Below are 56,038 nucleotides of genomic sequence, written 5' to 3' on the forward strand. Positions count from 1 at the left end.
ATTGTCCGGTGACCCTTTGCACGAGCCTTTAACGGCCCACCCACCTGCTGCGCTACGCCCCTCGGCTTGCCCGGGGTTGTTGCGTATCGTCGCGGCGTTGGACGGCGGTATCTGCCGCGTGAAGCTGGCCGGCGGGGTGTTACGGGCCGAGCAGGCCGAGGCGGTTGCCGCTGCGGCCGAGCGCTATGCCAGTGGCGTCATCGAGGCGACTAACCGGGCTAACCTGCAGATCCGCGGGGTGGGGCCGGACGCCGAGGCATTGATCGCCGGGCTGTTGGCCGCGGGCCTGGGCCCCCGCAACGCGGGCGCCGACGATGTGCGCAATGTGTTGCTCAGCCCCAGTGCCGGTATCGACCCCCAGCAGTTGTTCGATACTCGCACCCTGGCAGCCGAGGTGTTGGCCAGCCTGGAACAGAACAGCCACTTGCATGGTTTATCGGCTAAATTTGCCCTGCAGTTGGATGGCGGGGAAGGCTTGGCCATGCTCGAACACCACCACGACCTGTGGCTATCCCCGCAGAGGGTCAGTGGCCAGGTGCGTTTGGCCTTTGGCCTGGCGGGCTGCCCGGCGGGCGCCCGAGCGTTGGGCAGTGTGACTTTGGCCCAGGGCCACAACCTGGTGCTGGCGGTGCTTGAGCGGTTTCTCGCTTTGGCTGGCCCGGAAGAAAGCCGCATGCGCCACCTGCTGGCAAGATTACCTGGGGGCGCAGAGGCGTTCGTCGCTGGCTTGGGCCTGCCCATTGAACCCATCGAGCTCCACCGGCAGCCCGCGCTGACACCGGTACTGGGCATTCATAACCAATCGGCGCCAAACCTGACTTTCGTGGCGGCACAGGCGCCGCTGGGGCGGCTGACGCCCGCTATGCTGCGCGGTGTTGCGGCATTGGCCCGCCAGTTTGGCGATAGCACCGTGCGCATGACGCCGTGGCAAGGCGTGTTGCTGGCAAACATCGCCCAGGCGGATGCATTGGCCGTACAGGACGGCCTGCGCGCTTTGGGCTTGCTGGTCTCTACCGATGAGCCGCTGGCCCGGCTGGTGGCCTGTACCGGCGCGGCCGGATGTGCCAAGGGGTTGGCCGACACCAAAGCCGATGCCCAGGCCCTGGCCTTGCTCCTGGGCCCAGGAGCAGTGGCGCAGAGCGTGCACCTGACGGGCTGCAAACGTTCCTGCGCGTGCGCCCACGTAGCCCCGGCCACGTTACTGGCCACCGCCCCGGGCTGCTACGACCTTTATGTTCGCGATCCCGCGCAGCCCGGTTTCGGCCGCTTGTGCGCGCGCTACCTTTCACTGGATGCAGCCGCCGCCTGGCTCGGCGACTGCTCACGGAGCGACACCCATGATTGAGTACATCCGCGATGGTCAGGAGATCTATCGCAATTCCTTCGCCATTATCCGCGCCGAAGCGAACCTGCAAGGCATCCCGGCCGACTTGGAGAAACTCGCGGTGCGGGTGATCCACGCCTGTGGCATGGTCGAGGTGGTCGAAGACTTACGCTTTTCACCCGGCGCCGGCAAGGCCGGGCGCGAGGCCTTGGCCAAAGGCGCGCCGATTCTGTGCGATGCGCGGATGGTCGCCGAGGGCATCACCCGCGCGCGTCTGTTGGGCGACAACCCGGTCATCTGCACCCTGAAAGACGAGCGCGTGCCCGGCCTGGCAAAAGCCTTGGGCAACACCCGTTCGGCGGCTGCGTTGGAGTTGTGGCGGCCGCATCTGGAGGGCTCGGTGGTGGTGATTGGCAACGCGCCAACGGCGTTGTTCTACCTGTTGGAAATGATCGACGCCGGGGCGCCGAAACCGGCGCTGATCCTCGGTTTTCCGGTGGGGTTCGTTGGCGCCGCCGAGTCCAAGGCGATGCTGGCGGCTGACAGCCGTGGTGTGCCCTTTGTCATCGTCCAGGGCCGCCGTGGCGGCAGTGCGATGGCAGCGGCGGCGGTCAATGCCTTGGCCACGGAGGTCGAATGATGCAAGCTCCCGGTCGTTTGCTAGGCCTGGGTGTCGGGCCGGGCGACCCAGAACTGATTACCGTCAAAGCGCTGCGCTTGCTGCGCGAATCGCCGGTGGTGGCGTACTTTGTCGCCAAGGGCAAAAAAGGTAACGCCTTTGGCATCATTGAAGGCCATCTGCAAACTGCGCAGACTCTGCTGCCCCTGGTGTATCCCGTGACCACCGAAGCGCTGCCGGCGCCGTTGTCTTATGAACAGGTCATCAGCGATTTTTACGACGAAGCCAGCGTGCAGGTCAGTGCGCACTTGGACGCTGGGCGCGATGTCGCGGTGATCTGCGAGGGCGACCCGTTCTTTTATGGCTCCTACATGTACCTGCACGACCGCCTGGCCGAGCGCTACAGCGCCGAAGTGATACCCGGGGTGTGCTCGATGCTGGGCGGCGCCTCGGTACTGGGCGTGCCGTTGGTGTATCGCAATCAGAGCCTGTCGGTGCTGTCTGGCGTGCTCTCCAGCGATGACCTGAAACAGCGCCTGGGCGCCGCCGATGCGGCCGTGATTATGAAACTGGGGCGTAATTTCCATAAAGTCCGCGCCGTGCTGGGCGAGTTAGGCTTGGCTGAGCGTGCCCTGTATGTGGAGCGCGCGACCATGACGAACCAGCGTATCGTTGCCCTGGACCAAGTTGACCCGATGTCCTCACCGTATTTTTCTTTGATCATCGTGCCTGGCGAACGGTGGCAAGGATGAGCACGGCAGCGCTGACCGCTATCGTCATTCTGGGAAACGGCAGCTTGAACACCGCCCAGCGTATCCAGGCGATGTACCCCGGAGCAGAGGTGCATGGCCTGGCGGGTCGCGTCACGCAAGCGACGCTGACCTACGTTGATTTCGGCGAGCACCTGCGCGAGCTGTATCGCCAGGGCCGGCCCATCATTGCCTTGTGCGCCGCCGGTATCGTGATTCGCACCTTGGCTTCGGTGTTACTGGAAAAAGGCGCAGAGCCGCCGGTACTGGCCGTGGCTGAAGACGGTAGCGCCGTGGTGCCGTTGCTGGGTGGGCTGGGCGGGGTCAACCGGATCGCCCGCGAGCTGGCCACCGAGTTGCAGGTAACCGCCGCGATCACCACCAGTGGCGAACTGCGCTTCGGCACGTGCCTGCTCGACCCGCCCAGCGGCTATGCGCTGGCAGACCTGGAGCAGGGCAAACGTTTTGTCTCCGACCTGCTGGCGGGCCAGGCCGTGCGTATCGAGGGTCAGGCGCCCTGGTTGGCCAGTGCGAGCCTGCGCGAGGCGGCCGACGCAACCCTGAGCATCCATATCGATCATCGCCGCCGTCCTGCCGCGGCCAGCGAGCTGCTGATCTACCCGCGTAACGTCTTGCTGGCCGTCGAGGCCGGTACCCCAGGGTTGATTGAGCGTGTGCGTGCGGCCTTGCTTGACGCACACGTAGCGGATGCCTCGCTCGCCTGCCTGGTGGCGGCCGAACACGAAATGGCCGCCGCTGACCTGCACCAAGCCGCGCGGGAGCTGAACGTGCCGCTGCGCTTTGTGCCTGCGGCGGCCTCGCCCTCGGCAATGGCGGCGCAAGCCCTGGCACACGCCGTGAGTGTGACTTCGGCGGGGCCGGGCTTGGCCATCGCGGTCGCGGCACAACCCCTGCAACCGGCCGCCATTGGGCGTGCCCGGGGGCGCTTGGCGGTCATCGGGCTGGGGCCGGGCGCGGCAGAACTCATGGTGCCGGCCGTCAAAGCCGAGCTGGCCCGTGCTACTGATGTGCTGGGCTATGAGACCTACGTGCGCATGGCCGGCCCATTCCGCCCCGACCAAACCCTGCACTGCACGGACAATCGCGAAGAAATGCAGCGTGCTCGACACGCCTTCGAGCTGGCCGCCGAAGGTCGTTCGGTGGTGGTGGTGTCCTCCGGCGACCCGGGCGTATTCGCCATGGCGGCGGCGGTGCTGGAAGCTTTGCACGAGTCTGATCAGCGCAGCTGGCAAACCGTCGAGCTGGAGATGCTGCCAGGGGTATCGGCTAGCCTGGCCACGGCTGCTCAGGCAGGCGCGCCGCTGGGGCATGATTTCTGTGTGCTGTCGTTATCCGACAACCTCAAGCCTTGGTCCATTATCGAAAAACGCCTCGACCTGGCGGCTCAAGCCGACCTGGCGCTGGCCTTCTACAACCCGATCTCCAAGGCACGGCCCTGGCAGCTGGGCCGCGCGTTGGAGATCGTCGGCCAGCACCGGTTGCCGCAAACTCCGGTGGTGCTGGGGCGAGACATCGGGCGGCCGGGGCAAACTCTGCGGGTGACCACCCTGGGTGAGCTGACCCCTGATCAGGTGGACATGCGTACCATGGTGCTGGTGGGCTCATCGCTGACCCGCCGTTTTGCCCGGTCTGATGGTGCTGAGTGGGTTTACACCCCGCGCTGGTACGGGGAAAAACCCTAAGCTTGTAGGCCGATACGGCAAGTCCCATCAGGCTTTGCCTCGATAGCGGTGAGGTAAGGCTCGCCGCCGTTTTATGAAGCCGGCTGCGGCCGTGCTATCTCTCCCGCCCATTCGTTAAAACTTCGACGAATCAAAGACTTGCGCCACTCAGTGGATGATCGCCGGGGCAGCAGGGCGGGCTGGGCGGCGCCTACCCGGTGAAGGCCTGCCGGTTGAGTCGCAAGCAGGCACGGCCTAAGGTTCACCCGGCTGGCAACCCGTGCTGGCCTAGAACACCCGGCTGTGGGGCAAGCCTGCAGCTATTTTATTTCTCCAAAAAAGGATTTTTGGCATGCAAGACCTCGCCGAACACGAAATCGATCAGATGCTGGCCTGTATCGACCTTTACGAGTTGCCTGAACCCCATGAGCACGCCTTAGTCGAGCAGGCCCACAGCAGGGTACTCGGCCTCTTCGGTGCAGCACCGCAGGCTGCGGCCATTGACGCAAGCCAGGCCGGCGCAGCGGTGGTCAATAATGTAGTGCTGAGCTTCGTCGCCGGTATGAGCCAACAGGCACGAGAGGACGTCAACGATATTTTTCTGTATGCCTCGTTGGCGGCAACGAAAAAGTTTCCCGACAAAACCCAAGGCGAAGAGTGGTTTCATTTCTTTTTGAAGGTCATGAGAAGTTTTGGTTGGCTGGCCACTGGGACGGCCTACAACCGCTATGAAACCACCGACACCAAGGCGACCATTGCCGATGTGGCCCTCAAGATTCTGGAAACCTCGCTGCTGGCGGCGGCCTTGCCAGCAGCCACCTCGGTAATGATGCTGAGCGTTGCCACCAGCGCCCTGAAAACTCTGCAGTCCAAGGACGGTGCGCCCAAGCGGCTGTTCCAGCGAAGCACCGAGGGCAATGACGCTCACCAGTTTGCGGTGGGCAGTTGCGTTCAGGCAGGGGACTCCAATGTGGCGGTGGTCATCAGCTTTATGGCATTCGAACGCAAGAAGGCGCCGGGGCAAGTGCTGTGCTTCGAATGGGACCTGAGCAGTGTGCAACTGTGCAGTGGCATGGCCAAGATCGAGTTCAGCGCCAGGAACTATGGCAGGGTCCGCGAGCGCATCCAGGAGGCCTTGACCGACCACATGCTGGGGGCCATCGAGCAGTTCCCTATTTGACGATTGCCGTGGGCGGGCGGCGCTGTGCCGAGCCCCCACGATTCAGCGAATAGAGACACCGCCCACGCCAAGGAAGCTAAAAAGATGCCCACGTTCAAATCTGATCTACCTACCCGGCAGGAAGTGCTGGATTACCTCGATTCGGCAGAGCCCCCCCAGGGGCCGGCCCGACTGTTTCACCACTCGTCCGGCGACTTGCAACGTTTGAGCGAGTTTTTACGCAGTAGCCAGGCACAGGCAATTGCCGGCACTGCGCGCAGTAGCGTGATCGCCATAGGCACCGACCTGAGTGAACAAGACCGCGAAGATATCTTTCTTATCTGCCTGCATATCCAGAACAAAGTGTGGAGTGAGTTCGAGAACACTCTCAATCTGGATTGGTATGAAAACTACACGCGGTCGCTGCGATTTTATGGTTTCGCTGCCAATGGCGGGCCCGAGACGGTGGCCCCTGATGCGGCGGTGGACCAGGCCGGCGACGCCGCAGAGCGCGGCATCGAAAAGGCGTTCGGCAAGCAGACCGCCGGCCTGGCCGTCACCGCTTTGCAACGCCTGAAAAGCAATGCCGCAAAGCTGGCGACATTCGAGCGGCAGTGCACCGTGCGTGAGTTCAGCGCCTTTCAGGTCATGCCCTGCCGGTTGATCGGCCCAGGCCAGGTGGACGTGCGAATCTACCACCGGGACTTTATCAGGCGCCCCGGCGCAGCCGATACTTCGTTCTGGCGCCATGGCCTGGATATCGTCCAGTCCCAGGAACGGATGCAGAACATCACCTTTCAGACTCGATTCTTCGATGAGTATCGTGAACGTGTTCGACAGAGCGTTGAGCGGCAAATGCTCAGCAGCCTAGACCTGTTCCCCCTGGACTAACCCAGTGCTTTGGGGCGTTGCGCGGACCAATGTTCGATCAGTTCGCGTAGCTGGGACAACTCCACCGGCTTGGCCATGTGGCCGTCCATACCGGCCTGCCGGGCCCGTTCCTTGTGCTCGCTCATGATGTGCGCCGTCAGCGCCACGACTGGCGTGCGCACGCGTTGGTGGCTGACCTCCCAGGCGCGCAGTTGCTGGGTGGCGGAAAAACCGTCGAGGATCGGCATCTCGCAATCCATCAGCACCAGGTCATAGCGCTGCGCCTTCATCGCTTGCAGCGCTTCTTCGCCGTTGCTGGCAGTGTCTGGTGAGAGGTTGAGCTTGCCGAGCATCCCGCGGATGACTTTGGTCGAGATGGTGTTGTCTTCGGCGACCAATATGCGGAAATTACCTGGTACGTTCTTGGCAGCTTGGGTCGACGGGGGCGGCAGAAACACCTCGCCCTTGGCCCGCTGGGCGAGCTCTTCAGCCAAAGTGGTCTTGAGTGTATAGCCGGCCACCGGTTTGGCCAGGATTCGCTTGATGCCGGCATTGCGCGCGATAATCTTGCTGGGGGCGTTACTGATGCCGGTGAGCATGATCAGTAGAATGTCGTGGTTCAGGCTGGGGTCTTCTTTGATCTTGGCGGCCAGTTGCATACCGGTCATGCCGGGCATGTTTTGATCCAGCAGCACGATATCGAAGTAGTCACGCAGGTGCGCCTTGGTCCGCAGCAAGGCCAGCGCCTCTTTGCCGGAAGGCGCGGCACTGACGGTCAAGCCCCAGGCGCTGCACTGCTGGACCAGTACCTTGCGGCATGTTTCGTTATCGTCGACCACCAAAACGCGCGCGCCCTTGAGCGGCCCATCGAGGTCCGAGACCGTTTGCATCAGGCTTTGCGGCGGTAATGGTAGGGTCAACCAGAGCGTGCTGCCCTGTTCCGGGCCACTCTTGATGCCAAACTCACCGTTCATCAGCATGATCAGTTGCCGGGCAATGACCAGGCCCAAGTGCCCGCCGAGGCGATTGCCCAATGGCAGGTTCTTGCCGTGCAGCTCGGCGTGCAGTAGCGCATCTCGATCCTCCATGGGGATCGGTTCGCCGCTGTCCTGCACGGCAATGCGCAAGCGTTGCTCGCCGTTGCGATTGTCGATGGCCACCGCCAGCAACACCTCGCCCTGGTCGGTTTTCTTCAGGGCATTTTCCAGCAGGCTGAGGATCGCCTGCCGCAGGCGGGTAGGGTCACCGCTGATCACTTGCGGCACCTGAGGCTGGGTGAAGCTGATCAGCTCGACGTTCTTCTGCTCGGCCTTGGCGCGGAAAATGTTCAGGCAGTCTTCGATCAGGGCGTTGAGGTCGAACTGCACGTCATCGAGCTCGATTTGCCCGGATTCTATGCGGGAAATGTCGAGAATTTCGTTGATTAGCCCTAGCAGTTCGTTACCAGCGCTGTGGATGGTCTGCACGTAATCGCGTTGCTTGACTGAAAGCGGGGTGCCGAGCAGCAGCTCGGTCATGCCCAGTACGCCGTTCATGGGGGTGCGGATTTCATGGCTGAGTTTGGCCAGAAACTCCGCTTTGGCGTTGGCTTCAGCGTTATTGGCCGCCTGCTCACGGCTGGCGCTGAAATGCCCCTCGCTGATCAACCGCAGGCGTTCGCTGAGGGCTATGTTGAGTATCAGTGCGGTGACTGCGGCGAAGCCCAGAAGACCGAAGATCAGCCACTGCGATGGCACACGGGTCAGGCCTAGCATGGCGGGCAGAACGATCAGGCAACCAATGTTGCAGATCAATAAAGCTTGGGTGAATAGCCGTGCTGGCGGGTAGCCGCGCTGCCAGTGCCAAGCCGAGATGCTCAGCAGGGTCAGGCCCGCGAGGGCGATCATGCTGTAGGTCAGCAGGTTCAGCGGCATGTCCTGATCGAATACTACGAGCAGGCAGACCACGGCCATTGCCACGATCTCGGCGACCAACAAGCGTTGGGTCGGGGCATGCCGGCGCGGCGCAAAAAACCGCAGGGTGAACATCAGGGAGCAGATGATCGCCAGCAGCAGTACCAGGTAGGCCGCAGGCGTTCGCGCCGACGGCCAGAGACTGACCCAAGGCCCGGTCAGGTTGAGCAGAATCAGCGCTGCGGCGAGGATCAACGCTTGTGAGGCGGCGAGCCATAGGCTGGTGCTGGAGCGGACGCGGGGGTAGCGCGCCAGGTTATGAAAGATGAGCATCACCATGCAGCCGAACAGCAGGCCGAACAACAGCGGCTGACGCTGGTCGGCGGCGGCCTGCGCGGCCGCTTCCATGACGATGCTAGGGCGCATCTGATGTTCGGATATCAGGCGCACATAGACGTCCAGCGGGCGCTGGCTGAACGGTAAGGTGAGTAGTTGATCGCTGCTGGGGTGCGGCAGGTCGTGGGCCAGGGCGCCCTTGCCGCTGCGCAACTGTTTGATCAGCAAGTCGCCGTCGAACACATAGAGGTCGAGCGCTGCCAAGTCTGGAGCGAAGATGCGCAGCAATTGCTCGTGCATCCCCGGGCGTAGATGGTAGTGCAGCCATAAGGCCTGACCCGGCCCGGCGGCGTCGATCTGATCGAGTTGAACCGGGGCGAACTCATTCTGCACGCGTTCGGCACGGACATCGCCCAACTGCAAGCTGGCCCGTTCATCGAGCAGCATTGACCAACCGCTGCCGACGTCAGCCTGCGTGTTCAGCACGCAGAGCAGGGTCAGCAGGCCGACGGTCAATCCAATGGCAGTCCTGAGCCAGCGCAAGGCGAAATCCCTTCATAGGTGAATGCCTGAGTATAACCACGCACGGGCCCGTACGCGTATGGTCAAGGGCTGAACGGCCCTTGACCGGCGACGGAATTACTCGCCGCGTTCCCGAGCGATTGCGCGATAGCCGATATCCGTGCGGTAGAAGCTGGCGTTCCAGCCGACTTGAGCGGCCAGTGCATAGGCGGCCTGTTGCGCTTCGCCCACGGTGTCACCCAATGCCGTGGCGCAAACAACGCGCCCGCCGGACGTGACGATATTACCGTTGTGCAGTGCTGTACCGGCGTGAAACACCTTGCCAGGCAGGGCGGCGGCGCGGTCCAGGCCGCCAATGACATCACCCTTGGCATAGTCGCCCGGGTAGCCACCGGCGGCGATCACTACACCCAGGCTCGGGCGAGGGTCCCATTGGGCTTCGACTTTATCCAAGGCCTCGGCGAACGCGGCCTCAATGAGCAGGATCAGGCTCGATTGCAGGCGCAGCATCACCGGTTGGGTTTCTGGGTCACCAAAGCGGCAGTTGAACTCGATGACTTTCGGGTTACCCGCGCAATCGATCATCAAACCGGCGTAGAGAAATCCGGTGTAAACGTTACCTTCTTCGGCCATGCCCCGGACGGTGGGCCAAATGACTTGGTCCATTACCCGCTGATGCACTTCGGCGGTCACCACCGGTGCGGGGGAGTAAGCGCCCATGCCCCCGGTATTGGGGCCGCTGTCACCGTCGCCGACGCGTTTGTGGTCTTGGCTGGTGGCCATCGGCAGAACGTTTTTGCCGTCTACCATGACGATAAAGCTGGCTTCCTCACCGTCGAGAAACTCTTCGATGACTACCCGTGACCCGGCATCGCCAAAGGCGTTGCCGGCGAGCATGTCGCGTACGGCCGCTTCGGCTTCTTCCAGGGTCATTGCAACGATCACGCCTTTACCGGCGGCCAGGCCGTCGGCCTTGATCACGATCGGTGCGCCTTGCTCACGCAAGTAGGCCAGGGCCGGTTCGATTTCAGTGAAGTTCTGGTAGTTGGCAGTGGGGATCTGGTGCCGAGCCAGGAAGTCCTTGGTAAAGGCTTTCGAGCCTTCCAGTTGTGCAGCGCCTGCCGTGGGGCCGAAGCAGTCCAGGCCGCGGGCACGAAACAGGTCGACGACACCGGCAACCAGCGGCACTTCCGGGCCGACGATGGTCAGCGCGACATTCTGCTCAGCGAAATCGGCCAGGGCATCCAGGGCCAAGACGTCGATATCGACGTTCTCGCACTTGCCTTCGGTGGCGGTGCCGGCATTGCCTGGGGCAACGAAGACTTTCTGCACCCGGGGGTCTTGGGCAACCTTCCAGGCCAGGGCATGTTCGCGCCCGCCACTGCCGATGATCAAAACGTTCATTGAGGTGTCCTTTGCAGCAAAACGATTAATCGGCGAACGCTGCGCTACGCACGGCCAGTGCCGGTTGTTAGCGCGAGGCTCGCCGCCGAATGTCAGTGCCTGAAATGGCGCATGCCGGTGAAGACCATCGCGATGCCCGCTTCATCAGCGGCAGCAATGACTTCGGCATCGCGCATCGACCCGCCGGGTTGGATCACTGCCGTGATACCCACCTTGGCCGCGTTGTCGATGCCGTCGCGGAACGGGAAGAACGCGTCCGACGCCATTACGGCGCCCTGTACGGCCAACCCGGCGTGCTCTGCCTTGATGGCGGCAATGCGTGCGGAGTTGACCCGGCTCATCTGCCCGGCGCCTACGCCGATGGTCTGGCGATTGCGGGCGTAGACGATGGCATTGGATTTGACGAATTTCGCCACTTTCCAGGCGAAAATCAGGTCATGAACCTCTTGTTCGCTCGGAGCCCGCTGGGTGACGATTTTTAGGTCGTCTGAGCTGATCATGCCGATGTCACGGCTTTGTACCAGCAAGCCGCCATTGACACGCTTGTAATCCCAGGCATTGCTGCGCTCGGCTGACCACTGGCCGCAGGTCAGTAGGCGCACGTTGGCCTTGGCGGCGATGACCGCCTGGGCTTCGGCGCTGACGCTTGGCGCGATGATCACTTCAACGAATTGGCGCTCGACGATAGCCTTGGCCGTTGCGGCGTCCAGTTCGCGGTTGAAGGCGATGATGCCGCCGAAGGCCGACTCGCTGTCAGTGGCATAGGCCAGTTCGTAGGCCTGCCGAATACCGCCTTCGTCATCCGGGCAGACGGCTACCCCGCAAGGGTTGGCATGTTTGACGATCACACAGGCCGGCTTGACGAAGCTCTTGACGCATTCCAGGGCGGCGTCGGTGTCGGCCACATTGTTGTAGGACAGCTCTTTACCCTGCAACTGCTTGGCGGTGGCAATCCCCACCTCGGCCGGGTTCGCTTCTACGTAAAAAGCCGCTTTCTGGTGAGGGTTCTCGCCGTAACGCATTTCTTGAGCCTTGATGAACTGGCTATTGAAAGTGCGCGGGAACTCGCCGCGGGCCTCAGTGCTCAAGGTCTCGCTGGCTTGGTTCACGGTGCCGAAGTAGTTGGCGATCATGCCGTCGTAGGCGCTGGTGTGCTCGAAGGCCTTGAGCATCAGGTCAAAGCGCTCAGCGTAGGTCAGGCCGCCAGCCTTGAGGCTGGCCAGTACTTGGCTGTAGTCGCTGGCGTTCACCACAATGGCGACGTCTTTATGGTTTTTTGCCGCCGAGCGCACCATGGTCGGGCCGCCGATGTCGATGTTCTCGATGGCTGTCGGCAGGTCGCAGCCAGGCTTGGCCACGGTGGCTTGGAAGGGGTAGAGGTTGACCGCGACCAGGTCGATCGGCTGGATACCGTGCTCTTGCATGATGGCGTCGTCAACGCCGCGACGGCCGAGGATGCCGCCGTGGATTTTCGGGTGCAGGGTTTTCACCCGGCCATCCATCATTTCGGCGAAGCCGGTGTAATCGGCGACTTCGACGGCAGCGACGCCGTTGTCCGAGAGCAGTTTGAAGGTGCCACCGGTTGAGAGGATCTCGACGCCGAGGTGCTCCAGCTCACGGGCAAATTCAAGGATCCCGGTTTTATCGGAAACGCTGATCAAGGCGCGGCGGATCGGCAGGCGAGTAGTCTGGTCGGTCATCTCGATTTCCATCTGACAGCAGAGTAGTCAACAAAAAAGGCGAACCGTGCGAGGCCGCCTTTTTGCTTTGAATGCTGGGTTACAGCAGGTCGTATTGCTTGAGTTTCTTGCGCAGGGTTCCGCGATTCAGGCCGAGCATTTCACTGGCCTTGGTCTGGTTGCCCTTGACGTAGTTCATCACGCTTTCGAGCAGTGGCGCCTCCACTTCGGACAGCACCAGGTTGTACACGTCGGTGACGGACGCACCTTCGAGGTGAGCGAAATAGTTGTGCAACGCCTTCTCGACACTGCCACGAAGGGTCTGACCTTCTTCGCTGGGCGTGTTCAGGTGTTGTTTCAAATTGACGTTGTCGCTCACAGGCGTTGTTCCACTCACTAAAGTCTCGGTCATCATCGTCATGCGGCCACCCATTCTCCGTCCCTTGTCAGGCTCTTGTTTCGCTCGCTGAAAAACTCGCGAACGCTGGCGCATTGTGTCTGGGTGTCGTCCAGACGATTGAACTGGGAGCGAAATTCCCTGGCGCCCGGCAGGGTGGCTAAGTACCAGCCAACGTGCTTACGGGCGATTCTCACGCCCATGACCTCACCATAAAAAACATGTAGAGCGGCAAGGTGCTCCAGCAACAAACTTTCTACTTCGTGCAGCGTTGGCGCCGGCATCAGCTCTCCGGTGCGCAGGTAATGCTCGACCTCGCGAAAGATCCAAGGCCGCCCTTGAGCGGCCCGACCGATCAGAAGGCCGTCGGCACCGGTAGCCTGTAGCACGTACCGGGCCTTTTCTGGCGAATCGATGTCGCCGTTGGCGAAAACGGGTATCGACACGGCCTGCTTGATGGCAGCGATGGTGTCGTACTCGGCTTCGCCGGTGTACAGGTCGGCGCGTGTGCGCCCATGCACCGCCAGGGCGGCTATACCGGCTTGCTCGGCGATGCGTGCAACGCTGATGCCATTCTTGTTGGAACGGTCCCAGCCGGTACGAATCTTCAGGGTGACCGGTACGTCCACCGCCGCCACCACTGCATCGAGTATTTCGCTGACCAGTGCCTCATCTTTGAGCAGCGCAGACCCAGCCGCTTTGTTACATACCTTTTTGGCTGGGCAGCCCATGTTGATGTCGATGATCTGCGCCCCCAGCTCGACATTGGCCCGGGCTGCGGCCGCCAGCATCTGCGCGTCGCCGCCGGCGATCTGCACCGAGCGTGGCTCGGGATCGCCTGCATGCAACATGCGCAAACGTGACTTGCGGCTGTTCCACAAACTCATGTCGCTCGTGACCATTTCCGACACGACGAGGCCCGCGCCCATTCGTCGGCATAGTTGTCGAAACGGCTGGTCGGTGACCCCGGCCATGGGGGCCAGGATCAAGCCATTGTTCAATGTATACGGGCCGATGCGTACCGCCGACATAGGTGTTCCCTGTTGTGGGGCCGGATCATGAGAGTTCGAAAAAGGGTTGGCATAATACCCGCTCTCGATGACTGGATAAAGATAGATTTGGATAAAATCTGAACAGTTATCGGCAGTCGGCTCGAGCGGGCAGTAGTACCTGGCTATTCCGGGGAGCGGAAGCTCAGGCTGTAGTTGACCGCCTTGGGCCCTGGGTCAAGGATGTCCAGGGCAATGTGAATAGGGGTCTGCGGTGGCATTTCGGCTTGGCCCGCCAGGTCGCCGGCCAGGTACTCACTGGGTTTGAAGCGCCGGCTGGCGATCAGCCCACCATTGAGGTCGGCGAAGCGCAGTTCCAGCAACGGAAACGGCTGCGAAAACGTCGCCCGGTTGTAAATGATCGCGTCTACCACCAAGGCTCCAGCGAACTCGGGGTGGCTGCGCACCACCAGGTTGCTGCTCTTGATCAGTGCGATATCGACCTTCGATGGCACCGTGCAGCCTATTTGCGGGCATAACTGTTGAAGCCACGGACGATAGGCATCCTGGCGGGCCAGCTCGGCAAAATTGTAGGCCACATACTGGCCTGCCAAGGCGATGGCGGCGACGACGGCCAGCAAAGACCAGAGCAAGCGCTTACCCCAGGGGGTGTGGTTCTTTTCCCAAGCCAGTTGCAGGGGATCGTCGGCCAGATCGTGTAGCGAGTCGTCGTGCTGCAGGGACGGTTCGCTGCGTTCGCCGTTGCGCCCCCGGTTGTCGCGGGGGGCAACAGGCTCGTCATCATGTTCGATCAGCAGGCTGTCGTGGCCCTTGTCGTGAACGCCAACGGTGCTTAATTTCAGTGAGGGCTCTGTACGGTCGCCTGCCGCGTCAGGGTCGGCCAGGGGCGGCTCGCGCTCGAGTAGGGCAGGTATGGGCTCGCTGCGCTCATCATCGCCGGCCGGTTCGTCGGCCGTGCGGCTGGACAGGCTATCGGTGAAGGTCAGGGTGTCGGAGGGTTCTTCCTCACGGCTGGCGCTCAGGGTGTCGGCCCGCGGCGGGCGCTGTAGGTCATCGAGGTCGAGTTCAGTGGCCGCCCATTCACGTTGGCTGACGGCCACCGGGCGGGTTTCCACTGGCGCTATGGCCTTGGCAGGCCGCGCAGGTTGATCAGCCGTGCGGCTCTGTTCGAGCAACTGTTGGGCGGCATTGAACACCTGTAGACAGGCGCCACAGCGCACCACTCCACGTGCCACGCTGAGCTGGTTGTAGCTGACGCGGAAACTGGTCTGGCAGTGGGGGCATTGGGTGACGAAACTGTCGGTCATGCGCGCATCCGAATTATGCAGGCGGCTATTCTAGGCGCTCTCAGCGGCGCCGACCACTGATGCGTACCCAACCGTCGCGATTAGCGATGGGGTCCAATTCGAAGTCTTTGGCATAGGCGGCGGCGACCTCTTCGCCCTGTTCGGCGAGGATACCGGACAACGCCAGGCGACCCCCGCTTTTCACCAGGCCCGAGAGCTGCGGCGCCAAGCTAACCAGTGGGCCGGCGAGGATATTAGCCACCAATACGTCAGCTTGCAGCGGTGGCAGGCTTTCAGGCAGGTACAAAGGAAACCGTTCGTCAGCGATGCCGTTGCGCCCGGCATTGTCGCGGGAAGCTTCCAGCGCCTGCACGTCGATGTCGGTGCCCACCGCGAGCTGTGCGCCCAGCAGCAGGGCGGCAATGGCCAGAATGCCCGAGCCGCAGCCGAAATCCAGCACCTGGCAGCCGGCCAAGGGTTGGCTGTCGAGCCATTCCAAGCAGAGGGCGGTGGTGGGGTGGGTGCCCGTGCCGAAAGCCAGGCCCGGGTCTAGCAGCAAGTTCACTGCATTGGGCTCGGGCGCGGCGTGCCAGCTGGGGACGATCCACAGGCGTTCACCGAAGCGCATAGGGTGGAAGTTGTCCATCCAGCTGCGCTCCCAGTCTTGGTCGGCAATCACTTCGGCGTGGTGCTCGGGCAACGGGGCGCCTGTCAGCAGTTGCAGGTGGGCAAACACCGGCTCGGCTTGGGTGTCGGCTTCGAACAAAGCCAGCAGGTGAGTATGCGACCACAGCGGGGTGGTGTTCAGGTCTGGCTCGAAGATAGGTTGGTCTTCGGCGTCCATGAATGTGACCGACACAGCGCCGATTTCCAGCAGTGCATCTTCATAAGTTTCGGCTTGTTCTGGGCTGATCGCCAGACGGACTTGCAGCCAGGGCATGGCGGACACCTTCAAAAATCTGGGGCGCAGCGTAGGGCTGCGAAAGCGCGCCAGTTTACGCGAGGTAGGCGCGAATGTCAGGCGCGCCGCCACGGGGCCTAGACGCAAAGACCCCGGCTTTGGGCCGGGGTCTGGGTGGTGCGCTCACGTTACCTGGGGGTAACTTACTCGTTGGCGAGTTTGTGTTCCAGGTAATGAATGTTAACCCCACCTTCGCAGAAACCAGCGTCGCGCACCAAGTCGCGGTGCAACGGGATGTTGGTTTTGATGCCGTCGACGACGATTTCATCCAGCGCATTGCGCATGCGCGCCAGCGCTTCGTCGCGGTCCTTGCCGTAGGTAATCAGCTTGCCGATCAACGAATCGTAGTTCGGCGGCACGGTGTAGCCGCTGTACAGGTGCGAATCGACGCGAACGCCGTTGCCGCCTGGGGCGTGGAAGTGCTTGACGGTACCAGGGCTGGGGATGAATTTCTTCGGGTCCTCGGCGTTGATCCGGCACTCCAGAGCATGGCCACGAATGACGACGTCGTCCTGGGTGATCGACAGCTTGTTGCCGGCGGCAATGCTGAGCATTTCTTTGACGATGTCGATGCCGGTGACCATCTCCGACACTGGGTGCTCAACCTGTACCCGGGTGTTCATCTCGATGAAGTAGAAACTGCCATTCTCGTAGAGGAACTCAAACGTACCGGCGCCGCGGTAACCAATCTCGATGCACGCTTTAACGCAGCGAGCGAAGACTTCCTGGCGGGCGGTTTCGTCGATGCCCGGTGCCGGCGCTTCTTCCAGCACCTTTTGGTGACGACGCTGCAGCGAGCAGTCACGGTCGCCCAGGTGGATGGCTTGGCCCTGGCCGTCGGAAAGTACCTGAACTTCCACGTGGCGTGGGTTGGTCAGGAATTTTTCGAGGTAGACCATGGGGTTGCCAAACGCAGTACCGGCTTCGGTACGGGTCAGTTTGGCCGAGGCGATCAGGTCCTCTTCCTTGTGCACTACGCGCATGCCGCGACCACCACCGCCACCGGCGGCCTTGATGATCACCGGGTAGCCGACTTCACGGCCAATGCGCAGGGCTTCGGCTTCGTCTTCAGGCAACGGGCCGTCGGAGCCCGGCACGGTCGGTACGCCGGCTTTCTTCATGGCGTCCTTGGCTGAAACCTTGTCGCCCATCAGGCGGATGGTGTCAGCTTTAGGGCCGATAAAGGCGAAACCGGACTTTTCGACCTGTTCAGCGAAGTCGGCATTTTCCGCGAGAAAACCATAGCCTGGGTGAATGGCGGTAGCGCCTGTCACTTCGGCGGCGGCAATGATCGCAGGAATATGCAGATAGGACAGGTTGGCCGGGGCCGGGCCGATGCACACGGACTCGTCCGCCAGGCCCAGGTGCATGAGTTCTTTGTCGGCCTTGGAGTAGACGGCAACCGTCTTGATCCCCATTTCTTTACAGGCGCGCAAGATCCGCAGGGCAATTTCGCCGCGGTTGGCGATCAGGACTTTTTCCAACATCGCAGGCTCTCCCTTGGTCAAACGATGGTGAACAGCGGCTGGTCGTACTCAACCGGCTGACCGTCTTCTACCAGGATCGATTCAACCACGCCGCTTGTTTCAGCTTCGATGTGGTTCATCATTTTCATCGCTTCGACGATGCACAGGGTGTCGCCTTTCTTCACGGTCTGGCCGACTTCGACGAACGCCGGAGCGGCGGGCGACGACTTGCGGTAGAACGTACCGACCATGGGCGAACGGGCAACGGTGCCGTTCAGCTTGGGGGCGGCGGCGGGTGCTTCGGCAGCAGGGGCGGCGGCGGCCGCAGCGGCAGGGGCGGCCATGGGTGCAGGCGCATAGTACTGCTGGGCCGGGGTCTTGCTGTGGCGGCTGATCCGTACGGATTCTTCGCCTTCACGAATTTCCAGCTCGTCGATGCCAGACTCTTCCAGCAATTCGATCAACTTCTTAACTTTACGAATATCCATGAATCATCAACTCCCAAGGGTCGGTCAGGGGCGTTCAGCTTGTTGTCCAAGCGCTTCCAGGACGGCCTTCTAGCCCAGCCGATGGACGCTGGCGCCGAGGCCGCGGATCACTTTGGTACGCCTTTCGGTGCAGCCCAAGCAATGGCGGAAATGTTCGCGATCGTGCCGGTCATAAAACCGCACATCGAACAGTGGGATGCTCACCGGAGCTCTCGCGTCACGCGCCAGGTGGTGAGTAACCGCAAAAATAGCCGATTAGTCGGCATTTTTCGCTTCTGTTCGAGCCTATATTCGCTTATAGCGGGGCGACTATGCCGGAAACCGGGAGTGACTGTCCAGTTCAAGGGCAAAGACCGCACGATGCCCGATGTTCGTGAGAAGTTTTCATCGGGCATCGATGGTTGGCCCTATGGGCCGGCATAACCGGCTCATAGGTAGGTGACGGGGTCAGCGGGAAATAGCGGGAACCTTGGCGGCGAAGTCAGCCGCGTTTATTTCGCCAATCACGCGCGCCTGGGTGACTTCGTTGCCATCCGCGTCAAAAAATAGCAGCGCCGGTGGGCCGAATAGCTTGTAGCGGTCAAGTAGGGCGCGTTGCTCTGGATTGCTGGCCGTAACGTCAAAGCGGACCAGGTTGTAGCCTTTGAGCTTTTCTATGACTGTCGGCGCAGAGAGCACCTCACGCTCTATAACCTTACAACTAATACACCAGTCGGCATACCAAACCAGCAGTACCGGTTGGCTAGAGCTGCGTGCCTGGGCAAGCTGGCGGTCTAGTTCGGCGGTGGTACTGATAGTCTGCCAAGCTTCATCGTGGCTCTGCACACTAACAGTGGCAGACGCGCTATGGCCTAAGGGTTGCAGTGGGTCGTCGTTGCCTTTGAGGGCGCCATACCAGTTGGAGCCTGCATAGAATAGCAAGAACAAACCCAGCAATTGGCCAAGACGCTGGATGGTGGTTTTCTCCCCGAGCTGCAAGGTGCCGATGAACAGCGCGACACCCGCAGCAAGCAGCCCGATCAGGAGTAAAGTCAGCGGGCCTGGCAGCACTCGGCTGAGCAAGCCAATGGCCAGGCCGAGCAGTAATACGCCAATGGCATTCTTGACCGTGACCAGCCATGGGCCACTTTTGGGCAGCCAGGCGGCGCCGCCGGTGGCCACCAACAGCAGCGGTGCGCCCATGCCCAAACCGAGCATGAAGAGTTTGAGGCCGCCGCCCACGGCGTCACCGCTGGCGCTGATGTACAGCAGCGCGCCTGCTAATGGCGCGGACACGCAGGGCGAAACCAACAGGCTGGAGACCACCCCCAGCACCGCTGCGCCCCACAGTGAACCGCCTTTGGCGTTGCCGGCGAGCTTGTCGAGGCGAGCGCTGAGAGCTTGAGGGAGTTTCAGTTCGAACAGACCGAACATGGCCAGGGCGAACACCACGAAGAACAACGAGAACGGCACCAGTACCCAAGCCGATTGCAGGCGCGCCTGCAAGTTGAGTTCGGCGCCGAACAGGCCCATCAGCGCACCCAATAGAGCAAAGCACGCCGCCATGGGGAGCACGTAGGCCAGGGACAGACTGAAGCCGCGCAGCCCACCGACCTGGCCGCGCAGCACGACCCCGGACAAAATAGGCAGCATTGGCAGCACGCAGGGGGTAAAGGTCAAGCCAACGCCTGCGAGGAAAAACAGCAGAAGCTCGTGCCAGTTCCAGCCACCCGTGGTGTCCGGGCTGGCGGCCATGGCGGCGGCATCTGCCGCTGGTGCGCCGCTGCCGTCGATGGCCAGGCGCTGGGTTTCCGGCGGGTAGCACAGGCCTTTGTCGGCGCAGCCCTGGTAAGTCACGACCAGGGTGAATGCCCGCGTGTCACCCGCTGTGCGCGGGATTTCGACGTCGAGTATGTTGTGATAGACCTCAACATCGCCGAAGAACTCATCGTGCTTTTTTTCGCCCTCTGGCAAGCGTGCCTGGCCCAGGCCTATATCGGCAGGCTCGGTGTGGAACTGCAGGCGGTGACGATAAAGGTAATAGCCGTCTGCGGCGACGAAACGCAAGGTGAGGTTTTGCTCGTTGGCTTGCACCAGGCTGAGCTGGAACGCCTCACGCACTGGAAGAAAATCGTTACTATTATTGAGCGCCGACGCCCCCAGGGTTGAGCTGGGTCGACTGTCCAGCAGGCCGGAGCTGAAGGCCGGCAAGGCGAACGCTAATAAGAGGAGGAAAAGTAGGCGGCGCATTGAAGTCTCGAGACATTTAATAGGAAGGCAGAATCTTAGCCCAGCCTATCCTATCGCTGCTGGCGAGGACTGTTACCTTAGGTGAACCGGCCCGTCAGGCACACGCGCTGGCTCACGGGGCAAGTACTACTCGCCGCTCAACACCTGGTTGCGCCCAGCGCGTTTGGCTCGGTAAAGCGCTTCATCGGCGTAGGTGGCCATGCTCAGACCATCATTGCCTTCATGCAGTTGCACCACGCCGGCGCTGAACGTGCAAAACAGGTCGTGAGGTTGCGCCGGGTAGTGGATTTCAGCGAACCGCTGGCGTATCTCATCAAGTACAGCCACAGCCGCGTTGAGGTGGGTATCGGGCATTACAATGGCAAATTCTTCACCGCCGTAGCGCCCGATAAAGTCGGTTTTGCGCAGCCGCTGCTTGAGAAACAGGGCCAGGCTTTTGATGACCCGATCACCCATTGGGTGGCCATGGGTATCATTGACTCGCTTGAAATGGTCGATGTCGAGCATGGCAAAGCACAACGGCTTGCTCTCGCGGCGGGCGCGAAAGCTGCAGTCTTCCAGTAGCTGCAAGATGTGGGTGTGGTTGTAGAGCCCGGTCAGGCTGTCGCGCACCATGCGTGATTTGAGGTGGCGTGCGCGGGCTGCACGGTTGCGCACAGTGGTGATCAGGTGACGGGAGCGGATCGGTTTGGTTAGAAAGTCGTCGCCACCTTCGCTCATGGCATCCAGTTGCTTGTCCAGGTCGCCTTCGGCCGATAGGTAGATGATGGGTACGCTGACGTAGCGGTCGTTATGGCGAATGACCTTGGCCAGTTCCGGGCCGGTGCAGCCAGGCATGTACATATCGAGGACGATTAGGTCTGGCTGGAAGTCAGCCAGTTCACCCATGGCCTGGATCGGATCGGTGAGCGTGCGGGTCACTATCCCAGCGCTGTTGAGCAGGCGCTCGGTGAACATGGCCTGGGCGCGTGAGTCATCGATGACCAGCACTTTGTAGGGTTCGTATTGGGCGGCGCTGGTCAGCACCTCGATCTTTTCCAGCAGGCTGGAAGCTTCCAGGGTGCCGGTGAGAAATTCCCTGCCGCCCGCGCGCACGGCAGCCAGGCGTGTGGGGGTATCGCTCTCGAGCAAACTGAAGAACAGCAGTGGTAGTTTCTGCTCCAGGCCTTCTTGTGCCTGGGCCGCCAAGACCAATCCAGCCCCGGGCGCGCTGAAGTCGACATCGATCACGATCGCCGCCGGGTGGCGCTCGGCCATGGCCTGGTTAAACGCCCTGGCCGAGCGCAAGGGTAGCGCGCAGAGGCCGAAAAACTCCAACTGCCGGGCCAACCGATCGGCGCGCTCGAAATCTTGCAACATGATGTAAACCGGCTTGCGCAGTGTCGACAGCGAGGTGGGGCTCAGAGGTTCACCCTGGCGCAGGCCAGTGCGTGACAGGCGGTGCATCAAGCGGTTGAGTTCGTTGATCGAGTGGCTATTGAGCCGCCCGCTGTTGATTTCAATGGTGAGCAAGGCTTCAGCAATGCTGCGCGATAACCCCACATGCTCCACTTGCTCGAAGCGCTCGGCGAACCGCTGCAGGCGCACATTGGCATCGTTGAGCTCAGCCAGGTCTTGGGCTGCCCATTCGCGGTGCTGTAAGCGCTGCCAGATCTCCAGAATATGATGGGCCTGGTGAATAACGCGCTGGGCGAAATGCTGCTTGAGCTGTTCGCGGCTGGAGTCGTGTGGCTCGGGCATGTCCGAAGAATCTGCAATGAGTGAAGTGGTGGTGAATGATGGCCGCATGATATCACTGTTTCCTAAGGAAGCCTGCCCCGATGGTTAAATATTGTTCAAGTGGCGCGGCTTAGGTGAAAACCCGACCTTCCTTTATAGTGCAATCAGCGACCTCGGCCTGGCGGCGCGGCGATGATTGCTCAGATCGTCGGCACGATGCCTTGGCATTGCGGTCTGAACCCTTGAACTCAGTGATCGAAAGGACTTAGCCATGCTTGACTGGAAGAACCGCGCGGGTAAAGGCGACGCAGGTGAGCGCGCCGCGCCCAAGGGCACGGCGACTCGTGGTTACTTGGGCGGTTTGCTGTTCAGCAAGGCGCTGATCACCCTGGTGGTGGTCTATCTGCTGGTCACTGTTGCCTTGGGCTGGTATTGGAGTGAAGAGCCGGACCTGTTTCCCGTTCAGCAGAACGCCCAGGCGGCGGCTGAAAAGGAAGGCCGCAAGATGGTCATAGGCTACACCACTGTAGAAACCCTCAAGACCGTTGCCAGTACCATGCTCAACAAGCCAGGTGGGTATATTTCCAACGACCGTTTTCCGCCGGGCCTGTGGATGGACAATATGCCGAGCTGGGAATACGGCGTGTTGGTGCAAGTGCGCGACATGAGCCGTGCCCTACGTAAAGATTTTGCCCGTTCGCAGTCACAGTCCACCGAAGATGGCGACTTGGCCAAGGCTGAACCTCGCTTTAACTTTGATAACCGTAGCTGGGTGTTACCGTCCAGCGAATCGGAATTTCAGGAAGCCATCAATTCCCTGAGCCGCTACCAGACCCGTTTGTCTGACCCTAATCAGACGGGCGCCCTGTTTTACACCCGTGCCGATAACCTGAATAACTGGCTCGGGGACGTGGGTACGCGCCTTGGTTCGTTGTCTCAGCGGCTGTCGGCTAGTGTTGGCCGGGTAAAGCTCAATAGCACATTGAAGACCGAGACCGTGGTCGCCGGTCAGGCTCCGCAGGTGGACGAAGAAATCGTCGAAACCCCATGGATGCAGATCGATAACGTTTTTTACGAAGCGCGCGGCCAAGCATGGGCGTTGTCGCATCTGTTGCGTGCCATCGAGGTGGACTTCGCGGACGTACTGGCGAAGAAAAACGCGACCGTGAGCGTGCGGCAGATCATCCGTGAGCTAGAGGCCTCGCAGGAGCCGCTGTGGAGCCCGATGGTGCTCAACGGCAGCGGTTTTGGCGTGTGGGCTAACCACTCGCTGGTCATGGCCAACTATATTTCACGGGCCAACGCCGCAGTGATCGACCTGCGTCAATTGCTCTCGCAAGGCTAAGGGTGGCTATTTCCCTCAACGAAGCCGCGCACCGCGCGGCCTCGGATGCCGAGCTGATCGCCTGGGTCGATGAGCGCGACCGGCTCTTGGGCAGCCTGCCGCGAGCGCAATTGCGCGAGGCAGGCCTGATAGGTCGCGGCACCTACATTTTATTGTTCAACAGCGCTGGCGAACTCTGTGTGCACCAGCGCACCCAGAGCAAAGCGATCTACCCAGGCTATTGGGACGTTGCCGCGGGCGGTATGGTCCAGGCCGAAGAAGGCTACGCCGAGTCGGCTGCGCGGGAGTTGGCCGAAGAGCTGGGGGTGGTCGACGTGGTGCTTACCGCCCACGAGCGCTTCCTGTTTGACCAGCCCGGCAATCGCATTTGGTGCGCGGTGTTTTCTGCGATTTGGGACGGCCCGTTGAACGTGCAACCTGAGGAAGTCCAGCAGGCCCGGTTTATCTCACTCGATCAGGCCTTGGCTGAGAGTCAAAACCTGCCCTATTGCCCTGACTCACTGGCGGCACTCAAGCGCTATTTGGCCCAAGAGCCGCTTAACCCATGAAAATGCGCTGCAAAGGCCTTAGCATGCCAACGCTTTGCCGTTAAACTGCGCGGCCTATTCATCCTCTGGAGAGGGTCGCCGGTGGCCAAAAAAGCCGCATCCTTCGCCGCCTTGGGCGGTTTGGTGTTTTCCACTGACGCTGGGCGTCATTGCCCTGAATGCCGTCAGCCGGTAGACGCTTGCGTCTGCAAACAAAGCGCGATCCCCGAGGGCGATGGTATCGCCCGGGTACGGCGGGAGAGCAAAGGCCGGGGCGGCAAGACCGTGACCACCATCAGTGGCATAGCGCTGCCCGGTGATGCACTTAAAGAGCTGGCTACCACCCTCAAGCGCCGTTGCGGCACGGGCGGCGCGCTGAAAGACGGCGTCATTGAGATCCAGGGCGACCACGTCGAGCTACTGCTCGCCGAATTGATCAAGCAGGGCTTCAAGGCGAAAAAGTCCGGCGGCTAAACTTGCCACCCCGCGCACGGTCTAGGTTGCAGGGGTGCAAATCGTCATCTTCACTTCTTACACTGCCCCCAGCCTATGGTGGGCCGTGACACTCGACTATTTTTACAGGGGACCCTGATGTCCGTACGACGCACACGCAAAGACGATGGCAGCCAATGGACCGTGGCCGACAGCCGCAGTGTTTATGGAATACGCCATTGGGGCGCCGGTTACTTCGCGATCAACGAAGCCGGGCGTGTCGAAGTACGCCCCAACGGGCCGGACAGTTCGCCCATCGATCTCTACGAACAGGTAGACGAGCTGCGTAAAAGTGGCTTGTCGTTGCCGCTGTTGGTGCGCTTCCCTGACATTCTGCAAGACCGCGTCCGGCAGTTGACCGGCGCGTTCGACGCCAACATCGCCCGCCTGGACTACCAGAACCAGTACACCGCGCTGTACCCGATCAAGGTCAACCAGCAAGAAGCCGTGGTGGAAAACATCATTGCTACCCAGGACGTCTCCATCGGCCTGGAAGCGGGCTCCAAGCCTGAGCTGCTGGCTGTCCTGGCCCTGGCGCCGAAGGGCGGGACCATTGTCTGCAATGGTTATAAGGACCGTGAGTTCATTCGCCTGGCGCTGATTGGCCAGAAACTGGGGCACAACGTCTTTATCGTTATCGAAAAAGAGTCGGAAGTGGCGCTGGTGATCGAAGAAGCCGCCGAACTCAAAGTCAAGCCGCAAATCGGGCTGCGTGTGCGCTTGTCTTCGCTGGCCTCCAGCAAGTGGGCCGACACCGGTGGCGAGAAGTCCAAGTTCGGATTGTCGGCGGCGCAGTTGATTTCCGTGGTCGAGCGCTTCCGCCAGGCTGAGTTGGACCAGGGCATTCGCCTGCTGCACTTTCACATGGGCTCGCAGATCGCCAATTTGGCCGACTACCAGCATGGCTTCAAGGAAGCGATCCGTTACTACGGCGAGCTGCGCGCGCTTGGCCTGCCGGTCGACCATATCGACGTCGGCGGCGGCCTGGGTGTCGATTACGACGGCACCCATTCGCGCAACGCCAGCTCGATCAACTACGACATGGACGACTACGCAGGTGTTGTCGTCGGGATGCTCAAAGAGTTCTGCGATGCTCAGGGCATGCCCCATCCGCATATTTTCTCCGAGAGCGGCCGCTCCTTGACGGCGCACCACGCGATGCTGGTCGTGCAAGTGACGGATGTCGAGCGGCACAACGACGAAGTGCCCGAAATCACTGACAAGGCCAGCCTGCCCGAAACCTTGCAATGGCTGGTCGACCTGCTGGGCCCGACCGACATTGAGATGGTCACCGAAAACTATTGGCGCGCGACCCATTACATCAGTGACATCGCCGCCCAGTACGCCGACGGTAAAGTGACCCTGGCGCAGAAAGCCTTGGCCGAACAGTGCTACTTCGCTGTGTGCCGGCGCCTGCATAACTCGCTCAAGGCGCGCCAGCGTTCGCATCGCCAGGTGCTCGACGAGCTCAACGACAAGCTGGCCGACAAATATATCTGCAACTTCTCGGTGTTCCAGAGCCTGCCTGACACCTGGGCCATCGGCCAGGTCCTGCCGATCCTGCCGCTGCACCGCCTCGACGAAGAGCCTTTGCGCCGCGCCGTGCTGCAAGACCTGACCTGCGACTCAGACGGCAAGATCAAGCAGTACGTCGATGAGCAAAGCATCGAGACCAGCTTGCCGGTGCACGCGGTGAACGAGGGGGAAGACTACCTCTTGGGTATCTTCCTGGTCGGCGCCTACCAGGAGATCCTCGGCGATATGCATAACCTGTTCGGTGACACTGACTCAGTGAATATCTACCAGCGCGAAGATGGCAGCGTGTTCAGTGCGGGCATCGAAACCCATGACACCATTGAAGACATGCTGCGCTACGTGCACCTGTCGCCCGAAGAATTGATGACCCACTATCGCGACAAGTGCGCCAGTGCGCGCATTACCCCTCGCGAGCGCACCCAGTTTCTCGATGCGCTGCGCCTGGGCCTGACCCGTTCCTCATACCTGTCCTCCTAAGGCCGTGGGCAGGGTGCGCGGCCTTGCCGTTGTGGCCGTCCTGATGGCGTTGCTGGCGGGATGCTCCGGCCTGGGCGTCTTGGATGGCCTGACCACCTCGAGCGGCTATAGCCGCACCGAGGGCTTGGCCTACGGCAAGGACCCGCGCCAGCGCCTGGACATCTACCGCCCCGACAAACCTTTGCCGGACACCCCCGTGGTGGTGTTTTTCTACGGCGGTAGTTGGAACAGGGGGGACCGCGCCGACTACCGGTTCGTCGGCCGCGCGCTGGCACGGCGCGGCATGCTAGCGGTGGTTGCCGACTACCGCCTGTATCCGCAAGTGCGATACCCGGCATTTATCGATGACAGCGCTCAGGCAACGGCTTGGGTGTATCGGCACATTGGCGAATACGGCGGCGATAACCGCCGCTTGTTTCTCATGGGGCACAGTGCGGGCGCCTATAACGCGGCAATGGTGGCGTTACAGCCGCAACGCCTGGCGGCCCAGGGGTTGTCGCGGCAGATCGTGCGCGGCTGGATCGGTCTGGCGGGGCCGTATGATTTCCTGCCGATCGAGGAGGCGAACGTCAAACCGGTGTTCTTCTTCCCCGCTTCGCCCCCTCAATCGCAGCCCATCAACCAGCCGCTGGCCGGTTCGGCCCCAGCGTTGTTGATCGCTGCTAACAACGATTCGGTGGTCAACCCGCAGCGCAACACGGCGGGGCTGGCGCGCCAATTGCGCGCGGCCGGGGTGCCGGTCGAGGAGCAGTACTACGGGTGGGTCAATCACGTGACCTTGATTGCCACCTTGGCACCGGCGCTGGGCTGGTTGGCGCCGGTCATGGATAGGGTCGAGGCGTTTATTCTGCAGGCCCCAGCCATTGACCCTGGCGGTGCAGGCGCCAAGTAATCCATGCCATCACGCCGCCGCGCAGTGCCATGAACAGCAAGAACGTCACCCACAGCCCGTGGTTGCCCCACGGGCTGCTCAGCGCCGCCAGTGGTAGGCTCAGGAGCAAGCTGAGCAACATGCCATTGCGCATCTCCAGCGCGCGGGTGGCACCGATGAACAGGCCATCGAGCAAGTAGCTCCACACCGCAATGAGCGGCAGCACGGTGAGGTACGGCAGGTAGGCGAGCGCGGTGGCGCGCACTTCTGGAATATTGGTCTGCAACTCGATGAACAGCGACCCACCGAGGGCGAACGCGGCGGCGAATAGCAGGCTGACCAACAGCGACCAGAAACCGGCTACGCTCATCGAGCGGCGCAAGGCTGGCCCATTACGCGCGCCGATGGCGTGGCCGCACAGGGCCTCCACAGCATGGGCCAGGCCATCCAAGGCGTAGGACGTCAGCAGCAAGCCGTTGAGCAGCAAGGCATTCGCGGCCACGGTCGCATCGCCCAGCCGTGCGCCTTGCACGGTAATCAAAAAGAACACGGCTTGCAGGCACAGGCTGCGGATGAAGATATCGCGGTTAACGGCCAGCATCGGCCGCCAACTGCGCCAGTGCTTGAGTGCCCGCCACGCCAGCTGTCCTGGGAAGGCCCGCAGTGCAGGGCGGGCCAAGGCCAGGCCGAGTAGGGCGCCGGTCCACTCGGCAAGCACCGACGCGCGGGCGGAGCCGATCACGCCCCAGTCCAGACCCAGGACAAACCAGAGGTTTAGCGCAATGTTGATGAGGTTGGTGGTCAGCAGGATCAGCAGCGGCGTGCGGGCATTTTGGGTGCCTAGAAACCAGCCGACCAATGCGAAGCTGGCCAGGGCCGCGGGCAGGCCGAACAGTCGGGTCTGGAAAAAGTCATGAGTTGTCTGTTCGAGGGCTGCGGAGGGCGCCATCAGGCTGAGGGCCAAGTGGCTGAAGGGCAGCGCCAGCGCAGCTAGCAGCAGGCCGAACAGCAGCGCCAGGATCAGCCCTTGGGCGAGCACCTGACGCAACTGGGCGCCATCGCGCCGCCCTGCGGCCTGGGCGGCAAACCCTGTAGAGCCCATGCGAAGAAAACTCATGATTGAAATCAGCAGCACGTAGAGTGTAGAGCCTACGGCCACTGCGCCCAACTGGTGAGCATGGGGCAGGTGGCCCACCACGGCGCTGTCCACCAAGGCCACTAGGGGGACCGACACGTTGGATAAGATCATGGGGGCGGCCAGCGCCCAAACCCTGCGGTGGGTAGGGCGGTGTTGCCAGTCGGACAGCAGGGTAGACATGCGGGCTCCTTGGGGGAGACGCATTTTAGGCATTATCAGTGAATGATCCAGCTCAGCAGCCATAGCCCCAGTAACAGCCAGATGACGCCCATCACGATAGAGGCGCGCATAAACGCGCGGATCGCTGAGTACAGCAACAACAAACCGACCACTAGGGCGAGGATGCTGATCAAAGAAGTGTCCATGCCAAGGGTACGCGACATGCCTTCGACGAAGTTGCCACCGGCATTGGCGATACCGCTGAACAGCCAGCCTAGGCCATCCACGACAAAACGAATGATTGCGCCCAGGGCCTGGCCCAACCATTCGAAAAAGCTTTCTACCTGCATGTCTGTTTCCTGATCGGTTCGCGGGGGTTGCAGCCTTTGGCCACGGGCTGCCTGGGGGAGTTCCGTGGCCGGGAGCATAAAGCTTTATGGAGCCCGCTTGGCAAAATACTGTGGCACGCGCTTAGTCAAGCCAGATTAGGGTGGCGGCGAAACCCATCAGTAGGAACGGCACGAACGGTAGAGGATCTTCGAGGTGAGGATTGAGGCCGGCCAGCAACGCCCGCCAGCGTTTGTTGAAAAAAGCCCAGGCCCACCCCCCGAAACAGGCCCATAGTGCCATACAGAGTACCGCGCCAATGAACGTACCCATCAGGTGCCAACGGTCGGTGGCTAAGGCCAGTGCACCCAGCAGCTTGACCTCGGCCGGCCCCAACCGGCCCGAATGATAGCCGGGTGCGGTGAGCAGCATGCACACCACCAGAGCCCAACCCGCTTCAGCCACGCCGGCGCCCAACCACGTATGGCCACTGCTGAACAGGTACAGAAGGGCAACCCCGGCGGCCCCTAGCGTCAGCTCATTAGCGATATGGCGCAGGCGGATGGCTTGCTCGGCGCACAAGGTAAACCAGACCAGTAATACGACGCTTGGCATCACGCTGAAAATATCCTTATTTAGCGTTAAGTGGCGCTCTGTTCGATCCCTCTCTTCAGATTAGACGCGATCAGGCGCAGTGCCTGGCCCGTTTGAAAAAAATGCGTGTCAGCGCGGGGGGTAGTTGGCCATGATCCTGGCCACCGAGCCCTGAATCTGCGCGTTGCGCTCGCCTGGGGAGCCGGGGTTGTCGTCCACTATTCGTTCTACGCTGCTGCGCCACACCAGCTTGCCGTCTTTGCCATCGAGCAGGTCGACTTGCAAGGTGGCGACCCGGTAATCGACGTTGCGGCTTTCATTGACTATAGGGCTGCCCCAGTAGCCGCCCCAGTAGTTGCCAAAGCCTGGGCTGTATTGGGTGGTGACTTGTTGCTGGCGGGTCTCGACGATCAGGTAGGCCCTGACCTGTAGGTCTGCCCGAGCCCCCGGGGCCGCAGGGCGCAAGCCGCGTTGGTCGAGTTGCTCGCTGATGGCCTGGCGCACCCGTTGCTCGGTCAGGTCGCTGCGTAGCCGTAGGTCATCGGGTTGGTACTGCAGGGCGGGTTCCGCCCAGGCCCAGTTGCGGTAAGCGGCGAAGTCCCGCGAGTTATCGAAGTCTAGGCTGGCCTGACGCGCCTGGCAGGCGGCAATCAGTAAGGTCAGGGCAATGACCGTGAGGTGGCGCAACATGGCAGTTCTCCAGGCACTCATTGAGGGGGGTAGGCGGCGAGGGCTTTCTCGACCGCGCTGCGCAGGGCATCATTCTGTTGGCTAAGGCTGCCCTGGGTGGTCGTTTCGGCGCTGGCACTCCACACCGGCTGCCCGTTGCCTGCCTCGAACAGGCTGATGTGCACCACTGCCACTTGCACTTCGTAGGAGCGCACCACCGGATAGCTGGCATAGCCCCCGCCGTAGCCGCCACCATAGCCTGCGCCATAGCGCCCGTAGCCGGGGCCATAACCCCCGCCGTAGGGAACGTCTTCACGCACTTGGCGCAAGCGTTTCTCCAAACGAAGCTCGCTTTTCACCCACAAGTCTGGCGCGCCGTTGCGGGCGGGGCGTAGGCCGCGCTGGTCGAGAGCGTTGCCGACTATCTCAGCGATTTGCGCCGAATCCACCGCCGCGCTACCGGCCGGCAGTTGCCCGCCCAGCCAAGCCCAACTGCGGTAGCGGCCATAGTCGCGTGGGGCTGCCGGGTAGGCGCTGGCATCGAAGGTGCCGGCCGCCGCGGCAGGCGCAGGCGGCAGGGGGTTGGAGCTTGCCTTATAAGGGTTAGGGCTTTCACAACCGGCTATGGCCAAGCACAGCAGGCAGACAACTAGGGCGCGGCGCATCTTTTACCTCCACGACAGGCAGCACGATCACAGGGGCCGACATAACCAATGCAGGTAGCGGCCGAGGCCCACGTAAGCCGGGTGACGACGATGGGCTAGCTCCATTTCCAACAGCTGCGCCAGGTCGACCTTTGCCTGGAATTCACGGGGCATGTAGTCGTGAAACACTCGCACGCCACTCTTGGATTCGACCTGCCATTGCGCCTCAAGTTGCGCGGCCAACTCCCTAGGGTCCAGGGGTGTTTGCGGGGTCAGGCTCTGTTTCTCCCCGGCCAATTCGTTGGAGCGCAGTTTGCGGAAATGGCCCTTGAGCAAGTTGCGGTAAACCAGTGCATCGCGGTTATAGAAGGCCAGCGACAACCAACCGTCTTTAGCGGTGAGTCGATGCAGCACGGGCAATAGGCTCGCCGGCTCGGCCAGCCATTCCAACACCGCGTGGCACACGACCAAGTCGTAAGGTTCGTCGAGCTGCTGGGCCAGCGCCTGCCACGGGGCTTGGATAAAGGTGGCGTGCAGGCCAGCCTCGGCGAAGCGGGCGCGGGCACCTTCAAGCATCGGCTCGGCCGGTTCGGCGAGGGTCAGTTGGTGGCCGCGTTCGGCCAGCCACAGTGCCATATGGCCTAGCCCGGCGCCTACATCGAGAATGCGCAACGGGCGCTCGGGCAACACCTCGGCCAAGTCTGCCTGGAGTACGGCCAGGCGAATCGCGCCTTTGGCACCACCGTAAATTTTTTCGGCGAAACGTGTCGCGAGTTCATCGAAATGGCGGTCGTTCATCGTGCGAACCGGGTTTCACTATGGGCCAGCTTGCTGCGCACCACCTGGTCCATGTCCAGCCCTAGCTCGCTGCACAGCAGTAGCAGGTAGAGCACCACATCACCGACTTCTTCGCCGGCATGCTGCAACTGCTCGGCCGATAATTGCCGCGACTGGTCCTCGCTGAGCCACTGGAAGATTTCCACCAGTTCGGCCATTTCTACGCTGGCGGCCATGGCAAGGTTTTTCGGGCTATGGAAACCCTGCCAGGCATTGTTGTCACGGATTCGGTGCAGGCGCTGGGTCAATTCTTCGAGGTTCATCGGGCATCTCCTGAGGCTGCATAGCTTCAGGCGGATGGGCCCTCGGTGCAATAGGATTTGTACGCCATTGCCCGCTCATGTGCAGCTCTTCACCTAGCCCCCTAACCTCCAACTGTCCATTGGGCCCCGCAGCGCTGGCACGCAAAATGACTTCGCTGGGCAAGCGCAATGGTTTATGAAACTGCACCTCAAGCTGGTACCCGGCGCTTGGCACACGCGCGGCCAGGGCAGCCAAAGCACGCGCCTCGGTCCACATGCCATGGGCGATGGCCTGGGGGAAGCCAAACAGCTTGGCGGTAGGGGCGCTTAGGTGGATTGGGTTGTAGTCGCCAGAGACCCGCGCATAGCGCCGGCCAATGTGTTTCGGCGCGTACCAGCGAGTGACCTCGGTGAGCGGCTCCGGGGCGATGTCGCTGGGCTGCGCCACGGCCGCCGCGCCGGCCATCTGCGCGCCTCGGCACAGCATGCGGCTGTGCTCTTCCCAAAGTAGGCCCAAGGCATCTTCCATACGGGTGACCAGGTTGAAGCTGGCGCCTTTTGGGTGCGCCTGTAGCCCTTCGGCGTGCACGCTGAGGCGGACCTGGCCGAGGCTGGCCAGGGGGCGCAGCACATCGATGCGGTTACTTAGGTGCACCAGCCCCAACAGGGGAAAGGGAAATTTCGAGTCGGTGAGCAACTGCAGTTGCAGGGCGAAGCCCAGAACGTGGGGCCAGGTGGCGGGCAGGACGCCTTGCGGGTCGAACCCGCAGACGCGGCGATACGCCGCCAGCTGGCGAGCCGTGGCCTCGAGGGTGCAGCGCACCCCGTGGGTTGGCAGGCTGTCACCGCTGATCTTACGTTTGAGAGCGGCCCGTTGGTACAGCGGGAGTAGCGACGGCGCCGCGTCCAGGTCTCGCCAAGTTACAGACATCTCATGCTCCTAGGAAACTTTGCCCACACACCCGCAGGGCTTGGCCATTGACCGCGCCGCTGCCCGGTTGCGCCAACCAGGCAACGGCCTCGGCGACGTCTTGCGGCTGGCCACCCTGGCCCAACGAACTCAGGCGACGCCCGGCTTCGCGTAGGGCAAAGGGCATCTTGGCCGTCATATGGGTCTCGATAAAACCTGGCGCTACCGCATTGATGCTGCCCCCGCGTTCGGCCAGGCGCGCGGCCCAGGCTTGCGCCAAACCCACCAGCCCGGCTTTGCTGGCTGCGTAGTTGGCCTGCCCGCGGTTACCTGCCAGGCCGCTGGTGGACGACAGCAGTATCACCCTGGCGGCGTCGCCCAGGGTGCCGCTCTCTAACAAGCGCTGGGTCAGTTGTTGCGGCGCTTGCAGGTTCACGGCCAGCACCGCATCCCAATATTCTGGGGTCATATTGGCCAGGGTTTTGTCGCGGGTGATACCCGCGTTGTGCACCACGATGTCCACGCCCTCGGGTAGGGCTTCGATCAAGCGTTGCGCGGCATCCGTGGCGCAGATATCCAAGCCCAGGGCGCGACCGCCCAGGCGCGCGGCCAGGGCGTGCAGATCGCCTTCGGCCTGCGGGACATCCACTAGCAGCAATTCGGCGCCATCACGGGCCAGAGTCTCGGCAATGGCTGCGCCGATGCCGCGGGCTGCACCCGTCACCAGCGCTTTACGTCCGGCCAGTGGCCGCGTCCAATCTTGAACCTGATCGCCACATGCCCCTAAGTGCAAGACTTGCCCCGATATAAACGCGCTTTTGGGTGACAAGAAAAAGCGCAGCGCACCTTCGAGCTGGTCCTCTGCGGCGGGGTCCACATACAGCAACTGGGCCGTGCCGCCGTTGCGTAATTCCTTGGCCAGGGAGCGGCTGAAACCTTCCAGAGCGCGCTGGGTGATATGCGCCTGCGGGTCGCTCAGGGTCTGCGGTGCGCGCCCCAGGATGACAATATGGGCACTGCGGGCCAGGCTTTTCATTAACGGCTGGAAAAACTCACGTAGCGCCTTCAGTTCAGCGGGGTCCGCCAGGCCGCTCGCATCGAAAACCAGCGCCTTCAGTTTAGGCCCCAGGCCCGCCGTCCAGGCTGGCAGTGGGCTTTCGCTTACGCCTTGAACGTAGACCTCGCTGGTGAGCTTGTTGGCAAACCCGGCTACGGTGGAGGCCAGCGCGCCGCCGCCCAACAACAGCGCGCCTTCGACCGGGCGCAGCCGGCCGGGCTGCCAGCGTTCCAGGCGTGCCGGGCTGGGTAGGCCCACCGCGCCGACCAGGCGGCGGCCAATGTCAGAGTTGACGAAGTCGATATATCGGTCGGACATGGAACGTGCTCCACGGCAAAGGGTTCAAAGAATGGACCCTGTTCAGTGCGTTGTCGTTCAGACCACTGACGCCAGTACCCCGCCAGGAGTGTTCCATGAATTCAGTGCGCCGCGTGGCTATCATCGGTGGCAACCGCATCCCTTTCGCCCGGGCCAACGGCCCGTACGCCCGCGCCAGTAACCAGGCCATGCTGACTGCAGCCATTGAAGGCTTGATCGAGCGCTTCAATTTGCATGGCCTGCGTTTGGGAGAGGTGGCGGCGGGGGCCGTGCTGAAGCATTCGCGAGACTTCAACCTGACCCGCGAATGTGTATTGGGCTCGCGGCTATCGCCGCAAACGCCGGCCTACGACGTGCAACAAGCCTGCGGTACGGGGCTGGAAACCGCGTTGTTGGTGGCCAATAAAATCGCCCTGGGGCAGATCGAGTGCGGCATCGCCGGCGGCGTCGACACCGCCTCCGATGCACCCATTGCCGTGAGCGAGGGTTTGCGCCAGGTGCTTTTAAAAGCCAACCGGGCCAAACGCCTGCCAGACAAATTAATCGCCCTGCTGAGCCTGCGCCCCCAGCACCTGGTGCCTGAGCTGCCGCGTAATGGTGAACCGCGTACGGGGCTTTCAATGGGCCAGCATTGCGAACGCATGGCGCAGGCTTGGCACATCCCCCGCCAAGCCCAGGATGAGCTGGCGCTGCTCAGTCACCAGCACCTCGCCGCCGCCTATGCCGAGGGCTGGCACGATGACCTGGTCACGCCTTTTCTCGGCCTGAGCCGTGATCACAACCTGCGTGCCGACCTGACCCTGGAGAAGCTAGCGGGCTTAAAGCCGGCGTTCGAGCGCAACGGGCAGGGCACGTTGACCGCGGGCAACTCGACGCCTCTGACCGACGGCGCCTCGGTGGTGCTGCTGGGTTCGGAGGACTGGGCTCGGGAGCGCGGGTTGCCGGTGTTGGCTTACCTGCGTGATGGCGAAAGTGCTGCTGTCGATTTTGTCGGTGGCCATGAGGGGCTGCTGATGGCCCCCGCCTACGCAGTACCGCGCTTGCTGGCGCGCAACGGCCTGACCCTGCAGGATTTTGACTATTACGAGATCCATGAAGCGTTTGCTGCGCAAGTACTATGCACCCTCAAAGCCTGGGAGGACCCGGACTATTGCCAGACCCGCCTGGGGTTGGCGGCGCCATTGGGGGCCATCGACCGCCAACGGCTGAACGTCAAAGGCAGTTCACTGGCCGCCGGCCATCCTTTTGCCGCGACCGGCGGGCGCATTCTGGCTAATCTGGCCAAGTTGCTCGCCCACGCTGAGCAAGGCCGTGGGCTGATTTCTATTTGCGCCGCAGGCGGTCAGGGCGTTACGGCGATTATCGAGCGCTGACCGGGGCGGCCGTTGGCGCCGGGGCCGGTGGGGCTTTTTGGCTGTGGGCGTAACTTTCAGCCATGATCGAGCATACGATCAGTTGCAGCGGGTGGTAGATCATGATCGGCAGCAGGATCAGACCCAGCCCCGGGTTGCTGCCGAAGATCAGGGCCGCCATGGGCGCGCCGGCTGCCAGCGATTTTTTGCTGGCGCAAAACACCGCGGCGACTTTGTCGGCATGGTCGAATTTGAGCAGCCGCGCGGTGCTGGAGGTGAACAGCAAGATGACCGCCAGTAGCACGGCACTGCCGATAAACGCGGTGATCAACACGCTGCTGCCCTGTTGCTGCCACAAGCCAGACACCATCGAGTTACAGAACGCGGAATACACCAGGAGCAGGATCACCCATTTGTCGATGAGGTTGGTGTAGCGTTTGTGCTTGGCGAAGAACTTGCCCAGCAGCGGCCGCAGCAGTTGGCCCAGCACCAGGGGCAGCAAGAGCATGAGGCAAAGATTGAGCAAGGTATCGCTGAGGTCGATCCCGCCAGTGCCACTGCCCATTTCCAGGCTGATCAGCCAGGGTGTGATAAAGATACCCAACACGCTGGACAAGCTGGCATTAAGGATCGCTGCCGGCACGTTGCCTTTGGCGCTGCCGGTCAGGGCCACTGAGGATGAGATGGTGGACGGCAGTGCGCACAGGTACAGGAAACCCAGCATCAGTAGGGCCGGCACTTGAGTGCCAAACAGGCGGTCGCAGCCCAGCCAGATCAGCGGAAAGAGTACGAAGGTGGTGCACTGCACCATAAGGTGCAGCTTCCAGTTTTTCAGCCCATTGCGGATCTGCTCGCTGGAAAGGTTCATGCCGTGCAGGAAGAACACCACGAACACGCCGACGTTGGTCACGGTGCTGGCGTGCATGGCCCCGCCGCTGGCGCCGAAGCGCGGGAACAGGTACGCGAGAACCACCGCCAGGCACATGCCAATGAGAAACCAGTCGGTAACGACGCGTTTGAGGTGTTTGAATACATGCATAGAGCGACCTGCCAACGAACCCAGTGATTGATGGGCAAGGTTATCTGAGGCACTCTCTTGCTGTCTTGCGATACAGGGCCAATCAATGTCGCCTAACGGACATAATCAGTTACCTCGCCAGATCCCCGTGCTCGAAGCGCTCCCCAGGCCGCTGTTCGCCCGAGCAGAGAGCTTATCGGCGGGCTCATGGACGCCTCGGCACCAGCACGACTGGGTGCAGTTCTCCTATGCCATCAGTGGAGTGCTGGGGGTACACACCGATGAAGGCAGCTTCTTCGCCCCGCCGCAATGGGGGGTATTGATCCCGGCCGGGCTGGAGCATGAAGTGGTCACCTCGATGCGCGCAGAAATGCGCAGCCTGTACGTGCGGCGCCAGGAGTGCCCCTGGGCCGGGCCGCGCTGCCGGGTACTGGAAGTCACGCCTTTGGCGCGGGAGCTGATCAAGCGGTTTTGCCAGTTCCCGGCCCAGTACCCCACTGGCCAAAGCCCGGAGGACCGCCTGGTACAGGTGTTGCTCGACCAATTGGGCAGCTTACCGGAGGTCGGCTTTTCCCTTCCTCTGCCCCGCCATGTCCGGCTATTGGAATTGTGCAATGAATTGATCGAACACCCCGAACTGCACGTGACGCTGCAGGCCTGGGCCCAGCGGCTGGGCACTTCCGAAAAGACCCTGATGCGCCTGTTTCAACGGGAGACGGGGCTAAGCTTTCGGGGTTGGCGGCAACGTCTGCGCTTGCTGTCGTCACTCAATGTGCTGGAAACCGGTAACAGTGTCACCGAAGCGGCGTTAGCTTCGGGTTACGATTCGACCTCGGCTTTTATCGCGGCCTTTAAAGCCTTGTTTGGCATTACCCCTGGCGAGTTGTTTAAATAGCGCCGGGCTGCTTTTTCAGAAAAAACAGCCGATATTGGCTAAGTGTTTGCATCCTTTGCAGTGCGAGGGTCGGCATCTGCGCGCTGCTGTGAGAGGATGCGCTTGCAACCACAGAACTTGGACCATTTCGCGTGTTCGGCCACAAAGGACCCAGAATAAAAGCTGATGAAGACTCCAAAACGCATTGAACCCCTGATCGAGGACGGTCTGGTGGACGAGGTGCTGCGCCCGCTGATGAGCGGGAAAGAGGCAGCTGTCTATGTGGTGCGCTGCGGCAAAGAGCTACGCTGCGCGAAGGTCTACAAGGAGGCCAATAAACGAAGTTTTCGCCAGGCGGCTGAGTATCAGGAAGGCCGCAAGGTGCGTAACAGCCGGCAGGCGCGGGCTATGGCCAAAGGGTCTAAATTTGGCCGCAAGGAAACCGAAGATGCCTGGCAAAACGCAGAAGTGGCGGCGCTGTTCCGCTTGGCCGGTGCTGGCGTCAGGGTGCCCAAACCCTACGACTTCCTCGAAGGCGTGTTGCTCATGGAAATGGTCTGTGACCAATACGGTGACGCTGCGCCCCGCTTGAACGATGTCGACCTGGAGCCCGATCAAGCCCGTGAATACCACGCGTTTCTGATCCAGCAGATCGTACTCATGTTGTGCACTGGCCTGGTGCATGGTGACTTGTCGGAATTCAATGTGCTCCTGGCGCCAGAAGGCCCGGTCATCATCGACCTGCCCCAGGCGGTCGACGCGGCTGGCAACAACCACGCCTTCAGCATGCTGGAGCGGGATGTGGGCAACATGGCCAGTTACTTCGGCAAGTTTGCTCCGGAGCTCAAGGCCACGCGTTACGCCAAGGAAATGTGGGCGTTGTACGAGGCGGGGAGTTTGCACCCGGCCAGTGTCCTCACGGGCGAGTTCGCCGATGAAGAGACTGAAGCTGATGTCGGCGGGGTGATCCGCGAAATCGAAGCGGCTCGGCTGGACGACGTCCGCCGTCGCGCCGCCCGTGAGGCGGATGAAAAACCTAGCGACAAAGGCGAAGAGCCGCCACCGCCCTGGTTGCAATAGTGCTCAATGGCAGCCTGAGCCCGCGGCCAGGTCCTTAAGGATCGGGCAGTCCGGGCGGTCGTCGCCCTGGCAGGTGGCGACCAAGTGCGTGAGCGTGTCACGCAACTCACTCAGCTCGGCAATACGCCGGCTGAGGTCGTCGATATGGCCGCGGGCTAAGGCTTTGACGTCCGCGCTGGCGCGGTGTCGGTCCTGCCATAGGGTCAGCAGGCGCGCGACTTCTTCCAAGGAAAACCCCAGGTCACGGGAGCGTTTGATGAACGCTAGCGTGTGCAGGTCGTCGGCCTGATACAGGCGGTAGCCGCTGTCACTGCGGTTCGCCGGTTTGAGCAGGCCGGTGCTTTCGTAATAGCGAATCATCTTCGCGCTTAGGCCGCTGTGGTGTGCTGCCTGGCCGATATTCATAGTGCCTCCACTTATTGCAGATTCCGTGGGCGCCAGCGGTTGAGCCACAGTGCGTTGCTCACGACGCTGACGCTGGACAAAGCCATGGCCGCGCCCGCGAACACCGGGCTGAGCCAGCCGAACGCGGCCAGGGGGATGCCGACCACATTGAAGATAAAAGCCCAGAACAGGTTTTGCCGAATTTTCGTACAGGTTTTGCGGCTGATGTGCAGCGCGGCAGGCACCAGCCGAGGGTCTGCGCGCATTAGGGTAATGCCCGCTGCCTGCATGGCTACATCGGTGCCGTTGCCCATGGCAATGCCCACATCGGCGCCAGCCAGCGCCGGCGCATCGTTGATGCCATCACCGACCATGGCCACGGTTTTTTTATCCTGCTGCAGTTGGGCGATAAGCTGAGCTTTATCGGCGGGTAACGCTTGCGCAGTGACATGGGTGATGCCCAGTGCATCGGCTACCCGGCGGGCGCTGCCGAGGTTATCCCCCGTGAGCAAGTAGCATTCGATGCCTTCGCGTTGCAGGGCAGCGACCGCTGCCGCTGCGCCGGTCTTGAGGGTGTCGGCAAACGCCAGCAGGCCCAGCACCGCCGGTTGAGTGCCCGCTTGCATTAGCCACGACACGGTATGCCCCTCTTCTTCCCAAGCGCGAGCCTGCGCGGCCAACGGGCCCGGGCTCAGGCCGGTCTCTTCGAGCAGGCGTTGATTACCCAGGCGCAGTGGGCTTTGGCCAACCGTGCCAACAATACCGCGCCCGCTCAGCACGCTGCTGTCGCTGACCGTGGGGAGCGTTAACTGGCGCGCGGCACATTCGATGAACAGGGCTTTAGCCAGCGCGTGCTCACTGCCCTGCTGCAGGGCGCCGGCGAGCATGAGCAGGCTATTGTCGTCGCCGTCCAGCGCGGCCATTTGGGCAACCCGGGGCGAGCCGTTGGTAAGGGTGCCGGTCTTATCGAACACAACGCAGTCGATACGCCTGGCTTGCTCCAGCGCTTCGGTGTCTCTGATCAGAATGCCATGACGCGCGGCCGCACCGGTACCCGCCATGATTGCCGCCGGTGTGGCCAGCCCAAGGGCGCAGGGGCAGGCGATGACCAGCACGGCCACCGCATGCAGGACAGCGGTCTGCAGGCTCGCCCCGGCCAGCCACCAGCCGAGTAAGGTCAAGCTGGCGAGAACCAGGACCACGGGGACGAACACCTGGCTAACGCGGTCGACCAGTCTTTGAATCGGCGCCTTGGCGCTTTGGGCGTCGTCCACCAGCCGGATGATCTGGGCCAACACGGTTTCGCCACCGACTGCGAGGGTCCTGATTACTAGCAGGCCGTCCACATTTATAGCTCCGCCGGTGACCCGGTCACCGGTGTGCTTGGGCACCGGCAGGCTCTCGCCAGTGATAAGGGATTCGTCTGCGTGGCTGGCGCCTTCGACCACTTCGCCGTCCACCGCAAAGCGCTCGCCGGGCTTGATCCGTATCAGGTCGCCGTGGCGCAGATCACTGACCGCCACACGCTGCTCGACACCCTCGACCACACGCCAGGCGTATTCCGGGCGCAAGGTTTCGAGGGCGCGTAGGGCGCTGGCGGTCTGCTGTTTGGCGCGGCTTTCCAGGTATTTACCCAAAAGCACCAAAGCGATCACCACGGCGCTGGCTTCCAGGAACAGGTGTGGCTCAATGCCAGGTTGCGCCGTGGCCCAGTTGTATAGGCTAAGGCCATAGCCGGCGCTGGTGCCCAGGGCGACCAGCAGGTCCATATTGCTGGCCCCTGCCCTTAACGCTTTCCAGGCCGCCTGGTAGAAACGCGCACCGAGAATGAATTGTACCGGCGTGGCTAAGACGAACTGCGCCCAGGCGGGCAGCATCCAGTGCAGGCCAAGGGGCTGTACAAGCATGGGTGCCACCAAGGGCAAGGCCAGGGCGAGTGCCAGGCAAACCGCCCAGCGCTCGTGGCGCAGTTGCCGGAAACGCTCGGCGTCGCGTTCGACCGGTTCGCACGGTAATGAGGCGGTATACCCGGCCTGGTTGACGGCGGCGATCAGGCGGGCGCTGTCGAGGGGCTCCACAAAGGACACATGGGCCCGCTCGCTGGCCAGATTGACGCTAACCTGCTGCACCTCCGTGATTTTCCCCAACGCGCGCTCCACGCGCCCGGCGCAACTGGCGCAGGTCATGCCGCTGATGCTCAGGTCGAGGGTTCGTGATGTGGGCATGCTGGGCCTCCGCTGGCGTTGTCGCCCTGGGTGGGCCTGACTGCCAGGATCAACCTTGCCACGAGGGCAAGGTCAAGCGCCAGTCATTGGTCGCCGTAGTTCAGCGCCGCCGGTGTGAGGAACAGGCCATTGGCGCCCGTCGCAATGCGGTACTTCTTGATATCGCCATTTTGCAGCTTCAGCAGCGTTCCGTTGGGCGCGCCCAGCCCTGGCTGACAACCCGGTGCCTGGCCGGGCAGGGTGTTCAGACGCACGGTGTACTGGCCCGCGGGCAAGTTGAAGGAGGCGCTGTCTTCCTGAAAAAGTCGACCGACCAGTTGGTCTTGGATCGATATGCCGATCTCACAGGGTGTCGCCACTTCCAGGCGTTCGCGGGAGATAACCAAGATGGCGTAGTCCTGCGCGCCTGCCGCGACGCTCCAGAGGGGGAGGGACGTGAGGCCCAGAAGGCCGATCAGGCTGAACACTGCCCTGCGCATGGTGAATCTCCTACGGACGAGTCGTCGATGATGCAGCTTGGCTGAGGTCCGTGCCGATTTCCAGCCCGGCCGATTATTGAGAAACTTGACCTTGACCCGATAGCGAGCTTCACAATCGGGCTGAACTCATATCATCAGAGGTGTCCCATGCAAGTATTCGCTGTGAAAGGCATGACCTGCGGCCATTGCGTCAAGGCGGTGACCGACGCTATCCAGGGCGCAGACGCTCAGGCCAAGGTCGATGTGGAATTGGCCACGAGTAAAGTCAGTGTCGACAGCCAGCTCACCGCCCAGGAACTGTCAGCGTTGATTCAGCGCGAAGGTTACTCGGTCAGCGCCAGCTAGCGGGTTACTTTTCTTCGGCGTCCTGGCCACGAACCGTTAAACTGTGCGGCTATTTTGAAACCGCAAATTGCAATGGACGCCCGATGAACCCCAGAAGCATCTTAATTCTTGGTGCGATCAGCGCCTTCGGCCCGTTGGCCATCGACTTTTACCTGCCAGGTTTCCCAGCCATGGCGCTGGCGTTCGGCACTGATGAGAAGCATATCCAGGCCACCCTGGCGGCCTATTTCCTCGGGCTTTCCATCGGCCAACTGCTGTATGGGCCGATTGCCGATCGTTTTGGCCGGCGTAAACCCCTGCTGTTTGGGGTTGCGCTGTTTACCCTGGGTTCCCTGGCTTGCGCCTTTGCACCCACGCTGGACCTGCTCATAGGGGCCCGTTTTATCCAAGCGTTGGGCGGCTGTGCCGGAATGGTGCTGGCGCGCGCCATCGTCAGCGACAAATGCGACGCGGTGGCGTCGGCCAAGGTGTTTTCGCAGTTGATGCTGGTCATGGGCCTAGCGCCCATCTTGGCGCCCATGCTGGGTGGCGTGTTGGTCAATACCTGGGGTTGGCAGTGGATTTTCATCCTGCTCAGCCTGTTCAGCGCCTCGGCCTTGGCGGCAATTGCGTTGGGGCTGCCTGAGAGCATGCCCGCCCATCAACCCCGTCAACCGCTGAGCGGAGCTCTAAAACAGTACGTGTCGCTGTTAAGCGACCGTGTGTTCGTCGGCCATGCGTTGACCGGCGGTATCGCCATGGCCGGGATGTTTGCCTATATCGCCGGCTCGCCCTTCGTTTTTATCAAGCTGTATGGGGTGCCGGCGGAGCATTACGGCTGGCTGTTTGGCAGCAACGCCGCGGGGTTCATTCTGGTGGCGCAGATCAATGCCCGGCTGCTGGCTAAATATGGACCCGCTTTTCTGTTGTCCCGTACCGTTTGGATCTACCTGGCCGGGGGCATCACACTCTTGGCCGTAAGTGCTCTACAAACGGCCCAACTGTGGCCGCTGATGGTCCCGCTGTTCGTCTGTATCGCCAGTTTGGGCTGCATCATCCCCAACGCATCGGCCTGTGCGATGAATGGGCAGGGCGCCCGCGCTGGCAGTGCTTCGGCCATGATGGGGAGTTTACAGTTCAGCGTGGCCGCCGGTGCGGCGTCGCTGGTGGGCGTGCTGCACGACGGCAGCGCCATGCCGATGGCGATGGTCATCAGCCTATGCGGGCTAGTCGCCGTCGGCCTGGCCGTGGCGACGCGCCGGATGCAGCGGTAACGTTTGAAAGATCGGGGGCGAGCCCACTCGCTACGCGGTTTAGCCGGCGAGGCGCTCCGGAAGTTGGTGGGGCGCGCGTAGTCGGGCTTGCAGGGTTCCGACGAATGCCTGGGCTTCGGCCTCACTGCGGAACGACACCACATGCTGGTCTAGGCGGACCTGCCATCTAATGCCTTTAGTATTTGCCAGTTCGGTAACCAGAATTTTCATTACTGAGCGTCCCATGGCTGTGTGAGTGTTTGAGTGTAGCCCGGTCTGATGACAAGTAAATCTCACACGATGTGCCGCCAGACTGACGGTCGCCCTCCTGATGAGGACAGCTTTTGCGGCTTTTCAGAGATATTTCTGTAGGCATTTATCCCTCTTACAGCTGGTTACATATCCAGCACCTGGCTAATCCCCCCGGTTCGCGGGATCTTCGCGGACGAACGGCAACGTTTCCCTCTTGAGCTGCGCGTTGCAGAGGTGCACTGGTCTGGCAAACCAGCGCGTCTCGCGTCCGATAGTCCAAGTTCGCCCAATTCCGTACAAATCCTTCCCTCTTATACTATTGGCGAGAAGCACCGAAACCGGTGCCGTTTGACCAGTGTGTCTACAGGGAGTGAACCGATGGAATACGCACCGAGTATCAGCCAGATTGCTACTTTGCTCGCCGATCCGAAGCGCAGTGCAATGATCTGGGCTTTGATTGATGGCACTGCCCGAGCAGCCGAAGAGCTGGCCATCCTTGCCGGGGTGACGCCATCTTCAGCCAGTGCGCACCTGGCGCGCATGTCGGCCGGTGGGCTGCTCAAACGCGAGGCCCGTGGCCGGCAGCGTTTCTTTCGCCTGGCGGCGCGCGAGGTGGGGATCGCAGTCGAGGCCTTGGCCAGTGTCACGGCCATCCATTCAGAACGTATCCGCGAGCAGAACAGCTCGTCATTGGCCCAACGTTGCGCGCCGCTGCGCAAAGTGCGTGAGTGCAGCGATCATCTGGGCGGCGAGGTGGCCGCCGATCTGCTCGAGCGGCTGTTGGCGCAAGAATGGCTGAGTCAAGTTGGCCAGCGTCTGGAGATCACTACCAAGGGCAATGCAGGCATGGCGCAGTTGGGTATCTACACCCAGGCACTGGCCAGCTATCAGCTGTCCAGTGCCTGTATCTGTTGTGGTATGGGCCACCAGCGGCCGCACCTGGGCGGGGCTCTGGGGGCCAGCCTTATGACCCTGTTCATGCAGTCGGGCTGGGTTCGTTTGAACGAGGAAACCCGAGTACTGCAGCTCACCGCACCCGGCGCCAGGGCGATTGCTAACCTGGGCGCGCCTTAGGCGTGGCGGCTAGGGCTTGCTCAACCGAGCATCCAAACTGTTTTGCGCCAGGCGTTTGGCTTGGTCCTGGGTCATGCCCAAGTGGGTGTAGAGTGCGTGATAGTTTTCGGTAACGTACCCGCCGAAATAGGCTGGGTCGTCGGAGTTCACCGTCACTTTCACCCCTCGCTCGAGCATGTCGAGAATGTTGTGCTGGCCCATATGTTCGAAAACACACAACTTGGTATTCGACAGAGGGCAAACCGTCAGGGGGATCTGCTCGTCGATAATGCGCTGCATCAACCGCTCATCCTCGATGGCCCGAACGCCATGGTCGATACGCTGGATTTTCAGCAGGTCGAGGGCTTCCCAGATGTACTCGGGGGGGCCTTCTTCGCCGGCATGGGCAACGGTAAGAAAGCCTTCACCACGGGCGCGATCGAAGACTCGCTGAAATTTGCTAGGCGGGTGGCCCATTTCCGAGCTGTCCAAACCGACGGCAACGAATGCGTCGCGGTACGGCAGGGCTTGGTCGAGGGTTTTGTTGGCTTCGTCTTCGCTGAGGTGGCGCAGGAAGCTTAGGATGAGCCCGCTGCCGATCCCCAGTTGCTCGCGGCCATCTTTGAGGGCCTGGCTGATGCCGTTGAGCACGGTTTCGAAGGCGATGCCCCGGTCGGTATGGGTTTGCGGGTCGAAAAAGGGTTCGGTGTGGATAACGTTCTGCGCCTTGCAACGCAACAGGTAGGCCCAGGTCAGGTCGTAGAAGTCCTGCTCGGTGCGCAGCACGTCCGCACCCTGGTAGTACAGGTCTAGAAACTCCTGCAGGTTGTTAAAGGCATAGGCACTGCGCAGGGTTTCGACGTCGTCCCAAGGCAGGGCGATGCGGTTGCGTTCTGCTAGGGCAAACAGCAACTCGGGCTCCAGTGAGCCCTCGAGGTGCATGTGCAGTTCTGCCTTGGGCAGTGCGTTGAGCCAGTCGTACATAATCGTTTCTCATCAGGTGCAATGGCGGCATTCTACAGGTCTTGAACCGCGGTGGCGGCGGAACCTGACCAGGTGGTTCATTTCGCCGCACCCTCTTCGCGCCGATAGGCATACGTATCGGCGAACCGCGAGAGCAAGAACGCCGCGCACGTGGTGGGCGGGTATTTGGCACCTTGGGCGTCGTCCTGGCAGCCGGGCAGGCATTCGATCGGGGTGTCGGGGTGTGGTTCGGCGAAGAACGGCATGGAGTAGCGGTCTACCCCCAGCGGGCTGATGACGCGGTGGGGGGTAGAGACATAGCGGTCATTGGTCCACCTAGCCATCATGTCGCCCAGGTTCACCACGAACGTGCCTTCCAGGGGTGGGGCATCGACCCACTCACCCTGTACGTTACGCACTTGCAGGCCGCCAGCGTTATCTTGGTGCAGCAGGGTCACGCAACCATAGTCGGTATGGGCGCCCGCGCCTTTTTGTTCGGCGCTGGTGGCGTGGTCGCGGGGCGGATAGTGAATCAGGCGCAGAACACTGACCGGTGCTTGGAAGCGCTTATCGAAAAAGTCTCGTTCGATGCCCAAGGCCAGCGCCATCGCCCGCAGTAGGGTTTGCGCCAGCGCTTGCATGTCTTGGTAGTGCTGCTCCATCAGGGCAGCCCAGCCAGGCAGGTCAGGGTGACGGTTGGGCCCGCGCAAGGATTTGCCGGCGAGTACCTCAGGGTGGTCGGCGGGCAAGTGCAGGCCCATGTCGAACGTTTCCTTAAGGTCGCTGGGCAGTGCGGGGTCTAGCTGTTCGGTGGCCACGGCGCCGTAGCCGCGGTGGTGAACCGTCTGGGTGATGTCGATCTTCAGTTTTTCAGCGACGGGCAAGGCGAAGAATGCCTTGGCGGCCTGGGATATTTGTTCCAGGCGCTGCGCGCTGATCGGGTGGCCTTTGATATAGAAAAAGCCCCACTCGCGGCAGGCCTGGTTGATCTGGTTGGCGACCTCGGCCCAGCCGGTTTCAGCGGTTTCGTAGAGCGGGGCAATGTCGATGATCGGAAGCTGGTTCATGGGTTCTCCGCAGTGGCAGTCGGGGCTATCTTCAATAGCCCCTGGAAGATCACTGAGGCAGTTTTGCCGTCATGCCTTCGATGTAGTAGTTCATGGAGGCCAGTTCGGCGTTGCTGGCGCTGGCACCCGCAGGAATCTTCACGGCCCCGGTTTGGTCTTTGATCGGCCCGGTGAACGGGTGAAACTCGCCGCTTTCGATACTGGCGATGAGTTTTTCGGCTTCAGCCTTGACGTCGGCGGGCACTAGGTCGCTGATCGGCAACTGCACCGTGCCTTCCTTCAAACCACCCCAGTAGTCTTGCGGTTTCCAGGACCCGGCGATCACGCTCTCGGTGGCCTGGATATAGTGCGGGCCCCAGTTGTTGACGATGGAGGTCAGTACCGCTTTGGGCCCGAAGTGCTGCATGTCGGACGCATAGCCTACGGCATAGACACCACGGCGTTCGGCGGCCTGGATCGGCGCTGGGCTGTCGGTGTGCTGGAACACGACATCCACGCCCTGATCGATCAGCGCGTTGGCGGCATCCGCCTCTTTGCCTGGATCGAACCAGGAATTGACCCACACCACTTTCATCTCGGTACCCGGGTTGTACTTATTCAGTGCCAATTGAATAGCGTTGATGTCACGGACTACTTCCGGGATCGGGAACGAGGCGACATAACCGACTTTCTTGGTTTTGGTCATCTTCGCTGCCAGGAAGCCCCCGACATAGCGGCCTTCATAGGTGCGCGCCAGGTAGGTGCCCACGTTCTTGTCTTGTTTGTAGCCGGTAGCGTGTTCGAAGATCACCTTGGGAAATTGCTTGGCGACTTTCACCGTGGGGTTCATGTAACCGAACGAGGTGGTGAAGATCAGGTCGTATTTGTCCTTGGCCATGTTGCGGATAACGCGCTCGGCGTCGGCACCTTCAGCCACGTTTTCAACATAGTTACTGGTGATCTTGTCGCCCATTTTTTCCATCAGCGCCTTGCGACCCTGCTCGTGCTGGTAGGTCCAGCCGTGGTCGCCAATCGGGCCGATGTAAACGAAGCCGACCTTCAACGGGTCGGCGGCACTGGCGCTCAAGGCCGAACCAAGCCCGACTACCGCCGCAAGGGCGCAGAGCAACGACGTGAGCGGGCGACGCGGGTACGAGTGAGACTGCATGCGGGGTAGCTCCTGTGGTTCTGGTTATAAGCGTGTTGGCAAAGCCTGCCCACGGCAATGCAAAAAACTGACCAACAGGACAACATGGGAGGCCTCATCAACTTGCAGGCGCAGCCGCCAGCGCTAGCCGCGCGCTGGCGGCTGCGCGCTCGAATCGTTTAGCCACGAAACGGTGCGCGGCCCACCGTTGCCCGCTGCTAACTGGTGCGTTTGGCTAATTCGTACACATGTTGAAACCTTTACTCCGCAGCGGCACTCAGAAACCCACATCGAACGGGCTATCCAAGGCAAGGAACCGCGCACTATGAATACTTTTTTGAAAACCCTCGGCGAGGAGAAGCTCCTGCTGGTGGCGGTGATTGCGGCGTTTATCGCGTTTCCCGCCGAGCACGCGATACTGTCCCACGGCAATACCATCGCGCTGGTCTCTGGCATTGCCCTGGTGGCCGCGATCATTTGCGCGTCCATGCGCGTGGCTCACCACGCGGAGCTGTTGGCCGAGCGCGTGGGCGACCCCTACGGAACCATGATCCTCACCTTGTCCGCCGTGCTGGTGGAGGTGGTGATCCTGGCGATCATGATGAACAACGAGCCCTCGCCGACACTGGTGCGTGACACCATTTACGCGGCGGTCATGCTCGACATCAACGGCATACTCGGCCTGGCGGCATTGATGGGCGGGCTTAAGCATGGCGAGCAGTCCTACAACGATGACTCTGCCCGTACCTACAGCGTGATGATCCTCACCGCCATGGGCGTGTCCATGGTCGTGCCAGAGTTTATCCCCGAAGGCGACTGGAAGATTTATTCGGCATTTACCATCGGCGCCATGGTGGTGCTATATGCCTTGTTCCTGCGCATGCAGGTGGGCCCGCACAGCTATTTCTTCAGTTACAGCTACCCGGAGAAGCGCAAGCGCGCCGCCCAGCCCACCGCTGAGCCGGAGCACAAAACCAGCCTGGCCATGTCGATTGGCACTTTGCTGTTTGGCGTGGTGTTGATCGGCGCATTGGCGGAGGTTATGTCCAAAGCGGTCGACCTCGGGCTTGAAGGCAGCGGCGCGCCGCCGGTAATGACGGCGATTCTGGTGGCCACCATCTCAGCAGCCCCGGAAATTCTGACGGCTCTGCGCGCGGCGTTAGCCAACCGCATGCAGTCGGTGGTCAATATCGCCTTGGGCGCCTCGCTGTCGACGGTCATCCTGACTGTCCCAGTGATGGAAGGGATGGCGCTTTACAGCGGCCAACCGTTCCAGATGGCCATGACCCCGGTGCAAACGGTGATGATCTTTATCACCCTGTTGGTCTGCGCCATCAATCTTAACGATGGGGAAACCAACGCAATCGAAGGCATGACCCATTTCGTGCTGTTTGCGACGTTTATCACCTTGTCATTGCTGGGTCTCTGATCAGCGCGGCTGCGGCCTGGCGGTGATCGGCGATCAATTGAGCCACATCCAGGCCTTCGATCTGGCCGTCGATCACCCGCCACTGGCCGCCTACCATCACCCGGTCGGCGCGGTCGGCGGCGCACAACAGCAGGGCAGCCAAGGGATCGTGGCTGCCGGAGAAGCGCAGTTCGTCGAGTTTGAACAGCGCCAGATCGGCTTGCTTGCCCACCGCCAACTCGCCCAAGTCGGGGCGGCCCAGCAATTGCGCAGAACCCTGGGTGGCCCAACCCAGGACTTTTTCCGGGGTGATCGCTTCTGCGCCGTAGCGCAGCCGTTGTAGGTACAGGGCTTGGCGGGCTTCGAGCAGCATGTTCGAAGCGTCGTTCGAGGCCGAGCCGTCGACGCCTAAGCCCAGGGGTACGCCTGCGGCGATCAGGTCCAAGGTGGGGCAGATGCCAGAGGCCAGGCGCATGTTGGAGGTGGGGCAATGGCAAACCCCGGTGCCGGCCGCGCCCAACTGCTGGATTTCTTCGGGGTTGAAATGAATGCCATGGGCCAGCCATGTGCGCGGGCCGAGCCAGCCGACGCTGTCTAGGTAGTCCACCGTACGCAGGCCAAACCGTTGTAGGCAAAAGGTTTCTTCATCGAGGGTTTCGGCCAGGTGGGTGTGCAGACGTACGTCGAACTGCTCGGCCATTTCAGCGCTGGCGCGCATGATTTCGCGGGTCACGGAAAACGGTGAGCAGGGCGCCAAAGCGATCTGCAGATAAGCCCCGGGCCCCCGTTGATGGTAGGCCTGGATCAAACGCTGGCTGTCATCCAGGATCGCTTGGCCTTGCTGTACGGTTTGCTGTGGCGGCAAGCCGCCGTCATCCTCCCCCAGGCTCATGGAACCGCGGGTGAGCAGGGCGCGCATGCCTAGTTCGCTGACCGCCTCGACTTGCAGGTCAATAGCGTTTTCCAGGCCATCGGGGAACAGGTAATGGTGGTCCGCCGCAGTGGTGCAGCCAGACAGCAGCAGCTCGGCCAGGGCGACTTTGCTGGCCAGCTTGAGCGCGCGTGGGGTCAGCCGCGCCCACACTGGGTAGAGGGTTTTCAGCCAGGGGAACAGCGGCTGGTTGACCACGGGGCCCCAGGCGCGAGTGAGGGTCTGGTAGAAATGATGATGGGTGTTGATCAGCCCGGGCAGCACCACGTGTTCGCGGGCATCGAATACCTGGTCACAGGCTTGCGCCGGCCGTTCGCCCGCCCCCAGCAGTTGTTCGATCACCCCGCCATTGAGCACCAGCCCACCTGAGGCATCGAAGTGGTTGGCGGTATAAATGGCCAGGGGGTTTTTTAACCAGATGCGGCATGCGGGCATGGGCCGGCTCCTCTGAAAGTGTGTTCAGGTTTGCCAGCTCAGTTAGCCTGTCTGCTGATCCAGGTGTGCTTTGTTCAGTGCCCGGGTTGCCAAGGTTGGCCGAGCGAAACGGGAGCATACAAGCGTGTCCGCACGCCGTCACGCGAGAGCATCACTAAGACCACGATCGTCGCCACATAGGGCAGCATCGCTAGCAGGTTGGACGGTATCGACAGGCCAATGCCCTGTGCCACCAGATGCAGAATGCTCGCCAGGCCGAACAGGTACGCGCCCAGCAGTAGCCGCCAGACCCGCCAACTGGCGAACACCACCAGGGCCAGGGCGATCCAGCCGCGCCCGGCGGTCATGTTCTCGGCCCACATCGGCGTATAGGCCAGCGACAGATAAGCCCCGGCCAAGCCGGCCATGGCACCGCCGAACAGCACGGCCAAGGTGCGCACGCGCAGCACTGGCAAGCCCATGGCGCTAGCGGCGTCCGGGTTTTCGCCGACGGCCTGAATGATCAAGCCCACCCGGCTCTTGAGAATCACCCACGCGACCAGCACGAATAGAGCGAATGACAGGTAAACCAGCAGGTCCTGGGCGAACAGCATGCGCCCGATCAATGGCAGGTCGCTCAGGTAGGGAATGGCCACCGGTTCAAAACCGCTCAATGGTTTACCCACCCAGGCCGCGCCAACAAAGGTCGAAAGCCCGACACCAAAGATGGTCAGCGCCAGCCCCGTGGCCACCTGATTGGCATTGAACGCCAGCGCGACCACGGCAAACAGGGCCGACAGCAGCATGCCCGCTGCCATCGCCAGCAGCACGCCGAGCCAGAGGTTGCCACTGTTCAGCGCGACGATAAAACCAATCACCGCGCCGAACAGCATCATGCCTTCTTGGCCCAGGTTCAGTACGCCGCTTTTCTCGCAGATCAACTCGCCCAGGGCCACTAGCAGCAATGGGGTGCCGCAGCGTACGGTTGCATAAAAAATATTGCTCAGTAGATCGATGTCCATCACAGGGCTCCTGCGCTAGCGTTAGTCGCCGCAGGGCGTGCGCGGCGCCATTTCAGGCGTGGTTTGTAGAGAATCAACACGTCGCTGGCGAGCAGGAAAAACAACATCATGCCCTGGAACAGCTGGGTGATCGCCTGGGGCAGGTTGAGGCTCATTTGCGCACTTTCCCCGCCCAGGTACAGCAGGGCCATCAACAAACTGGAAAAGACAATGCCGATAGGGTGCAGCCGCCCAAGGAAAGCCACGGTGATAGCGGCGTAGCCGTAGCCTGGCGACACTTGCGGCACCAGTTGACCAATGGGCCCACTGACCTCGCCCACGCCGGCCAATCCTGCCAGGCCACCACTGACCAACAAAGCGAACCAGACCAGGCGCTTTTCCCGAAAACCGACGAAACCGGCGGCGCGCTTGTCCAGCCCCAAGACCTTGATCTGGAAACCGAGGAAGCTGCGTTGCAGCAGCACCCATACCGCAACCAACGCCAGCAGGGCGAAATACACGCCGGCATGGGCGCGGCCGTCTTCAAGCAATAGGGGCAAGCGGCTAGCGTCGCCAAACATCGCTGATTCCGGAAAGTTGAAGCCGGCAGGGTCTTTCAGCGGGCCATGCACGCAATACAGCAGCAGGTTCAACGCTACGTAGTTAAGCATGATGCTGGTGAGGATTTCATTGGCGTTGAAGCGCGTTCGCAGCCAGGCGGTGAGCCCGGCCCACAAAGCCCCGGCCAATGTGCCGGCGGCCAGCACCCAGACCAGCGCCCAGCGGCTTTCCCATTCGATGATATGCACCGCCAACGCACTGCCGGCCAACGCGCCCATCAATAGTTGGCCTTCGGCGCCGATGTTCCAGATACGCGCTTGGTAGGCCACCGCCAAACCCAGGGCGCAGAGCATGATAGGTAGCGCTTTGACCAACAATTCGGATAGCCCGTAAAGGTCGCTGATAGGGGCGATCAACAGGGTGTGTAAGACGGCCAGTGGGTCGTGGCCGAGCACCACAAACAACAGTGCGCCGCTGGCCAGCGTGAGCACCGCCGCCAGCAGCGGCGAGCACCACAGCATGGCCCTGGACTGTTGGCCACGGGGTTCGAGGGAAAGCAACATGCAGGGCTCCGTCAGCCAGTCACGGCAATGGGGGTAAGAGGGGGCGTCTCGAAGCGGCCGGCCATCCAGCCGCCGACTTCTTCAGGGGAGGTTTGCGTCGTCGCTTTGAGCGCGCTCAGCCGGCCCGCGCTCAAGGCGCCCAGGCGGTCGCTGATCTGGAACAGTTCGTCGAGGTCTTCAGAAATCACCAGGATTGCCGCGCCGGCATCGCGCAAGGCAATCAGGGCACGGTGAATCGTCGCGGCCGCCCCGACGTCCACACCCCAGGTGGGGTGCGCCGCCACTAACAGGCGCGGTTGCTGAAGAATCTCTCGGCCGAGGATGAATTTCTGCAGATTACCGCCCGAAAGGCTGCGCGCTGGCGCATGAGCCCCCGCGCTTTTTACCCCAAAGCGTTGAATGATTTCTTGCGCCAAAGCCGTGACCTTCTCCCGCAAGACCAAGCCATTGCTGACCAAGCCCTGCTGAAATGCAGTCAGCAAGGCGTTATCGGCCAGGCTCAGTTCCGGCACTGCACCATGGCCCAGACGTTCTGCGGGAACGAACGCCAGCCCTAGCGCGCGGCGGGCATCTGGGCGCAAATGGGCGACGGCGGTCGAGGCGAATTGGATGACTTGGCGCTCGGCCAGCGGTTGCTCGCCGCTGAGCAGGGCTAGCAGTTCGTCCTGGCCGTTACCGGCCACACCGGCAATGCCGACGATCTCGCCACTGCCCACTTCCAGGGAAATATCGCGCAGGGAGCAGCCGAACGGGTCCGGGTTGTGCCAGGACAGCCCGTTAATCCGCAGAAACTCCGCGTTGGCCAAGGCTTTCGGGTATTGCGCGGTAAGGCCTTCTGCGTCGCCGACCATCAGCCGTGCCAGGGTAAGGTCGTCGCACTCGGCCGGTACGCAATGCCCGGACACGCGGCCGCCGCGCAGTACCGTCGCGCTGTGGCAGAGCGCGCGTACTTCGCCCAATTTATGGCTGATAAATAGAATGCTGCAGCCCTCACTGGCCAGCCGGCGCAAGGTCACGAACAGATCGTCGGCCTCTTGGGGCGTGAGCACCGAGGTGGGTTCGTCGAGGATCAGCAGGCGGATGTCCTGCATCAGGCAGCGAATGATCTCCACCCGCTGGCGCTCGCCGATCGACAGGCTGTGGACTAGGCGCTCGGGTTCGACACTCATGCCATAGCGGGCGGAAACCTCGCGAATTTTCGGTTCCAGTTGCCGCGGGGTCTGGCCGGGGCCCATGGCCAACGCAATGTTCTGCGCCACGGTCAGGGTCTCGAACAATGAGAAGTGCTGGAACACCATGCCGATGCCCAACCCCCGCGCTTGCGCCGGATTGCGCATGGTCATGGGTTGGCCTTGCCAGATCATCTCGCCGGAATCAGGTTGCGTGACGCCGTAGATGATTTTCATCAGCGTACTTTTACCCGCACCGTTCTCCCCCAGCAGGGCATGAATTTCGCCCGGTTGGATGGTCAGGTCGATGGCGTCGTTGGCAAGGCAGCCAGGGTAGCGTTTGCTGATTCGACGCAACTGCAGGCGTGGGCCTGCGGCGAGGTTAGGCATGGTGGACTCGAAGTGGGCCAGTGACGGCCAGTGGTAAAGCAATTTCCTGGCCAGGAGGTCAACTTTTCGGCGCGACGTAGCGTGGGTGTGCGTCGCCTGTTGCAGAAGGGCGCTTCATGGCACTACTTCAGGGCGTGTGACGAGGGCGAGTGCGCTATTTTAAGGCTGGGCCGGCCCATCGCTGCTGCGCAGTTGGATCTTCCCTCGGCTGAGATCGGCCAATTGCTGCTGCAATGTGGGCAGGTGTTCCTGGGCAACGGCCAGTTGCAGTTCAACGCCCTCGCCGGTAAAGCGCTCCTCGGTCACTAGGCCATCGCATTCGGCGACGCGTAGCTTCACCAGGTTCAGTTCGCTGAACGTACAACTGCACGCGAGCGCCTGGCGCAGCACCAGTAAACGTTTCTCTGCAAGTTGCAGGCATTTGTTTGCACCACCGCCGTAAGCCCTGGCTAAACCGCCCGTGCCCAGTTGAATGCCGCCATACCAGCGCGTCACCAGCACCACGACCTGGTCGCAGGCCTGGGCTTCGATGGCCGCCAGAATCGGCCGCCCTGCCGTGCCCCCGGGCTCGCCGTCATCGCTGCTACGGTACTGCGCCCCAAGCTTCCACGCCCAGCAGTTGTGGGTGGCGGCCAAGTCGCTGGCCTGTTCGATAAAGGCCTGGGCGTCGGCCACGCAGGAGATGGGCGCGGCAAAGGTCGCGAAGCGGCTTTTGCGGATTTCTTCGTAGTAATCACACGGGCCGAGCAGGGTATAAAGCATGTTGAAGCGTCCAGGTGCTGGTCAAGCCAGCGGTTCCAGGCCGCAGCCTCGGAGAATGATACGGATCAGGTTGTCGCTGGCTTCGTCGAAGTCTTGTTTGGTCAAGCGCGCCCGCCCGGTGACCTGGCAGATCTGGGTCGCGAAGTCTGCGTAGTGTTGCGTGCTGCCCCAGAGTAGGAAAATCAGGTGAACAGGGTCGACCTGAGCCATTTTACCGGCATCTATCCAGGCCTGAAACACCGCCGCTCGGCCCTGGAACCAGAGGCGGTAGTCCTGGCTGAAGTATTCGTTCAGGCAGCCGCCGCCACTGATGATCTCCATGGCAAAGATGCGCGACGCCTGAGGATGGCGCCGAGAAAACTCCATCTTCGCCCGGATATAGCGGGTTAATGCTTGAGCAGGGTCATCGGCTGCCGTGAGGTGGTTAAAGGTGCTGTCCCACAGTTCGATGATGTTGCTGAGCACGGCGATGTAGAGGCCCAGCTTATTGGTGAAATAGTAATGCAGGTTCGCTTTGGGCAACCCGGCATTCAGCGCGATGGTATTCATGCTGGTGCCTTTGAAACCGTGTCGAGCGAACTCGTTCTCCGCAGCCTTTAAAATCGCTTCTTCGTTTTTCTGGCGGATCCGGCTAGCGGGTTTACCCCGGCCGTTGGCGCTGTGGGCAGGAACTTCAAGGGTCATTGGGCGGTTCCAAACGAATCGTGTGGGTGCAACTGATGCGTTGATAGCGCACCCGCAACGAACAGACAAGCGCTAAGGTTCAAAACTCTCAAACGCGAGTTTTAACCGGTGCCGTTTGCGTGGCCGGCACCAGTGGTGAGCTATGGGGCAACAGCAAGCACATGATCAACGCAGTGACGCCGCCACTGGTGATAGCTGAATCGAACAGGTTCTGCACCAGGGTGGGCATCAGGTGGAGCAATTGCGGCTGTGCGCCGATGCCCAGACCGACTCCTAACGAGGTGGCGATGATCAGCATCGCGCGGCGGTCCAACGGTACTTGGGCAAGGATCCTCACCCCGGCGGCGGCCACGCTGCCGAACATCACCAGGGTCGCACCGCCCAGTACCGGTTTGGGAATTTGCTGCAATACCGCGCCAATGCTGGGGACCAGGCCGAGCACGAAGAGGATCGCACCGATGTACAAACCGACGTGGCGGCTGGCTACCCCAGTGAGTTGAATCACGCCGTTGTTCTGCGCGAATGTGGTATTGGGGAAGGCGTTGAACGTGGCGGCGATCATGCAACTGACGCCGTCGCCCAATACGCCGCCTTTCAAGCGTTCGAGGTAGCGCGGGCCGGTGATCGGATGGCGCGCGAGCATGCAGTTGGCCGTGAGGTCGCCTATCGTCTCGACGCTGCTGATCGCGTAGATCAGCGCCACGGGCAGGAAAGCGGTCCAGTCGAAATCGAAGCCGTATTTGAAAGGGATTGGCACGCTGATCAACGGC

The 56,038-nt window shown here is 61.7% G+C and carries 54 protein-coding genes (1 of these 54 only partly in view); 19 read left to right on the forward strand and 35 right to left on the reverse strand.

Annotation, left to right across the window (positions count from 1 at the left end; all coding sequences use genetic code 11):
- Position 1: 1 nt before the first annotated feature.
- From cobG to QCL65_RS03245, 6 genes are all read left to right on the forward strand, one after another.
- Complete coding sequence (cobG, locus tag QCL65_RS03220) at positions 2-1,345, forward strand: precorrin-3B synthase (protein WP_407314825.1); 1,344 nt, start codon at positions 2-4, stop codon at positions 1,343-1,345.
- The gene (locus tag QCL65_RS03225) at positions 1,338-1,964 is read left to right on the forward strand and encodes a precorrin-8X methylmutase (RefSeq protein WP_407314827.1); all 627 of its coding nucleotides are present in this window, start codon (positions 1,338-1,340) and stop codon (positions 1,962-1,964) included. The genes cobG and QCL65_RS03225 overlap by 8 nt, the downstream gene beginning before the upstream one ends.
- Positions 1,961-2,695, forward strand: a complete 735-nt coding sequence (locus QCL65_RS03230; RefSeq protein WP_407314829.1) for a precorrin-2 C(20)-methyltransferase — start codon at positions 1,961-1,963, stop codon at positions 2,693-2,695. Before QCL65_RS03225 ends, QCL65_RS03230 begins: the two co-directional genes overlap by 4 nt.
- Positions 2,692-4,395: a precorrin-3B C(17)-methyltransferase gene (gene cobJ, locus QCL65_RS03235; RefSeq protein ID WP_407314831.1), complete on the forward strand. Its 1,704-nt coding sequence runs from the start codon at positions 2,692-2,694 to the stop codon at positions 4,393-4,395. The genes QCL65_RS03230 and cobJ overlap by 4 nt, the downstream gene beginning before the upstream one ends.
- Positions 4,396-4,726: 331 nt before the next feature.
- On the forward strand, positions 4,727-5,554 hold the full coding sequence (locus QCL65_RS03240; RefSeq protein WP_407314833.1) for a hypothetical protein: 828 nt from the start codon (positions 4,727-4,729) through the stop codon (positions 5,552-5,554).
- Between the two features lie 84 nt (positions 5,555-5,638).
- Entirely contained in the window at positions 5,639-6,424 is a 786-nt protein-coding gene (locus tag QCL65_RS03245; RefSeq protein WP_407314835.1) for a hypothetical protein, read from the forward strand.
- Here QCL65_RS03245 and QCL65_RS03250 read toward each other — a convergent pair.
- The 9 genes from QCL65_RS03250 to accB all read right to left on the reverse strand — a co-directional run bounded on the left by QCL65_RS03250 (position 6,421) and on the right by accB (position 17,844).
- The gene (locus QCL65_RS03250; RefSeq protein ID WP_407314837.1) at positions 6,421-9,174 is read right to left on the reverse strand and encodes a response regulator; all 2,754 of its coding nucleotides are present in this window, start codon (positions 9,172-9,174) and stop codon (positions 6,421-6,423) included. The genes QCL65_RS03245 and QCL65_RS03250 overlap by 4 nt on opposite strands.
- A gap of 96 nt (positions 9,175-9,270) precedes the next feature.
- The gene (gene purD / locus QCL65_RS03255; RefSeq protein WP_407314839.1) at positions 9,271-10,557 is read right to left on the reverse strand and encodes a phosphoribosylamine--glycine ligase; all 1,287 of its coding nucleotides are present in this window, start codon (positions 10,555-10,557) and stop codon (positions 9,271-9,273) included.
- Positions 10,558-10,649: 92 nt separating this feature from the next.
- Positions 10,650-12,257: a bifunctional phosphoribosylaminoimidazolecarboxamide formyltransferase/IMP cyclohydrolase gene (gene purH, locus QCL65_RS03260; RefSeq protein WP_407314841.1), complete on the reverse strand. Its 1,608-nt coding sequence runs from the start codon at positions 12,255-12,257 to the stop codon at positions 10,650-10,652.
- 79 nt (positions 12,258-12,336) lie between these two features.
- Positions 12,337-12,657: a DNA-binding transcriptional regulator Fis gene (fis, locus tag QCL65_RS03265; RefSeq protein WP_407314843.1), complete on the reverse strand. Its 321-nt coding sequence runs from the start codon at positions 12,655-12,657 to the stop codon at positions 12,337-12,339.
- Positions 12,654-13,664, reverse strand: a complete 1,011-nt coding sequence (gene dusB / locus QCL65_RS03270; protein ID WP_407314845.1) for a tRNA dihydrouridine synthase DusB — start codon at positions 13,662-13,664, stop codon at positions 12,654-12,656. The genes fis and dusB overlap by 4 nt, the downstream gene beginning before the upstream one ends.
- Positions 13,665-13,807: 143 nt before the next feature.
- Positions 13,808-14,950, reverse strand: a complete 1,143-nt coding sequence (locus tag QCL65_RS03275) for a DUF3426 domain-containing protein (RefSeq protein WP_407314847.1) — start codon at positions 14,948-14,950, stop codon at positions 13,808-13,810.
- A 40-nt stretch (positions 14,951-14,990) separates the two neighbouring features.
- On the reverse strand, positions 14,991-15,869 hold the full coding sequence (gene prmA / locus QCL65_RS03280; RefSeq protein WP_407314849.1) for a 50S ribosomal protein L11 methyltransferase: 879 nt from the start codon (positions 15,867-15,869) through the stop codon (positions 14,991-14,993).
- 164 nt (positions 15,870-16,033) lie between these two features.
- On the reverse strand, positions 16,034-17,377 hold the full coding sequence (accC, locus tag QCL65_RS03285; protein ID WP_407314851.1) for an acetyl-CoA carboxylase biotin carboxylase subunit: 1,344 nt from the start codon (positions 17,375-17,377) through the stop codon (positions 16,034-16,036).
- Positions 17,378-17,394: 17 nt separating this feature from the next.
- Complete coding sequence (gene accB / locus QCL65_RS03290; protein WP_407314853.1) at positions 17,395-17,844, reverse strand: acetyl-CoA carboxylase biotin carboxyl carrier protein; 450 nt, start codon at positions 17,842-17,844, stop codon at positions 17,395-17,397.
- A gap of 39 nt (positions 17,845-17,883) precedes the next feature.
- Between accB and QCL65_RS03295 the strand changes: the two genes are divergently transcribed.
- Positions 17,884-18,267 (forward strand): hypothetical protein, encoded by a 384-nt coding sequence (locus QCL65_RS03295; protein ID WP_407314855.1) that lies wholly within the window; start codon positions 17,884-17,886, stop codon positions 18,265-18,267.
- A 24-nt stretch (positions 18,268-18,291) separates the two neighbouring features.
- Here the strand turns inward: QCL65_RS03295 and QCL65_RS03300 are convergent, their stop codons facing one another.
- Together QCL65_RS03300 and QCL65_RS03305 are read right to left on the reverse strand one after the other, a co-directional pair.
- Positions 18,292-20,073, reverse strand: coding sequence for a protein-disulfide reductase DsbD (locus QCL65_RS03300; protein ID WP_407314857.1), 1,782 nt, complete (start codon positions 20,071-20,073; stop codon positions 18,292-18,294).
- A 126-nt stretch (positions 20,074-20,199) separates the two neighbouring features.
- Positions 20,200-21,813, reverse strand: coding sequence for a diguanylate cyclase (locus QCL65_RS03305; protein WP_407314859.1), 1,614 nt, complete (start codon positions 21,811-21,813; stop codon positions 20,200-20,202).
- A gap of 250 nt (positions 21,814-22,063) precedes the next feature.
- On the opposite strand from QCL65_RS03305, the gene QCL65_RS03310 reads away from it, so the two are divergent.
- From QCL65_RS03310 to QCL65_RS03330, 5 genes are all read left to right on the forward strand, one after another.
- Positions 22,064-23,137, forward strand: coding sequence for a DUF2333 family protein (locus QCL65_RS03310; protein WP_407314861.1), 1,074 nt, complete (start codon positions 22,064-22,066; stop codon positions 23,135-23,137).
- 2 nt (positions 23,138-23,139) lie between these two features.
- Positions 23,140-23,685, forward strand: coding sequence for an NUDIX hydrolase (locus QCL65_RS03315; protein ID WP_407314863.1), 546 nt, complete (start codon positions 23,140-23,142; stop codon positions 23,683-23,685).
- Positions 23,686-23,766: 81 nt separating this feature from the next.
- The gene (locus tag QCL65_RS03320; RefSeq protein WP_407314865.1) at positions 23,767-24,138 is read left to right on the forward strand and encodes a translation initiation factor Sui1; all 372 of its coding nucleotides are present in this window, start codon (positions 23,767-23,769) and stop codon (positions 24,136-24,138) included.
- Between the two features lie 117 nt (positions 24,139-24,255).
- Entirely contained in the window at positions 24,256-26,169 is a 1,914-nt protein-coding gene (speA, locus tag QCL65_RS03325; RefSeq protein ID WP_407314867.1) for an arginine decarboxylase, read from the forward strand.
- Between the two features lie 43 nt (positions 26,170-26,212).
- Positions 26,213-27,061, forward strand: a complete 849-nt coding sequence (locus tag QCL65_RS03330; RefSeq protein WP_407316655.1) for an alpha/beta hydrolase — start codon at positions 26,213-26,215, stop codon at positions 27,059-27,061.
- Here the strand turns inward: QCL65_RS03330 and QCL65_RS03335 are convergent.
- The 9 genes from QCL65_RS03335 to QCL65_RS03375 form a co-directional block, all read right to left on the reverse strand.
- A complete protein-coding gene (locus QCL65_RS03335; protein ID WP_407314869.1) occupies positions 27,012-28,358 on the reverse strand; it encodes an MATE family efflux transporter in 1,347 nt (448 codons plus the stop codon). The genes QCL65_RS03330 and QCL65_RS03335 overlap by 50 nt on opposite strands.
- Before the next feature lie 35 nt (positions 28,359-28,393).
- Positions 28,394-28,687, reverse strand: coding sequence for a hypothetical protein (locus tag QCL65_RS03340; protein WP_407314870.1), 294 nt, complete (start codon positions 28,685-28,687; stop codon positions 28,394-28,396).
- A gap of 121 nt (positions 28,688-28,808) precedes the next feature.
- Positions 28,809-29,279: a prepilin peptidase gene (locus tag QCL65_RS03345; RefSeq protein ID WP_407316657.1), complete on the reverse strand. Its 471-nt coding sequence runs from the start codon at positions 29,277-29,279 to the stop codon at positions 28,809-28,811.
- 108 nt (positions 29,280-29,387) lie between these two features.
- Positions 29,388-29,948 (reverse strand): DUF4136 domain-containing protein, encoded by a 561-nt coding sequence (locus QCL65_RS03350; protein ID WP_407314872.1) that lies wholly within the window; start codon positions 29,946-29,948, stop codon positions 29,388-29,390.
- 17 nt (positions 29,949-29,965) lie between these two features.
- Positions 29,966-30,592 carry a DUF4136 domain-containing protein gene (locus QCL65_RS03355; protein WP_407314874.1) on the reverse strand — a complete coding sequence of 209 codons (627 nt, stop codon included), beginning with the start codon at positions 30,590-30,592 and terminating at the stop codon, positions 29,966-29,968.
- A 27-nt stretch (positions 30,593-30,619) separates the two neighbouring features.
- The gene (locus tag QCL65_RS03360) at positions 30,620-31,369 is read right to left on the reverse strand and encodes a methyltransferase domain-containing protein (protein ID WP_407314876.1); all 750 of its coding nucleotides are present in this window, start codon (positions 31,367-31,369) and stop codon (positions 30,620-30,622) included.
- Positions 31,366-31,671 carry a MazG-like family protein gene (locus QCL65_RS03365; protein ID WP_407314878.1) on the reverse strand — a complete coding sequence of 102 codons (306 nt, stop codon included), beginning with the start codon at positions 31,669-31,671 and terminating at the stop codon, positions 31,366-31,368. The genes QCL65_RS03360 and QCL65_RS03365 overlap by 4 nt, the downstream gene beginning before the upstream one ends.
- Positions 31,628-32,581, reverse strand: coding sequence for a MaoC/PaaZ C-terminal domain-containing protein (locus tag QCL65_RS03370; RefSeq protein WP_407314880.1), 954 nt, complete (start codon positions 32,579-32,581; stop codon positions 31,628-31,630). The genes QCL65_RS03365 and QCL65_RS03370 overlap by 44 nt, the downstream gene beginning before the upstream one ends.
- 1 nt (position 32,582) lies before the next feature.
- The gene (locus QCL65_RS03375) at positions 32,583-33,935 is read right to left on the reverse strand and encodes a 3-oxoacyl-ACP reductase (protein ID WP_407314882.1); all 1,353 of its coding nucleotides are present in this window, start codon (positions 33,933-33,935) and stop codon (positions 32,583-32,585) included.
- A 95-nt stretch (positions 33,936-34,030) separates the two neighbouring features.
- Between QCL65_RS03375 and QCL65_RS03380 the strand changes: the two genes are divergently transcribed.
- Positions 34,031-35,308, forward strand: coding sequence for an acetyl-CoA C-acetyltransferase (locus tag QCL65_RS03380; RefSeq protein ID WP_407314884.1), 1,278 nt, complete (start codon positions 34,031-34,033; stop codon positions 35,306-35,308).
- On the opposite strand, the gene QCL65_RS03385 is transcribed toward QCL65_RS03380, so the two are convergent.
- A complete protein-coding gene (locus QCL65_RS03385; RefSeq protein ID WP_407314886.1) occupies positions 35,295-36,326 on the reverse strand; it encodes a bile acid:sodium symporter family protein in 1,032 nt (343 codons plus the stop codon). The genes QCL65_RS03380 and QCL65_RS03385 overlap by 14 nt on opposite strands.
- 85 nt (positions 36,327-36,411) lie before the next feature.
- Between QCL65_RS03385 and QCL65_RS03390 the strand changes: the two genes are divergently transcribed.
- Positions 36,412-37,200: an AraC family transcriptional regulator gene (locus QCL65_RS03390; protein WP_407314888.1), complete on the forward strand. Its 789-nt coding sequence runs from the start codon at positions 36,412-36,414 to the stop codon at positions 37,198-37,200.
- A gap of 165 nt (positions 37,201-37,365) precedes the next feature.
- Positions 37,366-38,259, forward strand: coding sequence for a PA4780 family RIO1-like protein kinase (locus tag QCL65_RS03395; protein WP_407314890.1), 894 nt, complete (start codon positions 37,366-37,368; stop codon positions 38,257-38,259).
- Positions 38,260-38,262: 3 nt separating this feature from the next.
- Here QCL65_RS03395 and cueR read toward each other — a convergent pair whose 3' ends face one another.
- From cueR to QCL65_RS03410, 3 genes are all read right to left on the reverse strand, one after another.
- On the reverse strand, positions 38,263-38,664 hold the full coding sequence (gene cueR / locus QCL65_RS03400; protein ID WP_407314892.1) for a Cu(I)-responsive transcriptional regulator: 402 nt from the start codon (positions 38,662-38,664) through the stop codon (positions 38,263-38,265).
- Between the two features lie 11 nt (positions 38,665-38,675).
- Positions 38,676-40,868: a heavy metal translocating P-type ATPase gene (locus tag QCL65_RS03405; RefSeq protein ID WP_407314894.1), complete on the reverse strand. Its 2,193-nt coding sequence runs from the start codon at positions 40,866-40,868 to the stop codon at positions 38,676-38,678.
- 83 nt (positions 40,869-40,951) lie between these two features.
- Complete coding sequence (locus QCL65_RS03410) at positions 40,952-41,347, reverse strand: hypothetical protein (RefSeq protein ID WP_407314896.1); 396 nt, start codon at positions 41,345-41,347, stop codon at positions 40,952-40,954.
- 147 nt (positions 41,348-41,494) lie between these two features.
- Between QCL65_RS03410 and QCL65_RS03415 the strand changes: the two genes are divergently transcribed.
- Together QCL65_RS03415 and QCL65_RS03420 are read left to right on the forward strand one after the other, a co-directional pair.
- Positions 41,495-41,692 carry a heavy-metal-associated domain-containing protein gene (locus tag QCL65_RS03415; protein WP_407314898.1) on the forward strand — a complete coding sequence of 66 codons (198 nt, stop codon included), beginning with the start codon at positions 41,495-41,497 and terminating at the stop codon, positions 41,690-41,692.
- 83 nt (positions 41,693-41,775) lie between these two features.
- Positions 41,776-42,945 (forward strand): multidrug effflux MFS transporter, encoded by a 1,170-nt coding sequence (locus QCL65_RS03420; protein ID WP_407314900.1) that lies wholly within the window; start codon positions 41,776-41,778, stop codon positions 42,943-42,945.
- Between the two features lie 39 nt (positions 42,946-42,984).
- Here the strand turns inward: QCL65_RS03420 and QCL65_RS03425 are convergent, their stop codons facing one another.
- Positions 42,985-43,155: a hypothetical protein gene (locus tag QCL65_RS03425; RefSeq protein ID WP_407314902.1), complete on the reverse strand. Its 171-nt coding sequence runs from the start codon at positions 43,153-43,155 to the stop codon at positions 42,985-42,987.
- Between the two features lie 399 nt (positions 43,156-43,554).
- Here QCL65_RS03425 and QCL65_RS03430 point away from each other — a divergent pair, with 399 nt between their 5' ends.
- Positions 43,555-44,250, forward strand: coding sequence for an ArsR/SmtB family transcription factor (locus QCL65_RS03430; protein WP_407314904.1), 696 nt, complete (start codon positions 43,555-43,557; stop codon positions 44,248-44,250).
- A 9-nt stretch (positions 44,251-44,259) separates the two neighbouring features.
- Here QCL65_RS03430 and QCL65_RS03435 read toward each other — a convergent pair whose 3' ends face one another.
- From QCL65_RS03435 to QCL65_RS03445, 3 genes are all read right to left on the reverse strand, one after another.
- The gene (locus QCL65_RS03435) at positions 44,260-45,213 is read right to left on the reverse strand and encodes an adenosine deaminase (RefSeq protein ID WP_407314906.1); all 954 of its coding nucleotides are present in this window, start codon (positions 45,211-45,213) and stop codon (positions 44,260-44,262) included.
- Positions 45,214-45,290: 77 nt separating this feature from the next.
- Positions 45,291-46,259: a 2-oxoglutarate and iron-dependent oxygenase domain-containing protein gene (locus QCL65_RS03440; RefSeq protein ID WP_407314907.1), complete on the reverse strand. Its 969-nt coding sequence runs from the start codon at positions 46,257-46,259 to the stop codon at positions 45,291-45,293.
- Positions 46,260-46,308: 49 nt separating this feature from the next.
- The gene (locus tag QCL65_RS03445; protein WP_407314908.1) at positions 46,309-47,406 is read right to left on the reverse strand and encodes a BMP family ABC transporter substrate-binding protein; all 1,098 of its coding nucleotides are present in this window, start codon (positions 47,404-47,406) and stop codon (positions 46,309-46,311) included.
- Between the two features lie 304 nt (positions 47,407-47,710).
- Here QCL65_RS03445 and QCL65_RS03450 point away from each other — a divergent pair, with 304 nt between their 5' ends.
- The gene (locus tag QCL65_RS03450; protein ID WP_407314909.1) at positions 47,711-48,814 is read left to right on the forward strand and encodes a calcium:proton antiporter; all 1,104 of its coding nucleotides are present in this window, start codon (positions 47,711-47,713) and stop codon (positions 48,812-48,814) included.
- On the opposite strand, the gene QCL65_RS03455 is transcribed toward QCL65_RS03450, so the two are convergent.
- The 7 genes from QCL65_RS03455 to QCL65_RS03485 all read right to left on the reverse strand — a co-directional run.
- Positions 48,789-50,159, reverse strand: coding sequence for an 8-oxoguanine deaminase (locus QCL65_RS03455; protein WP_407314910.1), 1,371 nt, complete (start codon positions 50,157-50,159; stop codon positions 48,789-48,791). The two genes, QCL65_RS03450 and QCL65_RS03455, sit on opposite strands and share 26 nt — an antisense overlap.
- Positions 50,160-50,233: 74 nt before the next feature.
- Positions 50,234-51,160 (reverse strand): ABC transporter permease, encoded by a 927-nt coding sequence (locus tag QCL65_RS03460; protein ID WP_407314911.1) that lies wholly within the window; start codon positions 51,158-51,160, stop codon positions 50,234-50,236.
- Entirely contained in the window at positions 51,160-52,263 is a 1,104-nt protein-coding gene (locus tag QCL65_RS03465) for an ABC transporter permease (RefSeq protein WP_407314912.1), read from the reverse strand. Before QCL65_RS03465 ends, QCL65_RS03460 begins: the two co-directional genes overlap by 1 nt.
- An 11-nt stretch (positions 52,264-52,274) precedes the next feature.
- Positions 52,275-53,822 (reverse strand): ABC transporter ATP-binding protein, encoded by a 1,548-nt coding sequence (locus tag QCL65_RS03470; protein WP_407314913.1) that lies wholly within the window; start codon positions 53,820-53,822, stop codon positions 52,275-52,277.
- Positions 53,823-53,981: 159 nt separating this feature from the next.
- Entirely contained in the window at positions 53,982-54,584 is a 603-nt protein-coding gene (locus QCL65_RS03475) for an IMPACT family protein (RefSeq protein ID WP_407314914.1), read from the reverse strand.
- Positions 54,585-54,605: 21 nt separating this feature from the next.
- Positions 54,606-55,268 (reverse strand): TetR/AcrR family transcriptional regulator, encoded by a 663-nt coding sequence (locus tag QCL65_RS03480; RefSeq protein ID WP_407314915.1) that lies wholly within the window; start codon positions 55,266-55,268, stop codon positions 54,606-54,608.
- An 88-nt stretch (positions 55,269-55,356) separates the two neighbouring features.
- Positions 55,357-56,038 carry the end of a uracil-xanthine permease family protein gene (locus QCL65_RS03485; protein ID WP_407314916.1) on the reverse strand. The gene runs 698 nt beyond the window's last position, so 682 of the gene's 1,380 nt are visible here — the last part of the coding sequence; its start codon lies beyond the right edge, outside the window; it ends in the stop codon at positions 55,357-55,359.

This window comes from Pseudomonas sp. nanlin1 (assembly GCF_045571515.1).
Lineage (GTDB): Bacteria > Pseudomonadota > Gammaproteobacteria > Pseudomonadales > Pseudomonadaceae > Aquipseudomonas.

Excerpts from the sequence above, each read along its gene's own strand:
- QCL65_RS03395 (WP_407314890.1), top strand. The coding sequence starts at position 37,366 with ATGAAGACTCCAAAACGCATTGAACCCCTGATCGAGGACGGTCTGGTG.
- QCL65_RS03415 (WP_407314898.1), top strand. The coding sequence starts at position 41,495 with ATGCAAGTATTCGCTGTGAAAGGCATGACCTGCGGCCATTGCGTCAAG.
- QCL65_RS03375 (WP_407314882.1), bottom strand. The coding sequence starts at position 33,935 with ATGTCCGACCGATATATCGACTTCGTCAACTCTGACATTGGCCGCCGC.
- QCL65_RS03420 (WP_407314900.1), top strand. The coding sequence starts at position 41,776 with ATGAACCCCAGAAGCATCTTAATTCTTGGTGCGATCAGCGCCTTCGGC.
- QCL65_RS03475 (WP_407314914.1), bottom strand. The coding sequence starts at position 54,584 with ATGCTTTATACCCTGCTCGGCCCGTGTGATTACTACGAAGAAATCCGC.
- purH (WP_407314841.1), bottom strand. The coding sequence starts at position 12,257 with ATGACCGACCAGACTACTCGCCTGCCGATCCGCCGCGCCTTGATCAGC.
- QCL65_RS03455 (WP_407314910.1), bottom strand. The coding sequence starts at position 50,159 with ATGCCCGCATGCCGCATCTGGTTAAAAAACCCCCTGGCCATTTATACC.
- QCL65_RS03310 (WP_407314861.1), top strand. The coding sequence starts at position 22,064 with ATGCTTGACTGGAAGAACCGCGCGGGTAAAGGCGACGCAGGTGAGCGC.
- QCL65_RS03355 (WP_407314874.1), bottom strand. The coding sequence starts at position 30,592 with ATGCGCCGCGCCCTAGTTGTCTGCCTGCTGTGCTTGGCCATAGCCGGT.
- QCL65_RS03410 (WP_407314896.1), bottom strand. The coding sequence starts at position 41,347 with ATGCGCAGGGCAGTGTTCAGCCTGATCGGCCTTCTGGGCCTCACGTCC.
- QCL65_RS03230 (WP_407314829.1), top strand. The coding sequence starts at position 1,961 with ATGATGCAAGCTCCCGGTCGTTTGCTAGGCCTGGGTGTCGGGCCGGGC.
- QCL65_RS03385 (WP_407314886.1), bottom strand. The coding sequence starts at position 36,326 with ATGCATGTATTCAAACACCTCAAACGCGTCGTTACCGACTGGTTTCTC.
- QCL65_RS03365 (WP_407314878.1), bottom strand. The coding sequence starts at position 31,671 with ATGAACCTCGAAGAATTGACCCAGCGCCTGCACCGAATCCGTGACAAC.
- QCL65_RS03275 (WP_407314847.1), bottom strand. The coding sequence starts at position 14,950 with ATGACCGACAGTTTCGTCACCCAATGCCCCCACTGCCAGACCAGTTTC.
- QCL65_RS03245 (WP_407314835.1), top strand. The coding sequence starts at position 5,639 with ATGCCCACGTTCAAATCTGATCTACCTACCCGGCAGGAAGTGCTGGAT.
- accB (WP_407314853.1), bottom strand. The coding sequence starts at position 17,844 with ATGGATATTCGTAAAGTTAAGAAGTTGATCGAATTGCTGGAAGAGTCT.
- QCL65_RS03335 (WP_407314869.1), bottom strand. The coding sequence starts at position 28,358 with ATGTCTACCCTGCTGTCCGACTGGCAACACCGCCCTACCCACCGCAGG.
- QCL65_RS03305 (WP_407314859.1), bottom strand. The coding sequence starts at position 21,813 with ATGCCCGAGCCACACGACTCCAGCCGCGAACAGCTCAAGCAGCATTTC.
- QCL65_RS03225 (WP_407314827.1), top strand. The coding sequence starts at position 1,338 with ATGATTGAGTACATCCGCGATGGTCAGGAGATCTATCGCAATTCCTTC.
- QCL65_RS03435 (WP_407314906.1), bottom strand. The coding sequence starts at position 45,213 with ATGTACGACTGGCTCAACGCACTGCCCAAGGCAGAACTGCACATGCAC.
- purD (WP_407314839.1), bottom strand. The coding sequence starts at position 10,557 with ATGAACGTTTTGATCATCGGCAGTGGCGGGCGCGAACATGCCCTGGCC.
- QCL65_RS03480 (WP_407314915.1), bottom strand. The coding sequence starts at position 55,268 with ATGACCCTTGAAGTTCCTGCCCACAGCGCCAACGGCCGGGGTAAACCC.
- QCL65_RS03470 (WP_407314913.1), bottom strand. The coding sequence starts at position 53,822 with ATGCCTAACCTCGCCGCAGGCCCACGCCTGCAGTTGCGTCGAATCAGC.
- QCL65_RS03390 (WP_407314888.1), top strand. The coding sequence starts at position 36,412 with ATGTCGCCTAACGGACATAATCAGTTACCTCGCCAGATCCCCGTGCTC.
- accC (WP_407314851.1), bottom strand. The coding sequence starts at position 17,377 with ATGTTGGAAAAAGTCCTGATCGCCAACCGCGGCGAAATTGCCCTGCGG.
- QCL65_RS03330 (WP_407316655.1), top strand. The coding sequence starts at position 26,213 with ATGGCGTTGCTGGCGGGATGCTCCGGCCTGGGCGTCTTGGATGGCCTG.
- QCL65_RS03460 (WP_407314911.1), bottom strand. The coding sequence starts at position 51,160 with ATGGACATCGATCTACTGAGCAATATTTTTTATGCAACCGTACGCTGC.
- QCL65_RS03465 (WP_407314912.1), bottom strand. The coding sequence starts at position 52,263 with ATGTTGCTTTCCCTCGAACCCCGTGGCCAACAGTCCAGGGCCATGCTG.
- QCL65_RS03350 (WP_407314872.1), bottom strand. The coding sequence starts at position 29,948 with ATGTTGCGCCACCTCACGGTCATTGCCCTGACCTTACTGATTGCCGCC.
- QCL65_RS03370 (WP_407314880.1), bottom strand. The coding sequence starts at position 32,581 with ATGTCTGTAACTTGGCGAGACCTGGACGCGGCGCCGTCGCTACTCCCG.
- prmA (WP_407314849.1), bottom strand. The coding sequence starts at position 15,869 with ATGCCCTGGCTGCAAGTCCGTCTGGCGATCAGCCCAGAACAAGCCGAA.
- QCL65_RS03425 (WP_407314902.1), bottom strand. The coding sequence starts at position 43,155 with ATGAAAATTCTGGTTACCGAACTGGCAAATACTAAAGGCATTAGATGG.
- QCL65_RS03445 (WP_407314908.1), bottom strand. The coding sequence starts at position 47,406 with ATGCAGTCTCACTCGTACCCGCGTCGCCCGCTCACGTCGTTGCTCTGC.
- QCL65_RS03430 (WP_407314904.1), top strand. The coding sequence starts at position 43,555 with ATGGAATACGCACCGAGTATCAGCCAGATTGCTACTTTGCTCGCCGAT.
- cueR (WP_407314892.1), bottom strand. The coding sequence starts at position 38,664 with ATGAATATCGGCCAGGCAGCACACCACAGCGGCCTAAGCGCGAAGATG.
- QCL65_RS03360 (WP_407314876.1), bottom strand. The coding sequence starts at position 31,369 with ATGAACGACCGCCATTTCGATGAACTCGCGACACGTTTCGCCGAAAAA.
- QCL65_RS03240 (WP_407314833.1), top strand. The coding sequence starts at position 4,727 with ATGCAAGACCTCGCCGAACACGAAATCGATCAGATGCTGGCCTGTATC.
- QCL65_RS03300 (WP_407314857.1), bottom strand. The coding sequence starts at position 20,073 with ATGCGCCGCCTACTTTTCCTCCTCTTATTAGCGTTCGCCTTGCCGGCC.
- fis (WP_407314843.1), bottom strand. The coding sequence starts at position 12,657 with ATGACGATGATGACCGAGACTTTAGTGAGTGGAACAACGCCTGTGAGC.
- QCL65_RS03340 (WP_407314870.1), bottom strand. The coding sequence starts at position 28,687 with ATGCAGGTAGAAAGCTTTTTCGAATGGTTGGGCCAGGCCCTGGGCGCA.
- QCL65_RS03450 (WP_407314909.1), top strand. The coding sequence starts at position 47,711 with ATGAATACTTTTTTGAAAACCCTCGGCGAGGAGAAGCTCCTGCTGGTG.
- speA (WP_407314867.1), top strand. The coding sequence starts at position 24,256 with ATGTCCGTACGACGCACACGCAAAGACGATGGCAGCCAATGGACCGTG.
- QCL65_RS03380 (WP_407314884.1), top strand. The coding sequence starts at position 34,031 with ATGAATTCAGTGCGCCGCGTGGCTATCATCGGTGGCAACCGCATCCCT.
- QCL65_RS03440 (WP_407314907.1), bottom strand. The coding sequence starts at position 46,259 with ATGAACCAGCTTCCGATCATCGACATTGCCCCGCTCTACGAAACCGCT.
- QCL65_RS03345 (WP_407316657.1), bottom strand. The coding sequence starts at position 29,279 with ATGCCAAGCGTCGTATTACTGGTCTGGTTTACCTTGTGCGCCGAGCAA.
- QCL65_RS03405 (WP_407314894.1), bottom strand. The coding sequence starts at position 40,868 with ATGCCCACATCACGAACCCTCGACCTGAGCATCAGCGGCATGACCTGC.
- dusB (WP_407314845.1), bottom strand. The coding sequence starts at position 13,664 with ATGTCGGCGGTACGCATCGGCCCGTATACATTGAACAATGGCTTGATC.
- cobJ (WP_407314831.1), top strand. The coding sequence starts at position 2,692 with ATGAGCACGGCAGCGCTGACCGCTATCGTCATTCTGGGAAACGGCAGC.